This is a genomic window from Pseudomonas sp. 05N432 (assembly GCF_056396945.1).
The window spans coordinates 168,865-219,934 of sequence record NZ_JBFTMM010000006.1; the positions used below are offsets into that span (position 1 = coordinate 168,865).

At 58.6% G+C, this 51,070-nt stretch carries 56 protein-coding genes and 1 tRNA gene (1 of these 57 cut by a window edge); 41 read left to right on the forward strand and 16 right to left on the reverse strand.

Going from position 1 to position 51,070, the window contains the following annotated elements:
* Positions 1-519, reverse strand: the 5' end (the start) of a protein-coding gene (locus AC1DHT_RS08800; protein ID WP_103317628.1) for an electron transfer flavoprotein-ubiquinone oxidoreductase. The gene continues 1,146 nt to the left of window position 1, outside the view; only the first 519 of its 1,665 coding nucleotides appear in the window; it begins with the start codon at positions 517-519; the stop codon falls past the left edge of the window.
* A gap of 547 nt (positions 520-1,066) precedes the next feature.
* Between AC1DHT_RS08800 and AC1DHT_RS08805 the strand changes: the two genes are divergently transcribed.
* The 14 genes from AC1DHT_RS08805 to AC1DHT_RS08870 all read left to right on the forward strand — a co-directional run bounded on the left by AC1DHT_RS08805 (position 1,067) and on the right by AC1DHT_RS08870 (position 12,534).
* A complete protein-coding gene (locus tag AC1DHT_RS08805; RefSeq protein WP_427528408.1) occupies positions 1,067-1,816 on the forward strand; it encodes an electron transfer flavoprotein subunit beta/FixA family protein in 750 nt (249 codons plus the stop codon).
* Between the two features lie 2 nt (positions 1,817-1,818).
* Positions 1,819-2,748 (forward strand): electron transfer flavoprotein subunit alpha/FixB family protein, encoded by a 930-nt coding sequence (locus tag AC1DHT_RS08810; protein ID WP_442114708.1) that lies wholly within the window; start codon positions 1,819-1,821, stop codon positions 2,746-2,748.
* Between the two features lie 81 nt (positions 2,749-2,829).
* Positions 2,830-3,654, forward strand: a complete 825-nt coding sequence (locus AC1DHT_RS08815; RefSeq protein ID WP_427540424.1) for a substrate-binding periplasmic protein — start codon at positions 2,830-2,832, stop codon at positions 3,652-3,654.
* A 9-nt stretch (positions 3,655-3,663) separates the two neighbouring features.
* Positions 3,664-4,020 carry a DUF4398 domain-containing protein gene (locus AC1DHT_RS08820; protein WP_427540421.1) on the forward strand — a complete coding sequence of 119 codons (357 nt, stop codon included), beginning with the start codon at positions 3,664-3,666 and terminating at the stop codon, positions 4,018-4,020.
* On the forward strand, positions 4,017-4,829 hold the full coding sequence (locus tag AC1DHT_RS08825; protein WP_427540418.1) for an OmpA family protein: 813 nt from the start codon (positions 4,017-4,019) through the stop codon (positions 4,827-4,829). The genes AC1DHT_RS08820 and AC1DHT_RS08825 overlap by 4 nt, the downstream gene beginning before the upstream one ends.
* Positions 4,830-5,029: 200 nt before the next feature.
* On the forward strand, positions 5,030-6,469 hold the full coding sequence (locus tag AC1DHT_RS08830; protein WP_019689381.1) for an aminotransferase-like domain-containing protein: 1,440 nt from the start codon (positions 5,030-5,032) through the stop codon (positions 6,467-6,469).
* Between the two features lie 91 nt (positions 6,470-6,560).
* Complete coding sequence (locus AC1DHT_RS08835; RefSeq protein WP_427540415.1) at positions 6,561-7,064, forward strand: translation initiation factor 2; 504 nt, start codon at positions 6,561-6,563, stop codon at positions 7,062-7,064.
* Between the two features lie 166 nt (positions 7,065-7,230).
* The gene (locus AC1DHT_RS08840; RefSeq protein WP_427540412.1) at positions 7,231-7,485 is read left to right on the forward strand and encodes a YkgJ family cysteine cluster protein; all 255 of its coding nucleotides are present in this window, start codon (positions 7,231-7,233) and stop codon (positions 7,483-7,485) included.
* A 41-nt stretch (positions 7,486-7,526) separates the two neighbouring features.
* Entirely contained in the window at positions 7,527-8,132 is a 606-nt protein-coding gene (locus AC1DHT_RS08845) for an START domain-containing protein (RefSeq protein WP_427540409.1), read from the forward strand.
* Positions 8,133-8,269: 137 nt separating this feature from the next.
* Positions 8,270-8,506 (forward strand): hypothetical protein, encoded by a 237-nt coding sequence (locus tag AC1DHT_RS08850; RefSeq protein ID WP_054593316.1) that lies wholly within the window; start codon positions 8,270-8,272, stop codon positions 8,504-8,506.
* A gap of 211 nt (positions 8,507-8,717) precedes the next feature.
* Positions 8,718-9,059, forward strand: a complete 342-nt coding sequence (locus AC1DHT_RS08855) for a ribonuclease E inhibitor RraB (RefSeq protein ID WP_019689386.1) — start codon at positions 8,718-8,720, stop codon at positions 9,057-9,059.
* A 302-nt stretch (positions 9,060-9,361) separates the two neighbouring features.
* On the forward strand, positions 9,362-10,771 hold the full coding sequence (locus AC1DHT_RS08860) for a circularly permuted type 2 ATP-grasp protein (protein ID WP_427528394.1): 1,410 nt from the start codon (positions 9,362-9,364) through the stop codon (positions 10,769-10,771).
* A 12-nt stretch (positions 10,772-10,783) separates the two neighbouring features.
* Positions 10,784-11,734, forward strand: coding sequence for an alpha-E domain-containing protein (locus AC1DHT_RS08865; protein ID WP_427540406.1), 951 nt, complete (start codon positions 10,784-10,786; stop codon positions 11,732-11,734).
* Positions 11,731-12,534, forward strand: coding sequence for a transglutaminase family protein (locus tag AC1DHT_RS08870; protein WP_427540403.1), 804 nt, complete (start codon positions 11,731-11,733; stop codon positions 12,532-12,534). Before AC1DHT_RS08865 ends, AC1DHT_RS08870 begins: the two co-directional genes overlap by 4 nt.
* Before the next feature lie 121 nt (positions 12,535-12,655).
* Here the strand turns inward: AC1DHT_RS08870 and AC1DHT_RS08875 are convergent, their stop codons facing one another.
* Positions 12,656-13,510, reverse strand: coding sequence for a c-type cytochrome (locus tag AC1DHT_RS08875; RefSeq protein WP_427540396.1), 855 nt, complete (start codon positions 13,508-13,510; stop codon positions 12,656-12,658).
* A gap of 558 nt (positions 13,511-14,068) precedes the next feature.
* On the opposite strand from AC1DHT_RS08875, the gene AC1DHT_RS08880 reads away from it, so the two are divergent.
* From AC1DHT_RS08880 to AC1DHT_RS08890, 3 genes are all read left to right on the forward strand, one after another.
* Complete coding sequence (locus AC1DHT_RS08880; RefSeq protein WP_427540393.1) at positions 14,069-15,274, forward strand: acetyl-CoA C-acetyltransferase; 1,206 nt, start codon at positions 14,069-14,071, stop codon at positions 15,272-15,274.
* 25 nt (positions 15,275-15,299) lie between these two features.
* Positions 15,300-17,444 (forward strand): 3-hydroxyacyl-CoA dehydrogenase NAD-binding domain-containing protein, encoded by a 2,145-nt coding sequence (locus tag AC1DHT_RS08885; protein ID WP_427540390.1) that lies wholly within the window; start codon positions 15,300-15,302, stop codon positions 17,442-17,444.
* Positions 17,445-17,552: 108 nt separating this feature from the next.
* The gene (locus AC1DHT_RS08890; protein ID WP_427540387.1) at positions 17,553-18,281 is read left to right on the forward strand and encodes an amidotransferase; all 729 of its coding nucleotides are present in this window, start codon (positions 17,553-17,555) and stop codon (positions 18,279-18,281) included.
* Positions 18,282-18,455: 174 nt separating this feature from the next.
* Here AC1DHT_RS08890 and AC1DHT_RS08895 read toward each other — a convergent pair whose 3' ends face one another.
* From AC1DHT_RS08895 to AC1DHT_RS08905, 3 genes are all read right to left on the reverse strand, one after another.
* Positions 18,456-19,427, reverse strand: coding sequence for a magnesium and cobalt transport protein CorA (locus tag AC1DHT_RS08895; protein ID WP_427540384.1), 972 nt, complete (start codon positions 19,425-19,427; stop codon positions 18,456-18,458).
* A 132-nt stretch (positions 19,428-19,559) separates the two neighbouring features.
* Positions 19,560-20,282, reverse strand: coding sequence for a 1-acylglycerol-3-phosphate O-acyltransferase (locus tag AC1DHT_RS08900; protein WP_427540381.1), 723 nt, complete (start codon positions 20,280-20,282; stop codon positions 19,560-19,562).
* Positions 20,283-20,496: 214 nt separating this feature from the next.
* Positions 20,497-21,186 carry a crotonase/enoyl-CoA hydratase family protein gene (locus tag AC1DHT_RS08905; RefSeq protein WP_427540378.1) on the reverse strand — a complete coding sequence of 230 codons (690 nt, stop codon included), beginning with the start codon at positions 21,184-21,186 and terminating at the stop codon, positions 20,497-20,499.
* A 308-nt stretch (positions 21,187-21,494) separates the two neighbouring features.
* Between AC1DHT_RS08905 and AC1DHT_RS08910 the strand changes: the two genes are divergently transcribed.
* The 3 genes from AC1DHT_RS08910 to AC1DHT_RS08920 all read left to right on the forward strand — a co-directional run bounded on the left by AC1DHT_RS08910 (position 21,495) and on the right by AC1DHT_RS08920 (position 25,171).
* A tRNA-Ser gene (locus AC1DHT_RS08910) sits at positions 21,495-21,584 on the forward strand.
* A gap of 204 nt (positions 21,585-21,788) precedes the next feature.
* Positions 21,789-22,007, forward strand: coding sequence for a hypothetical protein (locus AC1DHT_RS08915; protein WP_442114706.1), 219 nt, complete (start codon positions 21,789-21,791; stop codon positions 22,005-22,007).
* A 332-nt stretch (positions 22,008-22,339) separates the two neighbouring features.
* On the forward strand, positions 22,340-25,171 hold the full coding sequence (locus AC1DHT_RS08920; RefSeq protein ID WP_477749012.1) for an amino acid adenylation domain-containing protein: 2,832 nt from the start codon (positions 22,340-22,342) through the stop codon (positions 25,169-25,171).
* Between the two features lie 466 nt (positions 25,172-25,637).
* Here the strand turns inward: AC1DHT_RS08920 and AC1DHT_RS08925 are convergent, their stop codons facing one another.
* The 8 genes from AC1DHT_RS08925 to AC1DHT_RS08960 all read right to left on the reverse strand — a co-directional run bounded on the left by AC1DHT_RS08925 (position 25,638) and on the right by AC1DHT_RS08960 (position 31,875).
* Entirely contained in the window at positions 25,638-26,801 is a 1,164-nt protein-coding gene (locus AC1DHT_RS08925) for an Arm DNA-binding domain-containing protein (protein WP_442114704.1), read from the reverse strand.
* A 269-nt stretch (positions 26,802-27,070) separates the two neighbouring features.
* Positions 27,071-27,319, reverse strand: coding sequence for a hypothetical protein (locus AC1DHT_RS08930; protein ID WP_442114703.1), 249 nt, complete (start codon positions 27,317-27,319; stop codon positions 27,071-27,073).
* A gap of 66 nt (positions 27,320-27,385) precedes the next feature.
* Entirely contained in the window at positions 27,386-27,679 is a 294-nt protein-coding gene (locus AC1DHT_RS08935; RefSeq protein WP_442114702.1) for a hypothetical protein, read from the reverse strand.
* A 15-nt stretch (positions 27,680-27,694) separates the two neighbouring features.
* Positions 27,695-30,493 carry a toprim domain-containing protein gene (locus AC1DHT_RS08940; RefSeq protein ID WP_477749013.1) on the reverse strand — a complete coding sequence of 933 codons (2,799 nt, stop codon included), beginning with the start codon at positions 30,491-30,493 and terminating at the stop codon, positions 27,695-27,697.
* 4 nt (positions 30,494-30,497) lie between these two features.
* Positions 30,498-30,731: a hypothetical protein gene (locus AC1DHT_RS08945; protein ID WP_442114700.1), complete on the reverse strand. Its 234-nt coding sequence runs from the start codon at positions 30,729-30,731 to the stop codon at positions 30,498-30,500.
* 72 nt (positions 30,732-30,803) lie between these two features.
* Positions 30,804-31,169 carry a hypothetical protein gene (locus AC1DHT_RS08950; RefSeq protein WP_442114699.1) on the reverse strand — a complete coding sequence of 122 codons (366 nt, stop codon included), beginning with the start codon at positions 31,167-31,169 and terminating at the stop codon, positions 30,804-30,806.
* Positions 31,166-31,645 carry a YmfL family putative regulatory protein gene (locus AC1DHT_RS08955; RefSeq protein WP_477761327.1) on the reverse strand — a complete coding sequence of 160 codons (480 nt, stop codon included), beginning with the start codon at positions 31,643-31,645 and terminating at the stop codon, positions 31,166-31,168. The genes AC1DHT_RS08950 and AC1DHT_RS08955 overlap by 4 nt, the downstream gene beginning before the upstream one ends.
* A gap of 29 nt (positions 31,646-31,674) precedes the next feature.
* Complete coding sequence (locus tag AC1DHT_RS08960; protein ID WP_477749015.1) at positions 31,675-31,875, reverse strand: DNA-binding protein; 201 nt, start codon at positions 31,873-31,875, stop codon at positions 31,675-31,677.
* Positions 31,876-31,967: 92 nt separating this feature from the next.
* On the opposite strand from AC1DHT_RS08960, the gene AC1DHT_RS08965 reads away from it, so the two are divergent.
* Together AC1DHT_RS08965 and AC1DHT_RS08970 are read left to right on the forward strand one after the other, a co-directional pair.
* Positions 31,968-32,315 carry a helix-turn-helix domain-containing protein gene (locus AC1DHT_RS08965; RefSeq protein ID WP_477749981.1) on the forward strand — a complete coding sequence of 116 codons (348 nt, stop codon included), beginning with the start codon at positions 31,968-31,970 and terminating at the stop codon, positions 32,313-32,315.
* Positions 32,316-32,416: 101 nt separating this feature from the next.
* Positions 32,417-32,602 (forward strand): hypothetical protein, encoded by a 186-nt coding sequence (locus AC1DHT_RS08970; protein ID WP_477749016.1) that lies wholly within the window; start codon positions 32,417-32,419, stop codon positions 32,600-32,602.
* Between the two features lie 67 nt (positions 32,603-32,669).
* On the opposite strand, the gene AC1DHT_RS08975 is transcribed toward AC1DHT_RS08970, so the two are convergent.
* From AC1DHT_RS08975 to AC1DHT_RS08985, 3 genes are all read right to left on the reverse strand, one after another.
* Positions 32,670-32,927 carry an ogr/Delta-like zinc finger family protein gene (locus AC1DHT_RS08975; protein ID WP_477749017.1) on the reverse strand — a complete coding sequence of 86 codons (258 nt, stop codon included), beginning with the start codon at positions 32,925-32,927 and terminating at the stop codon, positions 32,670-32,672.
* A gap of 73 nt (positions 32,928-33,000) precedes the next feature.
* Positions 33,001-33,870, reverse strand: coding sequence for a phage portal protein (locus AC1DHT_RS08980; protein WP_477749049.1), 870 nt, complete (start codon positions 33,868-33,870; stop codon positions 33,001-33,003).
* Complete coding sequence (locus AC1DHT_RS08985) at positions 33,782-35,824, reverse strand: terminase large subunit domain-containing protein (RefSeq protein WP_477749018.1); 2,043 nt, start codon at positions 35,822-35,824, stop codon at positions 33,782-33,784. Before AC1DHT_RS08985 ends, AC1DHT_RS08980 begins: the two co-directional genes overlap by 89 nt.
* A 162-nt stretch (positions 35,825-35,986) precedes the next feature.
* Between AC1DHT_RS08985 and AC1DHT_RS08990 the strand changes: the two genes are divergently transcribed.
* The 19 genes from AC1DHT_RS08990 to AC1DHT_RS09080 all read left to right on the forward strand — a co-directional run bounded on the left by AC1DHT_RS08990 (position 35,987) and on the right by AC1DHT_RS09080 (position 50,990).
* Positions 35,987-36,913: a GPO family capsid scaffolding protein gene (locus AC1DHT_RS08990; protein WP_477749019.1), complete on the forward strand. Its 927-nt coding sequence runs from the start codon at positions 35,987-35,989 to the stop codon at positions 36,911-36,913.
* Between the two features lies 1 nt (position 36,914).
* Complete coding sequence (locus AC1DHT_RS08995; RefSeq protein ID WP_477749020.1) at positions 36,915-37,934, forward strand: phage major capsid protein, P2 family; 1,020 nt, start codon at positions 36,915-36,917, stop codon at positions 37,932-37,934.
* On the forward strand, positions 37,931-38,650 hold the full coding sequence (gene gpM / locus AC1DHT_RS09000) for a phage terminase small subunit (RefSeq protein ID WP_477749021.1): 720 nt from the start codon (positions 37,931-37,933) through the stop codon (positions 38,648-38,650). The genes AC1DHT_RS08995 and gpM overlap by 4 nt, the downstream gene beginning before the upstream one ends.
* A 100-nt stretch (positions 38,651-38,750) precedes the next feature.
* The gene (locus AC1DHT_RS09005; protein WP_477749022.1) at positions 38,751-39,212 is read left to right on the forward strand and encodes a head completion/stabilization protein; all 462 of its coding nucleotides are present in this window, start codon (positions 38,751-38,753) and stop codon (positions 39,210-39,212) included.
* Positions 39,209-39,655 carry a phage tail protein gene (locus tag AC1DHT_RS09010; RefSeq protein WP_477749023.1) on the forward strand — a complete coding sequence of 149 codons (447 nt, stop codon included), beginning with the start codon at positions 39,209-39,211 and terminating at the stop codon, positions 39,653-39,655. Before AC1DHT_RS09005 ends, AC1DHT_RS09010 begins: the two co-directional genes overlap by 4 nt.
* Positions 39,642-40,325, forward strand: a complete 684-nt coding sequence (locus AC1DHT_RS09015; protein WP_477749024.1) for a phage virion morphogenesis family protein — start codon at positions 39,642-39,644, stop codon at positions 40,323-40,325. Before AC1DHT_RS09010 ends, AC1DHT_RS09015 begins: the two co-directional genes overlap by 14 nt.
* An 11-nt stretch (positions 40,326-40,336) precedes the next feature.
* Positions 40,337-41,458 carry a DUF2586 domain-containing protein gene (locus AC1DHT_RS09020; protein ID WP_477749025.1) on the forward strand — a complete coding sequence of 374 codons (1,122 nt, stop codon included), beginning with the start codon at positions 40,337-40,339 and terminating at the stop codon, positions 41,456-41,458.
* Positions 41,459-41,464: 6 nt separating this feature from the next.
* Complete coding sequence (locus AC1DHT_RS09025) at positions 41,465-41,914, forward strand: phage protein (protein ID WP_442114685.1); 450 nt, start codon at positions 41,465-41,467, stop codon at positions 41,912-41,914.
* The gene (locus AC1DHT_RS09030) at positions 41,914-42,123 is read left to right on the forward strand and encodes a TraR/DksA C4-type zinc finger protein (protein WP_477749026.1); all 210 of its coding nucleotides are present in this window, start codon (positions 41,914-41,916) and stop codon (positions 42,121-42,123) included. Before AC1DHT_RS09025 ends, AC1DHT_RS09030 begins: the two co-directional genes overlap by 1 nt.
* The gene (locus AC1DHT_RS09035) at positions 42,123-42,443 is read left to right on the forward strand and encodes a hypothetical protein (RefSeq protein ID WP_477749027.1); all 321 of its coding nucleotides are present in this window, start codon (positions 42,123-42,125) and stop codon (positions 42,441-42,443) included. Before AC1DHT_RS09030 ends, AC1DHT_RS09035 begins: the two co-directional genes overlap by 1 nt.
* Positions 42,440-42,967 carry a lysozyme gene (locus AC1DHT_RS09040; protein ID WP_477749028.1) on the forward strand — a complete coding sequence of 176 codons (528 nt, stop codon included), beginning with the start codon at positions 42,440-42,442 and terminating at the stop codon, positions 42,965-42,967. The genes AC1DHT_RS09035 and AC1DHT_RS09040 overlap by 4 nt, the downstream gene beginning before the upstream one ends.
* On the forward strand, positions 42,964-43,431 hold the full coding sequence (locus tag AC1DHT_RS09045) for a lysis protein (protein WP_477749029.1): 468 nt from the start codon (positions 42,964-42,966) through the stop codon (positions 43,429-43,431). The genes AC1DHT_RS09040 and AC1DHT_RS09045 overlap by 4 nt, the downstream gene beginning before the upstream one ends.
* Positions 43,432-43,485: 54 nt before the next feature.
* Positions 43,486-43,773, forward strand: coding sequence for a putative phage tail assembly chaperone (locus AC1DHT_RS09050; RefSeq protein ID WP_477749030.1), 288 nt, complete (start codon positions 43,486-43,488; stop codon positions 43,771-43,773).
* A gap of 23 nt (positions 43,774-43,796) precedes the next feature.
* On the forward strand, positions 43,797-43,937 hold the full coding sequence (locus AC1DHT_RS09055) for a DUF6890 family protein (protein WP_477749031.1): 141 nt from the start codon (positions 43,797-43,799) through the stop codon (positions 43,935-43,937).
* A gap of 6 nt (positions 43,938-43,943) precedes the next feature.
* Positions 43,944-46,388, forward strand: coding sequence for a phage tail tape measure protein (locus AC1DHT_RS09060; protein ID WP_477761328.1), 2,445 nt, complete (start codon positions 43,944-43,946; stop codon positions 46,386-46,388).
* The gene (locus AC1DHT_RS09065; protein ID WP_477761329.1) at positions 46,385-46,702 is read left to right on the forward strand and encodes a DUF2590 family protein; all 318 of its coding nucleotides are present in this window, start codon (positions 46,385-46,387) and stop codon (positions 46,700-46,702) included. Before AC1DHT_RS09060 ends, AC1DHT_RS09065 begins: the two co-directional genes overlap by 4 nt.
* Positions 46,699-47,871 carry a baseplate J/gp47 family protein gene (locus AC1DHT_RS09070; protein WP_477761330.1) on the forward strand — a complete coding sequence of 391 codons (1,173 nt, stop codon included), beginning with the start codon at positions 46,699-46,701 and terminating at the stop codon, positions 47,869-47,871. Before AC1DHT_RS09065 ends, AC1DHT_RS09070 begins: the two co-directional genes overlap by 4 nt.
* Complete coding sequence (locus tag AC1DHT_RS09075; protein ID WP_477761331.1) at positions 47,868-48,392, forward strand: phage tail protein; 525 nt, start codon at positions 47,868-47,870, stop codon at positions 48,390-48,392. Before AC1DHT_RS09070 ends, AC1DHT_RS09075 begins: the two co-directional genes overlap by 4 nt.
* A gap of 9 nt (positions 48,393-48,401) precedes the next feature.
* Positions 48,402-50,990 carry a phage tail-collar fiber domain-containing protein gene (locus AC1DHT_RS09080; protein WP_477761332.1) on the forward strand — a complete coding sequence of 863 codons (2,589 nt, stop codon included), beginning with the start codon at positions 48,402-48,404 and terminating at the stop codon, positions 50,988-50,990.
* The last annotated feature ends 80 nt before the right edge of the window (positions 50,991-51,070 follow it).

Here is a 51,070-nt window from a genome sequence, read left to right on the forward strand (position 1 = left end):
GTACAGGCCTTCTTTTGGATTACCTTCACGGTCAACGCCGAGGTCGCCGGTGATGATCCCGCGAACCACGCCGTTTTCGTCGAACAGCGCTTCCTGAGCGGCGAAGCCTGGGTAGATCTCTACGCCCAGGTTCTCGGCCTGCTGGGCCAGCCAGCGGCACAGGTTGCCCAGGGAGATGATGTAGTTGCCTTCGTTGTGCATGGTCTTGGGCACAAAGAGGTCTGGAATCTTGATCGCGCCATCGGCGTTCTTCAGAACGAAGATGTCATCGCGAGTGACCGGAGTGTTCAGCGGTGCGCCGAGTTCTTTCCAGTCCGGGAACAGTTCGTTCAGCGCCCGAGGTTCGAACACCGCGCCAGACAGAATGTGAGCGCCGACTTCGGAGCCTTTTTCGACCACGCAGACGCTAATTTCCTTACCGGCTTCGGCGGCCTTCTGCTTCAATCGGCAGGCGGCGGAAAGACCAGCGGGGCCGGCACCGACGATGACCACGTCGAATTCCATGTATTCGCGTTCCACAGGTTATCTCCTACTCAAGGCTCAACAGTTTTTTTTCTAATTGGAGGTTTGGTGTCGCATCCATGAATCCCTGCACAACGCTGGGAGAGGACAATCGATGAGCCACCTTTCTCTCTAGGCGGCGCATTATATCTACACCACTCTTAGCGTCCAATACAAACGTTTGTTTGAATTTGCTCCAGCCCAGAGAAATCAAAGAAGCGCGGCTTATGACTGGCCATTTTGGCGTATTGACCGGAATAGGTGTTCCGGTCAAGATACGGTCGGTTTTGCGCTCGCCGTAGGCTGACTGTTGGTTTCAAGAGCACCTCTAAAGACAGGGCGAAGGCGGTACAAGGTGACGCGCAGCGCAGGTTTGGCGCGAAGTTTACACGTCGCGACAAAGAATGACTCGTTAGTCACCACTGACGAACGGTCATTACGCTTCGTGAGCTGGGTCACCCAGTACAAATGCCGGCGTTTTTAGAGGTGCCCTTGTGCCCGATGAGCATCAACCGCCAGGTTCGCCTAGGCGACTTTCTTTTCACCGGAGAGTAACGAGGAATCCATGAAGGTTCTTGTAGCTGTCAAACGAGTGGTCGACTATAACGTCAAGGTTCGCGTCAAAGCGGACAACTCCGGCGTCGATCTCGCTAACGTCAAGATGTCGATGAACCCTTTCTGCGAAATCGCAGTGGAAGAAGCCGTACGCCTGAAAGAGAAAGGTGTTGCGACTGAAATCGTCGTCGTCTCCATCGGCCCGTCCACCGCTCAAGAGCAACTGCGCACCGCGCTGGCTCTGGGTGCAGACCGCGCCATCCTCGTCGAATCCGCTGAAGACCTGACTTCGCTGGCCGTTGCCAAGCTGCTCAAGGCTGTTGTCGACAAGGAACAGCCTTCGTTGGTGATCCTTGGCAAACAAGCCATCGACAGCGACAACAACCAGACTGGCCAGATGCTCGCTGCGCTGAGCGGTTACGGTCAGGGCACCTTCGCTTCGAAAGTCGAAGTTACTGGCGACAACGTTGCCGTGACCCGCGAAATCGACGGCGGTGCACAGACGGTTTCGCTGAAACTGCCGGCCATCGTCACCACCGACCTGCGTTTGAACGAGCCGCGCTACGCGTCCCTGCCAAACATCATGAAAGCCAAGAAGAAGCCGCTTGAAGTGCTGACTCCTGACGCTTTGGGCGTTTCCACCGCCTCTACCAACAAAACCCTGAAAGTCGAAGCGCCGGCTGCACGCAGCGCAGGCATCAAGGTCAAGTCGGTGGCTGAACTGGTCGAGAAACTGAAAAACGAAGCGAAGGTAATCTGATCATGACTATCTTGGTAATCGCCGAACACGACAACAAAGCAGTGGCCCCGGCCACGCTGAACACCGTGGCGGCTGCCGCCAAAATCGGTGGTGACATCCACGTGCTGGTTGCCGGTCAGGGCGTTGGCGCTGTAGCTGAAGCTGCCGCCAAAATCGCTGGCGTGGCCAAAGTGCTGGTCGCCGACAACGCTGCCTACGCACACCAACTGCCAGAAAACGTTGCTCCGCTGGTAGCGGAGTTGGGCAAGGGCTACAGCCATATCCTGGCTGCCGCCACCTCCAACGGTAAAAACATCCTGCCGCGCGTTGCCGCACAGCTGGACGTTGACCAGATCTCCGAGATCATCTCGGTTGAAAGCGCTGACACCTTCAAGCGCCCAATCTATGCCGGTAACGCCATTGCTACCGTTCAGTCCAACGCGTCGGTAAAAGTCATCACCGTGCGTGCTACCGGTTTCGACCCGGTTGCCGCTGAAGGTGGTTCGGCTGCCGTTGAAGCGGTTGCGGCTGCTCACGACGCTGGCACTTCCAGCTTCGTTGGCGAAGAACTGGCCAAGTCCGATCGTCCGGAACTGACCGCTGCCAAGATCGTCGTTTCCGGCGGTCGCGGCATGCAGAACGGCGACAACTTCAAGCACCTGTACGCCCTGGCCGACAAGCTGGGCGCTGCTGTTGGCGCTTCCCGCGCCGCGGTCGACGCAGGTTTCGTGCCGAACGACATGCAGGTCGGTCAGACCGGCAAGATCGTTGCACCACAGCTGTACATCGCCGTCGGTATCTCCGGCGCGATCCAGCACCTGGCTGGCATGAAAGACTCCAAAGTGATCGTTGCGATCAACAAGGACGAAGAAGCTCCGATCTTCCAGGTGGCCGATTACGGCCTGGTGGCGGACTTGTTCGAAGCCATCCCCGAGTTTGAGAAGCTGGTCTAATCCAGCGGCTTGACTTATAAAGAGCCCGGCCTTTTGGCCGGGTTTTTTATTGTCTGCGATTTGAGTGTGGGGAAATACGCCATGGATCTGCGTTGCTGGAGCGGCTTGTGGGTGCTGCTGAGCCTGTCGGCTTTGCCCTTGCAGTCAGTCGCTGCGGGCAAATGCGAGCGTCTGGTGGTGACCGGCAGCCCGGATGCACCACCGTATCTGTGGCAAGACCCGCAAGACCCGACACACTTGATCGGTACCAGCGCCGACTTGTTGCAGCGGATGGCGGGGGAGTTGGGGATCAAGGTCGAGTTGCTGTACGCCGGCAATCGATCCCAGGCACTGGATGAAGTGCGCAGCGGGCGTATCGACATGCTGGCCGACGCGCCTCTGATCGACAATCAACTCGAATCACTGGACTACATCCAGCCACCGTTGCTGGCAAACGACTATCTGGTCTGGACCCGCAAGGGCTCGGCGTGGGTCTACAACGAGGTGCAGGATTTGCGCGGGCATGTTGGCGCAGTCTCGGCAAAGGCTCGTTTGACACAACCGTTCGAGGCATACGCACAAGAGCAATTGACCTTGATGAGCCTGCCGAACCTGACACAGGCTTTTCAGAAATTGCTACTGGGTGAGGCGGACTATGTGCTCGCCGGACGTTATACCGGGATGGCCATGGCACAGACATTGGGCATGGCCAACGATGTGCAGGCGTATCCGCAGCCGATTGACCGGCCGGGGCTGTTCCTCGCCATTTCCCGCAACTCTGCCTGCAACGATCCATGGTTACGCGGACAGTTGTCGAAAAAGATGACAGAATTGCCCGCGTCCGGCCTGACGGAGGCCGTGCTGCAGCGCAATCTGGAGCGCTGGAAAGCACACTTGCAGCAACCCGTCAGCACTCCAAAACAGTAGGGATTTTTAGTGACTCTTCGACCTCTTTTCGCTGTCCTGGCCGTTATGGCTCTGGCGGGTTGTGCTGCCGATCCGGCGCCGAATGAACAATTGCGTTTGACCGAACGGGCCCTGGAGCAGGCTGCCGCTGTCGGGGCAACGACTGAAGACGTGCCAGAGCTGAAACTCGCTGAAGGCAAGTTCGCTCAGGCTAAGGCCGACATGACCACTCAAGCGTTCAAGGATGCGCGCATGCAGGCCGAACAGGCAGAGCTGGACGCGCGTCTGGCCGAGGCCAAGGTTCTGACAGTGAAAAGTCAGGAAAAGCTGAACGTGCTCAACACCCGCATCACTCGCCTGCGCAAGCAACTGGGAGATGCCCAATGAGCCTGAAAAACACCATTCTGGGCGGTTTGCTGCTGGTGGGTTGCGCGGGGCTTGTCGGCTGCGCAGGTCAACACAGCGCGGCGGCTTTGCAACAAGCCAGCGCTGACTTTCAGAAGGTCAAGGAAGATTCGAATGTGCTGCGCATCGCGCCCAAGGACGTGATTCGTGCGGGTGAGTCCCTTGCCCGGGCTGATCGCCTGTCGACCTACTGGGGCAGCGGCCCGGATGTTAAGCATTACGCTTACCTGAGTCAGCGTTACAGCGCAATTGCTCGCCAGCACACCGAGCAAGCGCTGAATGACGAACGTGGGGCCAAGCTTGAGCTGGAGCGTCAGCGCCTGCAGTTGGCGTTGCGCGAGAACAAACTGCTCAGCGTGCAACAACAGGGAAAATGGCTGGAAGAGCAAATCATCAACCTGGCGACGACCCAGACTGATCGCGGTCTGGTCATGACCCTGGGGGATGTACTGTTCGACACCGGTGAAGCCGAGCTGAAAAACTCGGCAAATCGCACCGTATTGAAAATTGTCCAGTTCCTGCAGCTCAACCCCAAACGTGTGGTGCGTATCGAAGGTTATGCCGACAGCACCGGCGGCAAGCAGGACAACCTCAAGCTGTCTCGTGATCGCGCCCAGTCGGTGGCGGACATGCTGATCGATCTGGGGATCGAAGATAAGCGCATTCAGGTCGAAGGCTACGGCGATGAATACCCGGTAGAGGCCAACGCTTCCGAGCGGGGGCGTGCGCAGAACCGTCGGGTCGAAATTGTGTTCTCCGACGAAAAAGGCCAGCTCGGCGCTGCCCGCTAAGGTCAGCGTTACTGGAAAACCCGGCCCCTCAGCGGTGCCGGGTTTTTTTATACCTGCGAAATGACCCGCAAAACAGTACAGTTTTTGCTGTCACTGCACTGTACGGTCGACTATTGTGGCAACTGTCCCAGTACACTTCTAAACTGTTCCGGTAATGTTTCACACAAGAATAAAATGCCCGTGAAATCGAGTGCTGCGTCATGACCAATCTCTTGCTCTATCAACGTATCGCTCAGCAATTGGCTGAGGATATCCGGCGTGGTGTCTATCAGCCCGGCGAGCGCGTGCCTTCAGTGCGCAAGATGAGCTCGCAGCTCAATGTCAGCCACGCGACAGTGCTACAGGCGTATGCCAACCTCGAAGACCAGGGGCTGATTCGCGCACGCCCGCAGTCGGGTTACTACGTCCACCAGACCCCGGCACTCACCGCGCCGACGCCGGATATTGCGCGTGTCGAACGCCCCGGCCTGGTCACGCGCAGCAGTATCATTCAGCAAGTGTTGGTCGAGTCGCGTCGCGAAGGGGTGTTCCCGCTGGGCGCGGCGGTGCCGAGTGTCGACTATCTGCCGGTGCGGGCACTGCACCAGCAATTGGCCAAGGTCACGCGGTTCCACAGCCCGCGGGCGTTCAGTTACATGTTCAGCCCGGGGTTTGAGCCGTTGCGTCGCCAGGTGGCGATCCGCATGCGAGATGCCGGTGTAGTGGTCGACCCATCGGAAGTGGTCATCACCCATGGTTGCGTCGATGCGCTGCAAATGTCGTTACGCGTCCTGACGCGTCCCGGCGATCTGATCGCGGCAGAGTCGCCGACCTACTACGGCTTGTTGCAGCTCGCCGATTTATTGGGTTTGAAAGTCATCGAGATCCCCAGTGACCCGGCGACGGGCATGAGCCTGGAAGCCTTGCAACTGGCTGCCAACCAATGGTCGATCAAGGCGTTGGTGTTGACCACGCGCCTGAGCAACCCGTTGGGCGGCACCATGCCGGAAGAACGGCAAAAACAGCTGCTGCGTCTGGCTTCGGACTTCGATATCCAGATTGTCGAAGACGATATTTACGGCGAATTGATGTTCGAGCAAGGCCGCACCAAATCGCTGAAAGCCTATGACCGACTGGATCGGGTCATCTATTGCTCAAGTTTCTCCAAGACCCTGTCACCCGGCGTGCGCATCGGCTGGATGATTGCCGGCAAGTACCAGCAGGAAATCCAGCGGCTGCAGACCTTCAGCACCCATTCGGCGTGCAGCGTGACGCAGATGGGGATTGCGGCCTATCTGGAGAACGGTGGCTACGATCGTCATTTGCGCTACATCCGCCAGGAGTATCGCAAGAACCTCAGCGCCTTCCAGTTGGCGGTGCAGCAGTACTTTCCTGAGGGTACGCAGATAACCCGGCCCACGGGCGGCTTCATTCTGTGGGTCAGCCTGCCGGGGCGGGTCAATACGCAGGAACTGCATGTACGTGCGTTGCAGCAGGGCATCAGCATCGCGCCGGGGCTGATTTTCAGTAACACCGAGCAATTCAATCACTGCATTCGCTTGAACTGCGGTACACCGTGGAATCGTGAAGCCGAGCGGGCGCTGATGACGCTCGGGATGCTGGCCACTCAACTTTGTCAGGAGACGGCAGGCGGTTTTTGACGCACACCGGGGGCTGGATTGTTATGCGAGCTTGTCAGGGACCTTACAACAAGCGAGCATATGGCCCTCTGCCGTTAGCGCTGTAGTGTTCATGAAAGCGATTTTCCCTGCTGGTTTGATGTTGGCGTGCCTCTTGAGTGTTTTCATTCCTGGCAGCGCGATGGCTGCGACCGCTCTGGATAAGGGGCGCGTCAGCACGTCTGAAGCAAAAGTGAAGCCCGTTGCACCGGCAAAGAACCCTGCTCCGGTCAAAAAAACCAAAGTGGTAAAGAAGCCGGCGCCAGCGAAAAAACGCCCACCGATTGCTTCAAAATCAAAATCCGCGAGTGAAGTGGTCAGAACCACGTACTTGCCACCGGCCACGCTGGATTTGAGCCTGCCATCGGACATGGTCAAGCAGTTGCAACCTGTTGGCACCGTTCCGCTAGTCAAACATGCTCCTTTACTGCCGCCCATGTTTGGTGAAAAAACCAGGGATGACAGCCCGTTCCAGCTTAACGGTCGCCTGCTCAGCAACGAAATGCAGTTGCAAATGCGCAAAGAAGAGCACCGGGAAGTCGAAGGTGCGGCGCTGGAATTTCAGTTCAAGCAGTAAAACCTGCATTGATCTGTGACCCGCGCACCTGACGCTTTGTCGGAGACTGGTCAGTCACGCGTGTTTGAGCGAAAAACCTCTATCCGGCCAATTTCAAACGGCTGTTTTAGCGGGTACCCTAGTCCACGTTATTCAACACATTACCCGTCGCGAGGAGCGTGTCGTCATGAACTGCCGTGAAGGCTGTGGCGCCTGTTGCATTGCCCCTTCCATCAGCACACCCATCCCCGGCATGCCAAATGGCAAAGCCGCGGGAGAACGTTGTGTGCAACTGTCTGTCGATAATCTGTGCAGTATTTTCGGCAAGCCTGAACGGCCAGCGGTCTGTGGTGCGTTTCAGGCGGATGTCGAGGTGTGCGGCGACAGCCGGGAAGAAGCCATCAAGTTGATCGGTTGGTGGGAGAAAATGACCGCGGCGTAGTGTGTTCAACGAACGGAACTTCAACAATAAGGAATAAGACTATGGGTTCGCTGCATCGTGTCGCTGTGTTGTGTGGTTTGACGGTTCTGCTGGCCACGACAGCCCAGGCTGAAGACTGGAAAACTGCCAAGGATGAGGACGGAATCAAGGTTTCCCTGAGTGAAGTCGCCGGGTCTCAGTACAAGGCCTATCGCGGTGTGACCGTAATGAAGACCTCCGTGGCCAAGTTGCGCGCGCTTCAGGAAGACGTGCCCGGCGCGTGTGCCTGGATTCATGAGTGCAAGGTGCAGAAGTTGCTCAAGCACGAAGGTGATCAAAGCTGGACCTACACTCAGTTCAGCACTCCATGGCCGGTGACCGCGCGTGATTCGGTATTGCACGTGACCACTGTCGAGGGCGCCGATGGCAGCCTGACGCGTAAGCTTGAAGGTGTGCCGACCTACCTGCCTGAAGAAAAAGGTTTTGTTCGTGTGACCCAGGTTCAAGGCTTCTGGAAGTTTGTTCCAAAAGGTACAGACCAGGTCGAAGTGACCTATCAGGTTCACACCGAGCCAGGTGGTAGCGTGCCGTCGTGGCTGGCCAACAAGTTTGTGGTCGATGCACCCTTCAATACCTTGAAAGCCCTGAAAGCACGCGCCGAGAAGTAATACCGTGCTTTTGGCAAAGAGGCTGCCAACCGGCGGCCTTTTTCATATCAAACCGATGGATTCAGGAGGAACGATTTTCCGGTATTCGGGGTCGAGATGTTGTAAGCCCATCTGTGGGTTTTACCAAGGAGGCACCGATGCAAAAGTGGGAAGTCACCTTCGTAGATGATCACGGCGTGCAGACCGTGGAGCAATTCGATTGCGAACAAAAACCCACGATGGAGCGGGCCGCGCAATTGATTCGCTCAAAACTCCTCCCTGTTCCGGCCGAGCTCGATCTCAATGATCTGGAGGGGCGAACCGAGGACCCGACGGTCAAAAGCCTGAAAGATCAGAACAGCATTGAAATTCTCAGTATCACGCCAATTGCATAACCACTTGATGCGACTCGCAAACAGGCCTTGGCAGCAACTCTGACTTGGGGCTACTCTGCAAACGAGATCAGCGAATGGATCGCTAAGGTCTGGTCTTGTCAGCTACATGCTTGTTTCCCGGCGGCAATTTGATTGCCGTATCGCCCTCACCATTCGGTTGCGGGCGCAGGGAGTACGGAAAGTCTATCCATCAGTTTGAGGAGGACGTTTCATGAGCACAGCCTATCAAGAAGACATCAGCAGCAGTGTGCTGCGCCGCATGAAAGAAGGCGGTTTTGACTTTTCACGGTTCCATCCCATCGAGTTCTACGCCATTTTCCCGGATGAGGAGCGGGCACGCAGGGCGGCAGGGCATTTTCGCGGTGAATCCTTGAATGCGCAGGTCAGCGTGCGTGATGACGGTGCCTGGCATCTGGAGTTGAGCAAGGTGATGTACGCCACTTATGGCGGCATCGGCGACTTCGAGCAGGACTTTGAGGCGGTGGTCGAGCCTTTGGGTGGGATTATCGAAGGATGGGGCGTCAAGCAGGAGGTACGAGGGCTACTCGCATAACACTATGAACAGCGACAACACTCAGCAACGGCTGACCTCAGGGTTGGCCGTTTTCGTTTTCGGACATTGAGAAGTCAAAGGATCGCAACCGCGCACAGGCCGTGAAACCAACTCTGGCTATGCCGGTAATGACCATGAGCATTGCTTCGCAATGAAGCGAGGGACGAACAGGTTGAGGCATTGGCTGCACAGGATTGGTGCGGCGTGTCTTCGACGATTAGCCAACCGATTGATAGTTAAGCGTTTATGCCGCTGGCACGGGCCTTGCGAAGTCTGGGTGTCCGGGTGACAAGGAGTACGGCATGATCCGCACCTATTTTGATGAAATGTACGACGCTGGCGGCTTGGTCCGTCCGCACTATCGGGAGTTCGCCCGTTGGTTAGCTGAAACGCCTGACGAGCTTTTGGCACAACGGCGACGCGAGGCCGATCTGTTATTTCATCGTGCCGGGATAACCTTCACGCTCTATGGTGATGAGCAGGGGACAGAGCGTCTGATTCCCTTCGACACCATTCCCCGCAGCATCCCCGCCAGTGAATGGCGGATCGTCGAGCGCGGCTGTATTCAGCGGGTCAAGGCATTGAACATGTTCCTTGCCGACCTGTACCACGAGCAGCGCATCATCAAGGCCGGCATCATCCCCGCCGAACAAGTACTGGCCAACGAGCAATACCAGCTCGCCATGCAAGGGCTGGATCTACATCGCGATATCTATTCGCACATCTCTGGCGTCGATCTGGTGCGCGATGGCGACGGCACGTACTACGTGCTCGAAGACAATTTGCGCACGCCCAGTGGCGTCAGCTACATGCTCGAAGACCGCAAGATGATGATGCGGCTCTTCCCCGAGTTGTTCGCCGCCCAGCGCATCGCGCCCATCGATCATTACCCGAACCTGTTGCTCGACACGCTGAAAAGTTCCAGCCCGCTGGACAATCCGAGTGTCGTGGTACTGACTCCCGGGCGCTTCAACAGTGCGTTTTTCGAGCACGCGTTTCTGGCGCGGGAGATGGGCGTGGAGCTGGTGGAAGGCGCGGACCTGTTCGTGCGCGACGACAAGGTGTTCATGCGCACCACCGACGGTCCGAAAGCCGTCGACGTGATCTACCGTCGCCTCGACGATGCTTTCCTCGATCCGTTGGCGTTCAATCCGGATTCGATGCTCGGCGTTCCAGGACTGCTGTCGTCCTATCGCTCCGGCAATGTGGTGCTGGCAAATGCCATCGGCACCGGTGTCGCGGACGACAAGTCGGTTTATCCGTTCGTGACCGACATGATTCGTTTCTACCTGGACGAAGAGCCGATCCTGAAGAACGTGCCGACCTGGCAGTGTCGCAACCCGTCAGAACTTTCTCACGTGCTGGCGAACCTGCCTGAACTGGTGGTCAAGGAAACCCAGGGTTCCGGTGGTTACGGAATGCTGGTCGGGCCTGCAGCCACCGCTGCCGAGATCGAAGCGTTCCGCGCACGCATCAAGGCCAAGCCCCACGCGTATATCGCCCAACCGACGTTGTCCCTGTCGACCTGCCCGACGTTTGTCGAAAACGGCATTGCCCCGCGGCACATCGACTTGCGTCCGTTTGTCCTGTCAGGCCGCGAAACCCGGGTCGTCCCCGGTGGCCTTACCCGTGTAGCCCTGCGCGAAGGATCCCTGGTGGTCAATTCGTCACAGGGTGGCGGAACCAAGGACACCTGGGTGGTCGAGGATTGAAGGAAGCCTGCCATGTTAAGTAGAACTGCCTCGGATTTGTACTGGATGTCGCGTTACCTGGAGCGGGCGGAAAACCTCGCACGGATGCTCGACATCAGTTATTCGCTGTCATTGATGCCGCAGGATGGCCGCGGCGATGGTCTGCACGAATTGGCGATGCCCTTGCTGATCACCGGCACGCTGGACGATTACCTGGAGCGCCACGGTCAATTGCACGCCGAGCGCTTGCTGCACTTTTTTGCCCTGGATGTGGCCAACCCGGCCAGTATCTACAGTTGCCTCGGCGCCGCGCGGGTCAGCGCTCATGCAGTACGTGGGCGGATCACCGCCGACATGTGGGAAAACATCAACGCGACCTGGCTGGAAATTCGCGGTATCGCCGAACAGGGCCTCAGTCGCTATGGCATGAGCCGTTTCTGCGAGTGGATCAAAGAACGTTCGCACCTGTTCCGGGGCGCATGCTACGGCACCATTATGCGCAACGATGCCTTCCGTTTCATTCGCCTGGGGACCTTCATTGAAAGGGCCGACAACACGCTGCGCCTGCTCGATGCCCGCTACGAAATGGCCGGCGATCAGGCCGAGGCGGTCAGCGATGGTACGGCCTATGCGTATTACCAGTGGAGTGCGTTGCTGCGGGCCTTGTCGTCGTTCGAGGCGTACACCGAGATCTACCGCGACGCCCCTGGCGCGCGGCACGTCGCCGAGCTGTTGCTGCTACGTGCCGACGTACCGCGTTCGCTGCGTGCCTGCACTGAGGAAATCGACCAGATCCTCGCCAGCCTGCCGGGGACCAATGGCCGTCCTGCGCAACGTCTGGCAGCAGAAGTGGATGCGCGGCTGCGATACACCGGCATCAACGAAATCCTCGCCGAAGGCCTGCACGCCTGGCTGACCGAGTTCATCCCGCTGGTGCGCCAGTTGGGCAACGCCATACACAGTTCCTATCTGGAGGCTGCATGAGACTTTCCATTAGCCACGAGACCACCTATCACTACGAAGATCAGGTGCGGGCAAGCATCCAGTATTTGCGATTGACGCCTCACGACAGCGAGCGTCAGCACGTACTGAGCTGGCGGCTCGACCTGCCGCGGCCAGTGCGTGCGCAACTCGATCCGTTTGGCAACATCCTGCATGTGCTGACGATGGACGAGCCGCATGAGGCAATCATCATCGGCGCACGAGGGCTGGTGGACATCGATGAGTTGCGTGAGGCCGAGCATGAGAGCCAGTCAGCGCTGCCGTTCTTGCGTTTCACTCGACTGACCGAGGCGGATGAAGCGTTACGCGCATTCGCCGAGAAGCAATGTCGCCAACGGCGTGATCGCACAGCGTTGATCGACTTGATGCATGGCCTCAACCAGCACATGACCTACACGCCGGGCTCCACCGAAGTCGACACCAGCGCCGCTCAAGCGTTCGCCGGGCGTGCCGGGGTCTGCCAGGATCACGCCCATGCGTTTCTTGCCTGTACGCGTAGCCTGGGGATTCCAGCGCGGTATGTGTCGGGTTATCTGTACAGCGAAAACAGCGAACACCTGGCCAGTCACGCCTGGGCAGAAGCCTGGCTCGACGACGCGTGGTACAGCTTCGATGTCACCAATGAACTGGCCAAACCCGAGCGTCATCTGAAACTGGCGGTGGGCCTCGACTATCTCGATGCCTGCCCGGTACGCGGCATGCGCCGTGGCGGTGGCGGGGAGCAGATGCACGCCAAGGTGTTCGTCGCGCCGACGCCGGTGATCTCGGTTCACCAGCAGTAATATCGGGAATACCGCATCGCGAGTAGGCTCGCTCCCACAGGTCTTGTGAACACCGCAGATCCAATGTGGGAGCGAGCCTGCTCGCGATGGGGCCCGCTCAGGCGCCACACCTCTCAAGCTATCAGGGCTGCTGCTTACGCCCCGCCATATGCTTCAAATACCCCACCAGCAACGTCAGTTCCTCATCCGACAATACCTGTGTCGAGAACCCCGGCATTTTTGCCTGTGGCCATTGGCGCAAGCTTTGCGGATCGCGGATATAGCGCTTGAGGAATTCAGCGCCAAAGTACTCGGTAGGGCTGAAAGGAATGTTCAGGTCCGGACCAAACTGCGCGTCCCCTGCGCCATTCAGACGGTGACACGCCAGGCAGTTTTTCTGGAACAACGCATAGCCCAGATTCACCGGGTCATTGGCGCCGAGTGCCGGGTCTGGAAGCAGGGCAGGGAAGCGTACGCCGACCGCCGCCAGGCGTTTGATGCTGGCGACCTGGAATGGCCATTGCTCAGGGCTGATATGGCCGGCCTGAGGGTTGGTCCACACCAGATAAAACGGTCCGGCGCTGGGTTTGCCTTCCGCCAGTGCTGGCCAAGGGTTGGCCGGGTCTTCAATCGCCAGCCACGCCTGTGCGCCTGCCGTGTTGAGCAACGGCGCAGCAGCCAGTTCGGCAGCGAAACCGTCCAGGGCCACGGCTTGCAAGTGGTCGTCAGCTTTGATACCCGTCAACAACGCCGCCAGCGGCACCGCGCGATAACTCATGTTCCTTTTGTAGGAAACATCGTCGGTGATCTGAATCGTCTGGGCCTGAGGATGCTTGAGCAACTCCTCGGTTTTCCAGGTTCGGCTGCCGGTGCCCAGGTCGAGCACCAGCTGTGCGGCATACGAGGGCGTGCTGAGCAGCAAGGCCCCAAGCAAAAGTAAAGCTTTCAAGTGATCGCCATCCTGTCGAAGGTGTGCCGTAAAGGTTGGCACACACATGCAGGCCCGGAAAGCGAGCGAGTCAGTTTTTTAGTGAGGCGTCGTCAACAACCACGCTTGATTATCCGATCACCTTGGTAAGGTTCGGCAAAATCAGTAGCAGCGTAGTGGCGAACAAAATGAGCCCGGCTTGACGCACTTTCGAATGTTTGAACATGGCTGTTTGCCTTTTTTTGTTATTTCCTGAGCGTCGAATGCTTGCCTGCATTTCTCCATGACGGCAAAGCGCTGTAGTGCTTTTCTCACGGGCGCCTCGGCAAAACCCGACGACGACCTCGTAAGGTTTACCTTAGGGGCCCCGCAGGCTGTGCTTTAGATCCATTTCGTATCAACCTAGATCAACCTGCTTCTAAAAAGGCATGAGGCATACTGCCAGCAGCTTTGCCGGCCTTTTGCTAGACAGTTCGGTGACCCGAATCGATTTATCCGATAGCTCACTACCGTTCGTCTGAGCGTGACCGTCAAGGCCGTTGAGCGCTTCGGTCATTGAATCCGCCGCTGCTGAGCCTAAGGTGAGAACTCGCCAACTATTCACCTGCCCAGCGGTACGAGGACGTCATGACCCAAGCTTTGATTTTCGACGCGTTACGTACACCCCGTGGCCGTGGCAAGGCTGATGGCGCCTTGTACAGCGTCATACCGGTGAACCTGCTGGCAGGCTTGCTCGCTGCCCTGCAACAGCGGACGCAACTCGACACCCGCGAGGTTGATGACATCGTGATCGGCTGTGTCACGCCGATTGGCGATCAGGGCGCCGACATCGCCAAAACCGCGGCGCTGGTGGCCGACTGGGACGTTAGCGTTGCGGGTGTGCAGATCAACCGCTTTTGCGCATCCGGGCTGGAAGCGGTGAATCTTGGGGCGATGAAAGTGCGTTCCGGCTTTGAGGACCTGGTGGTGGTTGGTGGCGTCGAGTCCATGTCCCGGGTGCCGATGGGCAGCGACGGTGGTGCCTGGGCGCTGGATCCGCAAACCAACCTGCACTGCCATTTCACCCCGCAAGGCGTGGGCGCCGACCTGATCGCCACGATTGAGGGCTTCAGCCGTCAAGACGTCGATACGTACGCACTGCACTCTCAACAGAAGGCGGCGCGGGCACGGGCGGATGGCTCGTTCAAAAAGTCCCTGGTGCCGGTGCAGGATCAGAACGGCATCGTCCTGCTGGATCATGATGAGTTCATTCGCGCCGAGTCGACGCTGGAAGGCTTGGGCAAGCTCAAGCCGAGCTTCGAGATGATCGGGCAAATGGGTTTCGACGCTACCGCGTTGCGGGTCTACAGCCACGTGGAGCGAATCAGTCACGTTCACACGCCCGGAAACAGCTCGGGGATCGTCGACGGCGCGGCGCTGATGTTGATTGGCTCCGAAGCCAAAGGTCGGGCACTGGGTTTGCAGCCACGGGCGCGGATCGTCGCCACGGCGGTCACCAGCACCGATCCGACCATCATGCTCACCGGTCCGACGCCGGCCACTCGCAAGGCCTTGGCCAGGGCCGGGCTGCGGGTCGAGGACATCGATCTGTTCGAGGTCAACGAAGCGTTCGCCTCGGTGGTGCTCAAGTTCATCAAGGACATGGCCATCGATCCGGCCAAGGTCAACGTCAACGGCGGCTCCATCGCCATGGGCCACCCGCTGGGCGCCACCGGTTGCGCGATTCTCGGCACCTTGCTCGATGAACTGGAAGTGCGGCAGTTGCGCTACGGCCTGGCGACCCTCTGTGTCGGCGGCGGCATGGGCATCGCCACCATCATCGAACGCCTCTGAGCCTCCGACTTCAAGGAAAATTGCCATGACCGATGCCATCCGTTACGAAAAAGGACAGGACCAGATTGTCGTCCTGACCATCGACATGCCGGGCCAGAGCGCCAACACCATGAACGCGGTGTACCGCGAGGCCATGGCTGGTTGCGTTGCGCGTCTGGTGGCCGACAAGGATTCGATTGCCGGAGTGATCATCACCTCCGCAAAAAAAACCTTCTTTGCCGGCGGCGATCTCAATGAGTTGATCAAGGTCGGCAAGCCTCGAGCCAAAGCCTTCTACGACATGGTGCTGACACTCAAAGCCCAGCTTCGGACACTGGAAACGCTCGGCAAGCCGGTAGTCGCCGCAATCAATGGTGCGGCGCTGGGTGGCGGTTGGGAAATCTGTCTGGCCTGCCATCACCGCATTGCGCTGGACAATTCGTCGGTGCAGATCGGTTTGCCGGAAGTCACGCTGGGGCTGCTGCCGGGCGGCGGCGGAGTGGTGCGCATGGTGCGCCTACTGGGGCTGGAGAAGGCGCTGCCGTATCTGCTCGAAGGCAAGAAAGTCCGGCCGCAGCAAGCCCTGCAAGCCGGTTTGATCGATGAGCTGGCGGCGGATCGTGATGAACTGCTGGCCAAGGCGCGAGCCTGGATTATTGCCAACCCGACGGTCAAGCAGCCTTGGGATATGAGCGGTTACCAGATTCCCGGCGGCACACCGTCGAACCCGAAAGTCGCGCAGATGCTGGCCATCGCGCCGTCGATTTTGCGCAGCAAAACCCAGGGTTGCCTGCCAGCGCCGGAGAAGATCCTCTGCGCTGCGGTTGAGGGCGCTCAGGTTGATTTCGACACGGCACAGTTGATCGAAACCCGCTACTTCACCGAGCTGACTACCGGCCAGGTGGCGAAGAACATGATTGGAACCTTCTGGTTCCAGCTCAACGAGATCAACGCTGGCGGCTCGCGTCCTGCGGGTTTTGCGCCGCACGTGACGAAAAAACTCGGTGTACTCGGCGCGGGCATGATGGGCGCCGGGATTGCCTATGTCAGCGCCGTGGCCGGAATCGACGTGGTGCTCAAGGACATCAACCTGGCGGCAGCCGAGAAGGGCAAGGCCCATTCGGCAGCACTGCTGGACAAGAAAGTCGCCCGTGGCCAGCTCAGCCCGGAGCAGCGTGACGCCACCCTGGCGCGGATCAAGACCACCGAGCAGGATGCCGATCTGGCGGGCTGTGACCTGATCATCGAAGCGGTGTTTGAAGACCGCGAGCTGAAAGCCAAGGTCTCGTCCGCCGCACAAAAAATCGTCGGTGCAAACGCGGTCATCGCTTCCAACACCTCGACCTTGCCCATCAGTGGCCTGGCGACCGCCGTGCCGGATCAGTCGAAATTCATCGGCCTGCACTTTTTCAGCCCGGTCGACAAAATGCCGCTGGTGGAAATCATCAAAGGTGTCAATACCAGCGATGAAACCCTGGCCCGTGGTTTCGATTTCGTCCTGCAAATCAAGAAAACCCCAATCGTGGTCAACGACAGCCGTGGCTTCTTCACCTCGCGAGTCTTCGGCACGTTTACCAATGAAGGTATCGCCATGCTCGGCGAGGGCATCTCGGCACCGATGATCGAGACCGAGGCGCGCAAGGCTGGAATGCCGATAGGTCCGCTGGCGATCTCTGACGAAGTTTCCCTGAGCCTGATGAGCCATATCCGTCAGCAAACTGCCAAGGACCTGCAAGCCGAAGGCAAACCGCTGCCCGCGCACCCGGCGTTTGCCGTGATCGACCTGCTGCTCAACGAATGCCAGCGTCCCGGCAAAGCCGCGGGTGGCGGTTTCTACGAATACCCGGCCGGTGGACAGAAACATTTGTGGCCAGAGCTGAAAACCCGTTTCGAGAAAGCTGACGGGCAGATATCGCCACAGGATGTACGCGATCGCTTGCTGTTTGTGCAGGCCATCGAAACCGTGCGCTGTGTGGAGGAGGGCGTGCTGCTGTCGACGGCCGATGCCAACATCGGTTCGATCTTCGGCATTGGTTTCGCCGCCTGGACCGGCGGGGCGTTGCAGTTCATCAACCAATACGGCGTGAAGGATTTTGTTGCCCGCGCCCAATACCTGGCCGAGCAGTACGGCGAGCGCTTTACACCGCCGGCTTTGTTGCTGGAAAAAGCCGCGAAGGGCGCGTTGTTCTGAGGGAGTCGCTCTGACGGATTGGCGGTGCGCACCGGGCTTGCCTTGACCCCGCGTTTCGAGGCAGGCTCTGGGTGTGCACTATCGCCTCTATCGTGTCAGGTATTTTTTATGTCGTTACGCATCTGCATTCTGGAAACCGACATCCTGCGTCCAGAGCTGGTCGATCAATATCAGGGTTACGGGCAGATGTTCCAGCGTCTGTTTTCGCAGCAACCCATCGCTGCCGAATTCACTGTCTACAACGTCATGCAGGGCGAATACCCAAGCGATGACCTGAGTTTCGATGCCTATCTGGTGACCGGCAGCAAGGCTGATTCGTTCGGCACCGACCCGTGGATTCAAACCCTCAAGACTTACCTGATGTCGCGCTATGAGCGCGGCGACAAGCTGCTGGGCGTGTGCTTTGGCCATCAATTGCTGGCGCTGCTGCTGGGTGGCAAAAGCGAGCGTGCGACCCAGGGTTGGGGTGTCGGCACCCACAAGTACAAACTGGCCGCCAAAGCGCCGTGGATGAGCCCGGTGCGGGAAGAACTGACACTGCTGATCAGCCACCAGGATCAGGTCACCGCGCTACCGGAAAATGCCACGGTGATCGCTTCCAGCGATTTTTGCCCGTACGCTGCGTATCACATCAACGACCAGGTGCTGTGCTTCCAGGGCCACCCGGAGTTTATTCACGATTACTCGCGGGCGTTGCTGGAAATTCGTCAGCAACACCTTGGTGAGCAGGTCTATCAGAAAGGTATGGAAAGCCTGGCGCAAGAGCACCACGGCACCACCGTTGCCGAGTGGATGATGCGGTTTGTGGCCCACAAGCCCGAGACCAAATCCGTATAAGGTGTAATGCCGACGAGGAACCTGTGGCGAGGGAGCTTGCTCCCGCTCGGCCGCGAAGCGGTCGTAATCCGGCAATCGCGATCCATCTGAATACTCGCGGCGGCTGATATCAGGGTCGCTTTGCCCGAGTGCGGACCGACCCGCGGAAGCAAGCTCCCTCGCCACAACAATTCTTCAAAGCCACCCCGACCGCTTGAAGCTCGCCCATAACGCGAAACATCCCACGGTCATAAACCCCATCACCACAAAATAGCCGTAGTGCCAGCTCAGCTCCGGCATGTTCTGAAAGTTCATCCCGTAGATCCCGGCCACCGCCGTCGGGAACGCCAGAATCGCCGCCCAGGCGGCAAACTTGCGCTGCACCACGCTTTGACGGGCCGCTTCCAGCAATACGCCAATCTCGATGGTCTGGCTGGCAATATCACGTAACGTCGTCAGGTCCTCCATCTGTCGCGTGACGTGGATCTGCACATCACGAAAGTACGGGCGCATGTTCTTGTCGATGAACGGGAAGCTCAGCTTCTGCAGCTCTTCGCTGATCTCCACCATCGGCGCCGCATAACGGCGCAGGCGCAACACGTCGCGCCGCAAACCATGAAGGTTCTGAATGTCCTTTTCGTTGAGCGTGCTGCACAGCACGTTGCGCTCCAGCTCATCGATCTCGCTATGGATCGCTTCGCCCACTGGCTGATAGTTTGCGATGACGAAATCGAGCAGGGCGTAGAGCACGAAATCTTCGCCGTGCTCAAGCAACAGCGGACGCGCCTCACAGCGTTGGCGCACATGGGCGTAGGACGCCGAGTGACCGTTACGGCAGGTGATGATGTAACCCTTGCCGGCAAAGATGTGGGTTTCGATGAACTCCAGTTTGCCCTCATGGCGCACCGGCGAGTACGTGACGATAAACAGCGCATCGCCAAAGGTTTCCAGCTTCGATCGGCTGTGTTTATCCAGGGCGTCTTCAATCGCCAGTTCGTGCAGGCCGAACTGGCGTTGCAGGTTGGCCAGCTCCTGGGCGTTCGGCTCTTCGAGGCCGATCCATACAAAGTGACCGGGTTTTGCAGCCCAGGCGGCGCCCTCATCAAGGGTGATATCGGTGACTCTCTTACCGGCACTGTAGACCGCAGCCGCAACGACTCTACCCATAATTCTTATTCACTTCTTCTTGGCAAATGGCAATGACAGGCAATGACCAGATTATCCTGCTCTTAAGCTTGAGAGTCAGCAAAATCAGCGAAGTTCGCCGGCAAAAAGAAGCCCGCACGAGGCGGGCTTCATTCAGGCTGCTTGCAGCTGTCGATCCATCGATTCAATGCACTCGCGCATCTGTTCGCGGCACTGGGCGATCAGCATCGGCATGTCGTCCATGCTCAATCCGGCGGTAGGAATCGCCGGCAGCGAGCGGATCAGAATCTTGCCGCTGCGCCAGCGGTTCAGACGCATATGGTTGATGTAGCTGCTGACGCACACGGGCACGATTGGCACCCCGGCAGCGATGGCCATCTGGAACGCGCCTTTCTTGAATGGCAGCAACTCTTCACCCTGGTTGCGCGTGCCTTCCGGGAACACCCAGATCGAGGTGTCCTTGTGCCGCAAGGTGTTGGTGGTCGTGAGCATCGACTGCCGAGCCTTGTGCCCATTGCCACGGTCGATCAGCACATTGCCGGCCAGCCAGAACAACTGTCCGAACAGCGGCACCCACTTCAGGCTTTTCTTGCCGATGCACACGGTGCGGTGCGGCACCACATTACCCAGCACGAACAGATCGTAGTTGGACTGATGGTTGGCGATCACCACGCAGCTTTGGGTCTTGTTCGTCAGCCCAGCGACGTCGGCCTTCACTCGCAATCGCAAAATGCACATCGCCGGCCAGGCATAAAGGCGCGCGCACAAACGACTGTTATCCGGATTGAACGGTCGGCACAAGCCAAGCACCACACCGAGCACACCCGCTACAGCAAAATGCAGACCCATCAATAACATGCGAAACAGATACAGCATCTACAGGCCCGCCGGGACAAAAGGTGGCGCAGTGTACGGATGTGCACTGTTTTCGGCAATTGCCGCTATAGAGGTAGGAGATAGGCGATGTTTAAGCGCATGTTTCAGACTGATAGCGTCAGATGCGGAGTAGAGCGGCCGAAGGACTGTAAACAGATCAGGCAAGAAAAAGCCCGACTCGGCGGTCGGGCTTTTCGTTGGTGCGCTTTCGGGATTAAACCAGGTGTTCCTGATCCAGGATGATCGCGTTGTCCAGCGTCTCCAGCAGGGCCTTGCGTACTTTGAGCTTGGTGTTCTTGTGCGCGGTCATGTTGATCTTCTTCAACTGACGCGCCATGGCCAGTGCTGCACTTTGCAGTTCTTCGGCAGAAACGACCTTGTCGAGGAAGCCAGCATCCAAAGCGCCCTGCGGATCGAACATCTCGGCGTTGATCACCGAGCGGTGGAACGCCGACTTGCGCAGACGATCACGGGCCAGCTCGATGCCGGCGTGGTGCATGGTCATGCCGATCTGCACTTCGTTCAGGCCAATGCTGAACGGGCCGTCGACACCAATCCGGTAATCGGCCGACAGCAGAATGAACGCGCCCTTGGCCACTGCATGTCCAGGGCACGCGACGATCACCGGGAAAGGGTGCGACAACAGACGGCGGGCGAGGGTCGAACCGGCGGTCACCAGGCTCACGGCTTCTTTAGGGCCGGCCGTCATCACCTTCAAGTCATATCCGCCCGACAGAATGCCTGGCTGACCGGTGATGATCACCACCGCACGATCCGTCACCGCCTGATCCAGCGCAGCATTAAACGCGGCAATCACGTCCGGCGAGATGGCATTGACCTTGCCATTGCTCAAGGTCAGGGTCGCGATACCGTCTTCGAGATGGTAGGAAATCAACTCACTCATGACGCTATTCCTTGTATTGAAGTGGGGCAGACGTTACCCATCGTCGTAGGTCAGGTAAAGCGCCATGACTGACCGGCCAGTCAGCCAATTCGCGCCCGCCCAGCGTAGCCGGCCATACGTACCGCGCATTGCCCTCTATATAGAAGCATTCACCCGGCCGAAGATTGGCAGGTTTGCCATGCATCGAAACCCGCCCGAACTCGCAAATCGCTTAACCGCATGAAAATTCTGAAAAAAATATTTGCCATCGGAAAAGCTTTCGACTACATTAGCGCGCCTCGACAGACAGAACATGTTTGAAGAGATACGGTGAAGTGTCCGAGTGGCTTAAGGAGCACGCCTGGAAAGTGTGTATACAAGAAATTGTATCGAGAGTTCGAATCTCTCCTTCACCGCCACATTAAGTAAACACAAACCCCTGATTTTCCTAGAGAAAGTCGGGGGTTTGTGGTTTTTGGCGTCTGGAAAAGGGCCATATGGGACAGATCTGGGACAGATGCTCTATTCCGGTGCAGAAACAGGCCCCAGTGAATGATTGCGTGGCGCGTCGCCCGCGACGAGATGAACTAGACTTTCTCGCCAGCCCCCCAAGGACGACTTCCATGCCAGATAACTCAAACTCCAACATTGCCACGGCAGATGCTCTGACATTGCTTCTACACAACCAGCATGCCCTGGGAGCAGCAATAGAAGAGATTACGAAATGGCTTTCGGAGAATGGCGCAGAGACTGTTGCAGGTAATGCAGCCGTGGCCATGGAAACCCTGGACACAAATGCAAAAGCCATTACAGATGCGATTATGCGACTGCGGCAGTCCTAGGGAATCGCCTCTGAACCTGCAACGTCAATGACTGGCCAACAGCAATCTTTTTCCGATCTTCACGGTAGTCAGCAATCGGCCAAAAGCGGTCGTTCGTGAGTGAGACCCAAAGCGGCCACTGCAGAAAAATAAATTTGTCCCCATTTCCGGACCCGCGCTGGCGCCGGCGGCCACTCTGCACTAACGTTCAATCGTTCGGCCTGAACCACTCAACGGGCTGCTCGACGCTCCATATTTTTGCCACCGCTACCGATAAATTCAGCGTCATCTCACTCCGGATTTTCGGGGCACGACGTTAATCTCGTATAGATTAGGTGGAGTATAAAAATAACATGCAGGATGTCCGCCCAAACCCAACGCTTCGTCTGGATTCTTGTGTCGAACGTCCGATATTCATGGCCTTCTTACAGCATGCGAGACGCTCGCCTGATGCAATTGCTGTAATCTCTCAAGACGCGACTTGCAGCTATCGTCAGCTTGAAGAGATAAGCCAGGGCATTGCGTCCTTCTTGATTGGAAATGGCGCTACCGAATCCGACCGGATTGTTATTGTTTCGAGTCGCTGTGCGGGGTTGGTCTATGCAATGCTCGGCGCCTCCCGTGCCGGATTGACGTTCACAGTTGCCGACAATGCATATCCACCAGCGCGCGTAGGTCAAATCATTCGAGCGCTTCAGCCTACCTTTGTTCTGCTATGCGGTGAGGCTACAGTCAACCTCAATCTCGAGCACTTTGAGCCAAGGGCAGAGAGTTCCTATCCGCGGGTCGTCAGAATTCCGGAAATTCCCACCGAATCACTGCATAAGTTCGCCTTTGATCAAAGGGTTTTGCCAGAAGTCGACCCTTGTCATCCGGCGTATATCACATTTACATCGGGCAGCACTGGGGAACCGAAGGGGGTTGCGACACATCATGCGCCTTTGGTTCATTTTATTGAGTGGCATACCAAACGTCATTCGCTATCAAAAGACGATTGCTTTTCCTTGCTTTCCGGGCTTGGTCATGACCCTGTATACAGGGACGTATTTACGCCTCTCTCCATTGGCGCGAAAACTATCTGTCCGGCACAGTCAACCGTCATAGATCCTTCGGCTTTGGCGGCGTGGATACATAAGAATGGAATATCCGTTATTCACCTTACGCCCCCCCTGGGAAAGCTTATTGAAACTGGAGCAAAAATCAACGAACTAAAATTCAACGCTCTGCGATACTTGTTTTGGGGTGGAGATGCATTAAGCAGTACGTTATACGAACAAATGCGCGTCGTCGCACCAAATGCAGTTAGTGTGAATTTTTACGGCACGACGGAAACTCCGCAGGCAATGGCGTACCATCAGGTCGACCCTGAAGCCAATAATGCCAGGATTCCGCTTGGTAAAGGAATTGAAGGCGCACAACTGCTGGTCGTAGATGACTCAAATAAGTTGGTCTGCGAAGGAGAGGTCGGAGAAATTCTTATACGCAGCCCCTATTTGTCGCTCGGTTATTGGGGTGACATTGCGCAAACCAGGGAAAGATTTGTTGTGAATCCATTTGCGAATGTCGAGGACGACATTTGCTATAGAACCGGCGACCTTGGCACTTATCTTTCAGATGGCAGTGTCATCTTTCTGGGGCGAGGCGACAATCAGATCAAGATTCGTGGTCATCGAATTGAGCTTACTGAAATTGAAGGCGCAATATCACGGCACCCCCGGATAAAACAGTGCGTTGTTCTGTCCGTCAATGACAGTTCGATCGTAAGGCTGGTTGCATATTGCATTTCAATAGAGCCTGTTTCATCTGTTGAATTGCGTGAACATGTCAGTAATCGACTCCCGGAATATATGGTGCCGGCGTTGTTCGTTTTTCTGGACGCTATTCCACTTACGCCGAATGGCAAAATTGATAAACGGGCGTTGCCTCCGATTGTCAGTAACACGGATGTGGCTGCCGTACACTCGCACCAGGATCTATCGCCGCTCGCGCTAAAACTGGCGGATGCATGGTCTGAAATACTCGAAGTCCCGCGCGTCGATGCAAACTTATCGTTCGTGGAGCTGGGCGGGGATTCACTCTCGTTTGTTCAGGCCTCAATGGTTCTTGAAGAACTTATTGGCCATCTGCCAGATCAATGGGAAATGACGTCAATATGTGATCTTTGTGAGCTAGCCAACAAAACCAGGGTATCGAAGCTGTCAGTTCGGGCAATGGAGGTTCCCGTTTTTTTACGCGCAATATCTATAATATCTATTATTGTCGCGCATTTTCATCTTTTTTCAAAATGGCCAGTTTCAGGCGAAACAACGGTATTGTTTATAATATCCGGACTCGGCCTGGCAAGATTTAAATTTAAAACCATAAGTGACCGTGGCAATGTGCGCACGCTTGTCAAGTCCGTTGTCAGTATCGCGACACCGACAATACTTTACACTATTTTGAATCAGATGCTGTTCGATAGGATTCACTGGCAAACATTGTTGCTGATTTCGAATTGGTTCTCACCGAAACTCACAGGTGGCTTTGCGTATTGGTATATTGAAGTTCTCGTACAAATGATAATAATCATTGGGTTCGCTCTGTCGTTCGAGCGCGTTAGAAAAGTAGTAACTTCTGACCCATTTCGTCATCTTGCCATTGCGTCATGCGTATTGGCAGTGGCTGGCGTTATGATTAACGCGTATTTGTTTGATGCTGCAGCGCTTTATAACAGAGTGCCACAGCACTACCTTGCGATCATGGTGCTTGGAATGACAATTAACTATGCTAATTCAAGAGCTCAGAAGTTGGTCGTCAGTGCGGTTGCTGTCATTGTGCTGGGCGGGCAAGATATTCTGACAATCTTCAGCTATGGATTGCACGAGTTCACAATGAAGGAATATATTGATATAGTCGTGCCTGCCGTTCTCGCGTTGATTTGGATCCGGTCTATACCCGTACCAGGCATCATCGCGCGAGGACTCGCATTAATAGCGTCGTCAACGTTGTTTATTTATTTGACGCATTTTCAGTTTCGGTCCCTGGCCCGTCACATCGTTGACCAGCCGGCGCTCGCGGTAATCTTTGCCATAGCCGGTGGAATTGGGGTTGGTTATGCCTGGAACAAGGGAGTTCGAATTGTTTTAATGCGTTTGAATGGAGGAGGAAAGAAGAGCAGTTCGGATACGATTGAGCGAGTTTCGTGACTGTGATTATTCCTGCATTTCATGCCGACTGGCACTGCTTCGGACGTACTGGCTACTATTACTTGCGGTACGACCTGCATCGTCTTTGCAGCCATCGCATACATACTTGTCGAACGCCCCGCAATCGCATGGACCAGGTGCATCAAGTTTAAACGCACCGACGCCGCAGTGTTCAATCAGACGTAAATCCAAGCTAATTCTCGTTATGGCGCATTCATGCTCTTGATTGCGTGGTGAGTGTCCACTCTCGGCAAATACGAAAGTCTGCAACCCGTCTGAATCTGCCGCTGGTGGAAAATTGCTGACCGACCGCAATGGGTCGATTGCTGCCTCTGGCGATAGGTAGACAGAACGCCGTTTATGTAAAAGAGGCCCCCACACTTGCCGAGAGTGTGGGGGCCTTTTATTTGGCCCCCGGATACCAGAATCACCTGGAGTGGTACACCGGGCTAGGGGGTCTGGTTTGCTAAAGCTTTAATGCTAACTGCAGCATCCCGACGACATCCGGCCCGTCCTCATTGATCCAAGTCCCATAGTGCTGGCGGATCATGTTCCCGTTGGTATGTCCCATCTGCTCGGCGATCCAATCGATTGAGGCAATTCCCGTCGTCAGCAACTGGCTGGCGTACGTGTGCCGGCACTGGCCAGGCCCCCGATAACGAACCCCGGCCGCGAGCAGGTGAGCCTTGAAGAACCTGTCGCGCACCACGAAGTCGTTGACGTGCGGCAGGCCGCTTTTCGTGTTCAGGAAGACAAAGTGCAGTTTGTGTTTACGCACCGTCTTGTTGTCCCGTTCTACGATATCTACGGTTTCAGCCTTTCGGTTCCTGTTCAACGCATCGATCTTCTGCAGGGCATCCCAGGCGGGGGCAAGTAGGCGGACCTTGCGCGTCGATCGCCGGGTTTTCGTCACCCGGTAAGCCCCGCGCACCTTGGACCGGCGGAACGTCACGGTGCCCTGTTCCAGGTCAACATCCTCCCAGGCCAGGGCGATGGTCTCGGATACCCGGGGGCCGGCCCATATCATGAACTGAACCATTAGCAGCTCTTGCGTGCGGCTGGTGTGGGTTTCCAGGATCTGTTTGATTTCCGCCCGGGTGAAAGGGTCCGGCGCCTCTGGATCTGGCAGGCGCACCATCAAACCTTCGGTTGGATCGTGCGCGACTTTCATCCTGGTGCGGTACAGCCTGAACACCTGGCGCACGTTGCTGATGATGTCGCGGATGGTCTTGTTTTTGAGCGTTTTAGACAGGGTCCCCTGAATCCACTCCTGTAGGTCCAGGTGATCGATGTTGTGGATCTGTACCTTTCCCCAGCGCGGCCGCACATGAACTTCTGCCTTGTTGGCATAGCCCCGATAGCTCGACGCTGCCACGCTATTGGCCTTGATCTTTAACCACAGGTCCAGGTAGTGGCCGAAGGTGTTTTCGACCAGCTTGGCCGAGTTGGGGAAGTGCCGCGCATAATCGAATGTGCCGGCTTGGATTTCGTATTCGATGATGTCGACCAGGCGCTTTCCCTGGGCCACGATGGCAGGCGTGTTACCACCCGGGATTGCTTCCCGGCATTTTTCTCCGTTGTATTGAAAATAGATTCTCACGGATTTCCCGCGAGCTTCGACCCCACTCATGTAAACCCCTAATGCTGTACTCGTATATCGACAGTCTGACGATCGGAAACAAAAAGGCCCGTTTCCGGGCCTAGTATCTGGAAGCGTATCTTCTGGTGGACGCGGCTTACCGCTTAGGCTTGTGGTTACGCAGATGGGCGTTCTGCAGCTGGCGCCGCCGGCTGCATTTCAGATGGTTGCCCTGGGCGCGCCACCTGCCGCATTGGTCGCAAACACTGGTGTAATCAATGTTCCAGGGAAAGCGCCGTACTGGTGTTGCTGAAGGACTGTTAGACATTGCGTGATACGCCCCGGGTTGCGGGTGCGGCGAGCAGTTGGGCGACCACAGCCGCGTCCGTTTCGCTCAGTTCACCCAAGGTGCTGGCCCTCTGGCTGAGGCTTTCGAGGCGGGATCGTGATTCAGGGGTTTTGTGCACCAGGTAGCCAATGACGGCCGCGCCGATGATTGCGGTGGCCACCAGGTGTCGCGCCGGTGTGGTAGCCTTCGCGCCGCTGCTGCTTAGGTTCTGTGCTTGCATGGTATAGCCCTCTGTTGTGGTCGGGTGTCGAGGAGCTGCAACTCCTCGGCACTGTTTCTTACAAGGTCAGTCTTTACGGGCTAGGTGGATCACCAGGCCGTCAAAATTCGGCTCATGTTCAACACATGATTGCCATTCCAGAACCCTCAAAATCTGTTGCCTGCTGCAGTCGTCCACCAGGATTTCGCGCTGGCCACCTGCTGCCCGGACTTCCAGGATCTCCAGCAAGCCATCCTCCCCGTAAGCACCGGCCTGGATGATCGGCGCGCTTTCTCCCGTGAAATCCAGACGGTCCTGAACTGACTGGAGCTTGCTTGTTTTGCCGTCGCCGGCACTGCCCATAAACACTTGGATTTGCATCGGTCTTGCTCTCCTTTACGACTTGAATGTCCAGCACTTCACTGTGGTCGGCCGGGGTTGTGAACAGGGGTTACGGTTGTTGAACGCGGCGCGTACGGCGCTGTGCACGGCCTTGTTGCTATCCAGGAATTTGCGGGAACGGGACTCTTTGAGCAGATCGCGCAACGTGGCCACATCGGCCAGCTTCTGTTTGTGTTCGGCGGCGCGCTCACAGAATTCGTTGAGGTTGATAGCAATCACGGTCGGGTCGCTGCTGTGGTCCACCACCGGATCCTCGCTCAAGGATTCGAGGTAGTCGTAGACCTCCCAAAACTCGGCCACGGCCGCATGGTCGGAGCTGATCGACGCCTGGCGCTCGATGGCCATCCGCACGATCTGGCGCTGGGTAGCGGCGACCTGGGGATCACTTAGTTTGAGAACCAGGCGGAGGCCGTCCAGCAGCGAAAGCAATTGAGCGTGGTTCTTGCTGATGCGCTCGACACGGATGTACCCGCGCAAGTCATAGCCGCAACTACTGCAGTTGCCCTGGTCGCTGGTATAGGCCGTGCTGCAGGCGAAACAGTGGGTATGTAACCGGCGCAGCTTCGCTTCGTGTTCGGGCATACGCTGGGCGAACAGCTCAAGCACCGCGGACTCTTTGCCCACGGCCCGCAACAGGAAGTGGCTGAGGGTGCCGCCGTCCAGCGCGTTGAGCTGATCAGCTGCAGCACGGCTTTCTGGTGTGACGGTCGGGCGCACAAAGTGCAGTTTTACGATGCGCGTCATGATCGCTTCGTGGGCGACCACGGCCGCGTTTTGGCTGATAGCGATCGTTCCCCTGAATGGAGGCTCGTACGTCTCGTTACCGGCCGTCTTGACGCCTTTCGTAGCCAGGGTGCCGCCGCCGTAGAAGTCTTTCAGCTCGTCCCATTCAAAGGTTTTAGCGTGTGCCCGATCATCGCTGTGGCGATCGGCTTCCAGGAACACTACCGGCATGCCGGAGACCTGGCCCATCAGGCGAGAGCGCCCGGCCTTGGTGGATTTCATAGGGTCGAATCCTTCATAACCTTCGCGGCCGAGTAGTTTCCAGAGCAGGTTCAGCAGGGTGGTTTTACCGGCGCCGGCTTCACCGGTGGCTTCCAGAAACGGGAATGACTGGTAGCGGGCGCGGATCTGTTCGCAGAACAGCGAGCCGAAGAAGAACACCAGGGCGACTAAGCCCTGGGCACCGAAACAGGTCCACAACAGCTGCACCCACTTCTCGTCAAAACCCTTTGCTTCGCGCTGCAGCTTGATGGGGACGCCTTTCTGCAGGGTTTTCAGGCGCAGCTTGCCAAACTCGAAATAGTCTTCGCTGTTGACCTTGTAGATGGTGCCGTCCTTGATCGCGATATCACCGTAGACGTAGCAGGTGTACTCCTTGCTGTAGCCCACGTAGTCGATCGTCGAAACGGTTTTGATGCCGAACAGCTGGTCTTTCATGAGCTTGTCGAGCTGCTGGCCACTGCCGGTAAACATCGCACCTGCCGCCATGCCGAGCAGTCGCTTTTTGAATTCGCTCGCGGCCGACAGCTGTCCGCTGGTGAAGGTGTTTTTCACGCTTTCTGAATCGTGAGGGAAGTCCACGCGCAGGTAATACCAGGACTCGTCCGTCACCTCGTTGCGCTGGAAATACAAGGCTTGGGGGTAGCAGTTGGCAATCTCTACGACACTGCCAGACTGCTGCAGCGCCTTCTCGCGCTGTTGGGCCTGGTTCAGCAGCTGGTCGTCGTGGTTCTCGCTGTCCTCGATGTCGGACATAGCCCGGTTGAATTTCTCCATGTCCAACTTGAACCAATACAGGCGGCTCCCAAAGCCCAGGTGAAATTCCCCGCGCTTGTTCCAGTCGTACATGAGCAAGGCTTTTTCCGCCGCGCTCTCTGCCAGCAGCAACGCTCCCTGGTGGCGGGCTTGCTTGAGGTCGGTAGCGATCTGTTCGGCACGTTTAGTTTCGTCTTGGATGAAGCTCCAGCGCTGATGGAGATCGTTCCAATCAGCCTTACGGCCGTCACGTTGCGGGATCTGTGCTGACTCGCAGACGAAGCCCAGGGCCCGGGCTTCGCGCACCCAACGCCGGGTGTATGCGTTAGCGCTGGGCTCGTTATCAAGAGCCCAAACCAGCTTGGGCAATTTCCCTCCCTCGCGGGTCTTAACCAACGCCTTGAGCGAGTCCCCAGGGAACGCTGTCGAGGACATGGCCGATACAGCCGCGATGTCGTTGTGTACCAGGGCGATGGCGTCGAAGATCCCTTCGACGATCCAGATTTCCTTGGCTTCAAGAAGGTCGACGCAGGGAGGGCACCACCAGACGCCGCGATAGCTGTCCTTGGATTTGAAGCGGGCCTTCATCTTGCCGAAGCGGTGCGGCTGATCGATCAAGCGTTCCCACCAGCCGCCTTTTTCCAGGGCGAAGCGCACAGTGGCGCTGCCGGCGTTGTGTTCAGGGGAGTAGAAACTTTCCTGAGTGAACCAACCCTGGATCAGCTCAAACCGAAAGCCCCGGGCGAACTCCAGGTAGGCACGCGCAGTGGCGTTCGGGTACTGGTCTGTAGCCGGCGCACGTTTGCTCCAGTCTTCGAACAGATCGTCGTACAGCTCTTTAACGTGCAGGGTGTGGCCACATTTTTCAGGTCGGCCACAGATCACCATCCATGGCGTGTCAAACCTGGAATACAGCTCTTTCTTTTTGCACTTGGGGCAGGTGCCGCCGCGCATGTAGTCGGTGCCTGTGCGATGCTTGAGCCCGAAGTCGGACTGGAGGCGTTGCAACACGTCGTCGCGAAGATCTTCTTTCATGGGGTTACTTCACTGCTTTGAGGCTGTGGGACAGGGCTGCCATAAGGCGTTTTTGCGCAGCCATTGCCGGGACGTGGGCGAGAATCGCGCCGTGGCGCAGACCGTCCGCAACAAAGCGGAATTGGTCGGCGTACCAGTGCTCATTGAGGCTCAAGCGATACTGTTCACGTAGGGCGGCCAGCAACGCTTTGGCCTCTGCCGGTGGCAGTTGAGTGGTGACAATTACGGCGTTTGCCATCGTGAAACCTCGATTTCAGGCGCAGCTCACCCAAACCCACGGTGGTGGGACAGGCGATTTATTGGGTGTGTATTACGAAGCGGTGACGCGAAATCGCCCGTTGTCCGGTGCGATGAGAATGCGTTCGTAGATCAGGCTGACCGGGATTGCCCAGGCGTTGCCGGTGGCTGTGTCGATGATGACGGTGTGCGTGGACGTGCTGCTGAAAGTGTCCAACCGCTGCCGATCGCATACCGCTGACATTTCGCTGTTGGCCAGGTGTACCAATCTTTCGGCGGTCTGAGTCAGTACATCGAAATCAGCTACCAGGTGCTGCAGGGTGCGGTCGAACAGTTGCTGATCGTCGCCCAGGTGTTCGCACCGGTGCCGCTCAAGAAACGCGAGAGCCGCGGTTTTGAGCATGTCCTGATATTCCTGTACTGCGGGCAGATTGTTCATTGGCCTTTCCCCGGTTTGATGCGGTACAGGTCGATAGCTGCCAGCACTTCGGCGTGTCGTGCGGCCATGTGGAGGTTGTGAGCGTTGAGGATGATTTCGGCTTCTTCTTCGTTGATCGACCCGTCTTCCAATGCCTTGGCAATCGCTTGGTCAACGCAGCCGCGCTTCGCTGATACTTGAACCGATCGGGCATACAGCTCGACGTTATCCAGCGTTTCGGGGGCGGCGACCGGGACAAACAATCCGCCGTACATTTGCGCAACATAGTTCGGAAAGTGGCTGGTGCCGCTGGTTTGTTCCAGCATGTAAACCTGAGCGTCACTTAGCGGACTGCAACCCGCGTTTTCATAAGCGTGGTTGTCGAACTTTTTGACTTTCATTTCTAAGCGAGCTGCTGCACCTTCGCGTCCATCGGGATAGCTGCGAATGATCTCGCGCATTGCTTCCTTACGCGTCTCTAGAACCGGGCTTTTCATCTTCTACTGTTCCCTGTTGGTCAGTGCCGTTACTGTTCGATAACGCCGTCTTTGATACCCAGTAGTACGGCGGCGCGATGTGCCTCCCCACGGCGACCTTTGATCCGACCGTTCAATAGGTCGCTGACTAAATTTTTGTTCAATCCGTGTTTTCGGCTGAACTCCGCGATACTCATCCCTCTGTGATTCAGAGCCTCTCGGGCTTGCTCGGGCGTAACGGTGGCGGGCATAGTGCGCACTCTGTTCGGTTGTGTTTGTTTGCGTTTGTCTGTGGTGATTCTTGGTCAAAAAAATGATCAAGTCAATGGTGGTGACTAAAAAAATGCTCATTGCGGATCGAGTAGGTGAACGCCTAAGGGAAGAGCGCGAGCGCTTAGGCCTGACTCAAACAGAGTTTGGAGTGCTTCTTGGAGTCAGTCGTGGGACACAAAAAAACTATGAGCTGGGGGCGAACTCGCTCGACCTCCGCTATGTTGCTGCGCTTGAGGAACGCGGTGTTGATGCTGCTTACGTGCTGACAGGCCGTCGTTCCACGCCAAATGGTCAGCTGTTTACGGCGGCCGAGGAAGAATTGATAAATCAGTTCAGGAGTATTCCGGAAGACGACCAAAAAGCGATACGTCGATTTTTGAAAGCGATGGCCGATGACGCTACTCGTCAGCAGAATTAACTTGTAACAAAGCATGCGCGGTATTCGTCGCTCCCTCGTTCCAAAGCCAGATCCCGCCCTGATAACGCCGATTCAGCAATGCACTTTATGGAGTCGTAAGCATGTTGGATCGCATCAAAAAAGAGCCCGTTTGCGTGGGATTTGCCGAGTTCGAATGGCATAGCCTGAGCAAAGCGGAACGCCGTCTCATTGGCCTTTACCGGTCAATGAGTGAACAGGAGCAAGGTCAGCTCCGCCGGCTTTCCGAGGTTCTTGCCGCCAATCCACAAGAATCAGCCAACAGCTGATTCCCGATCGCTTAACCCCGGTTTGGTGTAACCGATCGCCGACGTTTCCCAGTCGGCGGTTTGTGCTTCACGCAACTGCCTGCGCCCCGAGCTGTTCGAACAACTCCCGTTGTTTCGCTCTGGGCATCTCCCTCAGTCGGTCAAACAACATCCGTTCGAATGTCTGCGCCGACGGGCTCAGCGTGTGAGAAAACGTCAGGTGGGCCACCCATGTGTGCCCACATTGAACGTCAAGGCACTGGCAGTAGAGCGTCACAAAATCCGGTGACTGCGGTTTGCTATCCCGGATTAATCCCTTGTGCCCGCACTTACAAGTAACTCGCATATGTCCCTCCCCAGGGCCGCTAATCACCACCATGTTGCCACAATATGCAGTGGTTATCTCTCTAATAGTGTCATCATGTAGTGGTATCAACTGCTGTTGGTGGTTCTTTCCAGTTGAATCGTCTGTCTTCGCGAAGATTGTCATTCAGTTGGTTGAACAGCTGACAGATAGGCCGGATTTCATTGCTGGTGTACACGCGATCGATCTTCTCGATGTCGCCAAACCCCCCAGTGTTTTCCGGGATGATGCCAGCCAGCGCCGGGTTCATTCGCCAGGCGGCAATGACGTCGTTGCGCGTGATGTTTTTCACCTTCTCCAGTTCGTCTTTCGCCTGGAAGTCGCCCACGGGGATGATCTGGATCGCGTTTTCCTTGCCGTTGGGGATATTGACGAACATTGAGCGGAAGTTGCCCACGCCTTTGCTTGCACTGATCTGTGCGCGTAGATCCTCCTCGTCTTCCTCGGTCAGGTCGGGATCGTTGGTGTAGAAGATGTATCCCGCGTGTGCGCCATTGCTGTAGTACCGGCGGCGAAACAGGGTCGCGGCTTCGTTGAGCAGCAGCGCCTGCAGGCCGCCCAGATAGTCGGGTACGCCGTAGATGTTCTGTTCCACGTCGTAGTCCAGTACGTGTTCGATCTCGTCCTGGGCGAACTCCATTTCCTTGCTGTCGGGCAGCAGCATCACGAAACCTCCGTCCACTTTGACCCGCATGTTGATCGCTGGCAGGTGCTGCAACTCCAGTACCTGGCCAAAGGCGTTGGTGTCCCGGTACAGATACGCCTCACCAAACACCATGTAGTCGAGGCCCGCCCGACCCATGGTCTGCGTACTGCAGCCGGCCGAAGGGATGAACTCACGCAACAGCAGGTTGCGTTTGAACTTCGGGATGGCGCCGTGGTGCGCGTTGGCGCGCAGCAGTTTGGCCAAGCCGACACGCGACACCGGCGGCTTGTAGATCTTGCCGTCGTCGCTGGGGAACACCCCCACATATTCGCCGATGTTGCCGGACAGCACTTGCTCGGGCTCCCCGAACGTGAAGGACCTCATGGGCTGCTGTGGTCGCGGAGCTTGCTGTGGTTTTCTGCGTTTGTTGTTGGCCATGGCTGCTATGGGTGCTCGTCACGTAGCGGCTGCGGCGCCGCTTGTTGGTATTAAGGGGTTCGTTTGCCAGCGCGTGCATGATTGCCCAGGCAATGTCGGCGTGGCCGGTCGCATCGGTGCGCGAAGCGCTGTAGGTGATCTGGCCGCTGTTGGTGGCGCCGCGCTTGATGGTCAGGAACGCCTGGGCGACGTCCGTCCAGCCGGCATCCCACTCGATGCGACTGCCTTGGATCGTGTCCTGGGCTTTCAGTACCAAGGCATTTTTGGCCTCAAGGCTGTAGTGAATCGGCGTTGCCTTCGCGTAGAAATCGCGCACCAGGTCGAACACGCCATAGCCCACGCCGGTGACATCGATGCCGATGTGCTGCACGTTGAAGCGCTCGGTCAGCTTCTTGACCTGGGCGGCCTGATAGGTGAACGAATGCCCGCGCCAGCTGTGCTTTTCCAGGATGCGGAACTTCGCCCCTGGTTCGAGTGGCGGCGCGATCACCACGCAGGTGGCGTCGTCGCGGGTGCGGCTTGGGTCATAGCCGAGCCAGACCGGACTGTTGCCGAATGGGCGATCCAGATCCGGGTTGTAGTCTTCCCACAACGACAGGTCGGAGTAGCAGCGCTCCAGATCCTTGAGGCTGAAAGCGCTCTGTGTGCTGTCGATGAACTTGCAATAGAACAACTGCTGGAACTTGTCCTCGTCGTACTCCAGCTGCAGCTGCTCCAGGTCGAACAGATCGCAGCCGCCGGCAATGGCATCGTCCAGGGTGATGGTCTTGCGCCACTGGCCATCCGGACACAGCGCGCCCTGCGTATAGGCCGATTCACTGGGCCAGACGCCGCCGGCCTTTTTGCCGCGCTTGCTGTTGCGGAACTCCTCGCCCGACCAGAACGGGTAGGCTTGGTGCGACACCGCGCTGGGCGTCGAGAAATAGGTTTTGCGCCATTTCTTGTGGGTGCCCATGGCGCTGGCCACGGTACTCAGTTTCTCGAAATCACGAATCCAGAAGTATTCGTCCACGTAGACATGCCCGTGGTAGCCCTGGGCGGTGCTGCTGTTGGTGCTGAGAAAGCGCAGTTCGGCGCCGTTGCTGAGCGTGATCGGGTTGCCGGTTAGCTCGATGCCGAACCACTGCTGGGCGAACTGGATGATGTAGCTGCGGAAGATCTCCGACTGCGAGCGGCTGGCGGACAGGAACACCTGGTTATCACCGCTCAGCACGGCGTCCATGAACGCTTCGCCGGCGAAGTAGTAGGTCAGGCCGACCTGACGGCTTTTCAGGATGTTGCGGACCCGTCGCGTCAGCGGGTTCTGTTTCGCCTCGAACAGCTCTTTCTGATAGCCGTACATCTTGGAGATGAACTTATCGAGGAAGTCGACTTCGGTCAGGCCGCTGATGTCGTTCTTGGCCTTCTTTTCGCGCTTCTTACCGCCGCCTTCGCTCCGATCGCGGCGCTGTCCTAATGGCCGTTCCCGGGGCTCGGTCGGGCTCTCGGTTGGCTCTGCCGGCTTGGGTTTCGCTGACTGTTTTATCAGGCGTTCGCGCAAGCCTGTCAGGCGATCCAGCTCGTCCAATTCACCTTTGGTCAACGTGTCGATTTTTTCCAGGATCAAGGTGATGCGTCGACTGATGGCGGTCAGCGGTTCTTCATCCGTCAGCATCTCGTCCCAGCACCCTTGTCGAATCCAGTAGTAGATGATGCGGATGTTGGGCAGCTTCAAATGCGCCTGGATTTCCTTCACCGAACAACGGCGTAGGTACAGGCGTTTTGCGGCTTCTTTAACTTCGGTCGGGTAGTTCATGGGCCGCAGTCTATGCGGCGAAAACGCTGGAAACGCGGGGTTAAAAGCGGCGTCCTTCGTGGAAACAAGTTCTACGAATAGCACCGAAGTAAAGCGTTTGTTCGGAGGCTAACGGCTCCCTATCGTGGCGGCTCATTCAACGATTGAGCGCAGTTATTACTCATGCCCCGTTCCCTTGTCTCCTACTGGAAACGTGTTGCCACCAGCGGCCCGACCGTTGATGGCCGCGAGATCCTGCCCCAGGAACTGCGCGATATTGCGGAAACCTACAACCCGACGTTGTACACCGCCGTTATCTGGTGTGAGCACGACCGCTGGTTCGGCTCCTTCGGGACGGTGTTTGCTGTTCGCCTGATCGAGGACGCCGAGGATCTGGAGCCTGGCCAAGTCGCCCTTGAAGCGCAGTTGAAACCAAACGACAAGTTGCTGCGCCTGAACGATGCCGGGGAAAAAGTCTTCACCAGCATTGAGATTCGCCCGAATTTCCGTGGCCGTGGCAAAGCCTACATGACCGGTATCGCGGTCACCGATGAGCCCGCCAGCGTGGGCACTCAGGAACTCTACTTTTCCAGCCGTACCAGCCGGGACGCCTACTTTGCGTCTTCTGTCGAGCTGGGCACCTTCCGCGAAAACGAGCCCAAGGGCGAGCTGGGCAAGTTGACCGCATTGCTCACTGGCTTTTTCAAGCGCTTCAGCGTGGACGACAGCCCCACCGAAACCACCCCGCAAACCCCAACCGAGAGCAAACCCCCAATGGATGAAGCTACCGCAACGGCTTTAAAAGCCCTGCTGGCGCAGCTGCTGGTTGTCGCTGCCGGCATTCAGGCCGTGATTGAGCCTGCCGCCGAAGATGCACCAGAACCCGATCAAGCCCCGATCGATGATGTGAGTGCAGCGGTGGACGAGATCGTCACCACTGCCGAAGAAGAGCGCGAGTTCCGCCGCAACGGTGGCAACACCAACAAAGCCGTACTGGCTGCGCTGACGAGTCTGCAAAAGCAGTTCAGCACAATTCAGAACACCAGCACTGGTCGTCAGTTGCCGCGCAATCCCGGCCCTGTTACGCCTGCTAAGGCGCGGGTGCTCTGACATGGCCCAGTCTCTGAGCGTCTACGGCGCAAAAATGTACGCACAACTGCAGCTCGCCATCGCTGAAACCTACGGCGTGGAACTATCCAGCAAGCAGTTCAGCGTAGAACCCTCTGTTGCCCAGGAACTCAACGACGCGATTACCGCCAAGTCGGATTTCCTGCTGCGTATCAACGTCATTCCGGTGACTGAGATCAAAGGTCAGAAGGTCTTTATTGGCGTTTCTGGTCCGGTCACCGGCCGCACCAACACCAAGACCACCGACCGCGAAGCCAAAGACGCTTCGGCGCTCGATGACACCACCTACGAGCTGTCTTCGACCGAATCCGATGTCGGTCTGCCTTACGCGAAAATCGATGCGTGGGCCAAGTTCCCTGACTTCCACCAGCGCTATTCCGCTGCTGTGCAGAAGCAGATCGCCCTGGATCGCATCTTGGTCGGCTTCCACGGCACACACGCCGCCCCGCAGACCGATATCGTCGCTTACCCGATGCTGCAGGACGTCAACAAAGGCTGGCTGCAACAGGCGCGTGAACAGATCCCGGCTCAGGTTCTGAAGGAAGGCAAGACCGCTGGCAAGGTGCTGTTGGGGGAGGGGGGCGACTACGCCAACCTTGATGCCCTGGTCCACGACACCAAGCAGATGGTGGACGAGCGTCTACGCGATGGCGGCGACCTGATCGCCATCATCGGCACCGATCTGTTGGCAGCCGACAAGGCGAAGCTATACGCCAAACAAGGCGACGTGCCGACCGAGAAAGAGCGCATCGAAGATGCCCAGGTAATCGCCACCTACGGCGGTCTACCGAGCTTCAGCGTGCCGTTCTTCCCGGTCAACGGCGTGGTGGTCACCAGTTGGGACAACTTGTCGATCTACTTCCAGGATTCCAGCTGGCGTAAGCAGACCGTGGACAACTCGAAACGCTCCCGCGTCGAGGATTACAACAGCCGCAACGAGGGCTATGTGATCGAGCAGCTGGAGAAGTTCGCGATGACCGAAAACGTGGAGCTGGTGAAGTGAGCCTGGCGCTTGCGCACAAGCGCCGCATGCAGGCCCTGGGGGGCGCCGCCTTAGCCGCTGCTGCAGCGGCACCGGTGACGTACTCCCCGGCGGAAGCGCTGAGCAGTCCGGCCAATGCCCGCAAACATCTGCTGCTGCAGGAAGCGGCCCTGGATCAAGACTTGGAACGCCTGAGCGCGATCAAGGGGCTGGCCGGTCGCCAGGCACTGAAGCGTGAGGAACTACTGCCCAAGTACCAGGACTTCATCCAGCGCTATATGGAATCGGGCCTGGTCATGCCGAACCGCGTCCTGGTGCAGGTGATGGTCTGGCTGTTCGACACCGAGCAGTTCGAAGACGGGCTGGAGCTGGCCGAGTTCGCCATAGGGCAGGGGCAGGAAATGCCGGAGCGCTTCAAGCGCCGTGACGTCCAGACCTTCGTCGCGGATGCGGTGATTGACTGGGCTTACGCCGAGTACAGCGCCAAGCGCAGTCCCGAACCGTACCTGTCCGATCTGTTGCCCCGCGTCGATGGCAAATGGGATCTGACCGAACAGATCCCGGCCAAGTATCACAAGTTGATTGGCATCCGCGCACTGGAAGCGAACGACTGGGAAACCGCGCTCAAGCACTTCGAACGAGCCACCGAGCTTTACCCGAAGGTCGGAGTGGACACCCGCATTGAAAACTGCCGCCGGGCGCTGAAAAAGCAACTGCCCGCACCGGCTTCCGAATAACCGACTACCCCCCCCCCAGCGGGGAACTGTGGACGTATGCCGACCATTTATGGCCCGCCCTACGAAAAACAGTCTCCCCGCCCTATTTGAGTGGCCAGCAATGAGCTTTTCCGGGAAACCCACCACCTTTGTGGAACAAGCAATCGAGAACGACGGCTTTTGGCCGAACCTCTCCGTGGCCGAGTTTCAGAAGGGTTACCGCCTGCCGGCGGAGTACCTGGTCGACATGCTGGTCACTGATCTGAGCACCGCAATGGTCGAGGTCAATCGCGACCTGGCCAAGTGCAAAGGCAAATGGCAGGCCGTAGGCATCACCAGCGTGGAATCTGCTGACCCTATGGTTCTGCCCGAGCGCACATTTCACGTAGCGACGTACAAGCGCGCCGTGTATTGCCGCGCCAAGGCCAGTTTGCTGCCGCAGTTCGCTTCGGTAGTCCGCCGCGAAAGTGCCGAGAACCTGGGCAAAGAAGAACCAGAGCGTAAGGAAACGTTCCTGGAGTTCAGCCAGCAGGCCGTGCGGTCGCTGCAAGGGCGCGGCCGGATTACGGCGGTGCTGCTGTGATCAAGCTGCAAGCCCTGACCGCGTACCTGATCGAACGCCGCCTGGTGCTGCCAGAACAGCTCGACAGCTGGACCAACCAGGTCAACCTGGTGCTGATCTGGAAACCCGATATTGGCGGCATGCGTATGGGTGACATGCGGTACAGCGTCACGATCGCCCTGGAGCGTTTCGCCGATCACCCCGGGCGCTTGATGGCGTTGGTGGGTAGTTGGTTGGAGACCCACGACCAGGACCGCGACGACCTGCCGGCCGCGCAGTTCGACATCACCATGCTCGACGGCGATCTGGCCGACGTGGATATCACTTTGGAGTTCGTCGAGCCGCAGTACTTGGCCGAAGACCCCACCGGCGAGATCGAGGCCTTCGGCAAGACCTGGGCATTTGTGCCGTTCGATCTGTGGGTTGCCGAACACGGCGAGGTGTCCAGCCATGGCCGGCCGTAGCCCCCTGGAACTCGACGCACGCGGTTACCTGGGCGTGCGCGAACAACTGGCGCTGCTGAGTTTGCCGCCGCAGTTACGCCGGCGTCTGCTGAACAACGTGACCAAGCGCGTACGGACCATGAGCCGCAAGCGTGTGCGCGATCAGCAGAACCTGGACGGCTCGCCCTTTGAAGCCCGCAAGGGTTCGGCCAAGGGCAAAAAGAAGATGGAAGCCGGCTTGGCCAAGCTGATGCAGGTCACCCGCGTCAGCGCTGACGAAGCCGAACTCGGCTGGCGTAACGCGCTGACCCGCTGGGTCGCGGCCCAGCAGCACAACGGCGTCAGTGAACGCCGCACGGCCGCGCAGATGCGCCGCTGGAACAAAACACCTCCCGGCCTGGCTGCCACCGAGAAGCAGGCAAAACGTCTGCGCCGGTTGGGCTTTCGTGTGCGCCAGGCGGGCAAAAAATCCCTGACCCGGCCGTCAGTGGCGTGGATTCAAGAACATGTGAACTACGCCAAAGCCGGGTTGCTGATCCGCATTTTGAACGATGAAAAAGCCGAGGCCACTGGTGCGCAAAGCTGGGAAATCACCCTGCCAAAACGCCAGTTCATCGGCGTGAGCACCGAGCGCGAAACCAGCTTGCTGGTGAACCAGGTGCTGCAACAAATCCTTAATTCTCCCCGCTAACGAGGCACAGCATGGCACTCGGCAAAGTCAGCGTTAACAATCTCAATCTGGGCCAAGGTGCCGTGACTGAGATCGAGCGCTATTTCCTTTTCATCGGTCCCGGGGCGAAGAACCTCGGCAAACTGATCCCCCTCAATACCGACAGTGACCTGGACGCGTCCCTGGGCTTGCCTGCCAACGATCTGAAAACCCAGATCACCGCCGCACGGCTGAATGGCGGCGATCGCTGGGCCTGCTTGGCTGCGCCACTCGCCGTTGATGGCGACTGGAGCAAAGCCCTGGAAATGGCCCAACAACAGGGCTACTCCGTGGAAGGCGTGGTGATTACCAAGCCGGTGACCACGGGTGCCGAATTGTCGGCCATGCATGACGCGGCCGTGTCGCTGAGCAACGTCTATGGCCGGCGTGTCTTTGTCATGGCCGCTGCACCTGGTCTGGGTCTGAGTCCACTCCAGGCTTGGGCGGACTACATGACCGAGCAAAAGGCGATCACTGCCGATCTGGCCGCGCCCCGTGTGCTGGTCGTTCCCCAGCTGCACGGCAATGACCTGGGCGTGTTGGCCGGTCGCCTGGCCAATGCCGCCGTGAGTGTTGCCGACAGCCCGATGCGCGTGGCCACCGGCCCAGTGCTTGGCCTCGGTCCGGTGCCGATCGACGCGGAAGGCGTGCCGCTGCCGTTCTCGATCCGCGCCGAGCTGGACAAGGCGCGGTTCTCTGTTTCGCAGACGTACCCCGACTACCCGGGCGTGTACTGGGGCGACGGCAACCTACTCGACACCCCCGCGAGCGACTTCCAGGTGATCGAGCACCTGCGCGTGACCGACAAGGCCGCACGCTTGGTACGTCCGCTACTGATCCGCCGCGTAGCCGATCGCCGCTTGAACAGCACTCCCAACAGCATGGCCGTGGCCATCAATGCGCTGATGGCCCCGCTGCGCGCCATGGCCAAGTCCGTGAAGTTCGCCGGCCAGGTGTTCCCGGGCGAAATCGAGCCGCCGAAAGACGGGGACATTGTCCTGGTCTGGAAGAGCAAAACCGCCGTGGAGGCTTTCATAAAGCTCCGCCCCCTCAACTGCCCGAAAGACCTCACGGCGAACATCGCCCTGGACCTTTCCACCGACGATTTGGAGTAAGTCCCTATGTCACGCATTGGCGGTAAGAACTTCGACGTGAACCTGGGCGATATCCAGATCCACGTTGAAAGCTGCACCTTGGACATCACCGACAACAGCGCCGTGGCGCAAACCCGGGGCGTGCCCAACGGGCATGTGGACGGCGACGTAACGGCCAGCGGTGAAATCGAGCTGGACTCGACCAACTTCAATTTGCTGATCGATGCCGCGCGCGCCGCTGGCAGCTTTCGCAAGCTGGCGCCGTTTGACTCGGTGTTCTTTGCCAAGGCCGGCGACGAGGAACTGCGCATCGAAGCCTTCGGCTGCAAGTTCAAGGTGTCCAGCCTGCTCAGCATCGATCCCAAGGGTGGCGAAAAGACCAAGCACAAACTGCCGTTCGACGTCACCAGTCCGGACTTTATCCGCGTCAACGGCGTGCCGTACCTGGATGCCAGCGAGATCGAGGGCTTGAGCTGATGGGGGATTGGTTCGAACAGGCCTCGGCGCTGGAACAGCTGGAGCGTGAACACGCGATCAAGGCTCAGCGTGCGCGGCCGCGTCCTTCAGGGCCGAGTCGCATCCACTGCCTGGACTGTGAAAAACCGATCCCCGAAAACCGCCGAGCCCTGGGCGGGATTGTCCGCTGCACACCGTGCGAATCCATTTCAGAGCGGAGTTACCGCTGATGACAACTCAACACCCCATCGAACCGTTGTCCGAAGCGGCGCGCCTTGGATGGCTTGAGCGAAAAATGGCAGTGATTGAACACCGATTAGGTGACATCGAGGAGCGCCACGAAACCGTACCGACGCGTGTCACCAAGCTGGAACAGCAATTCGAACACATGGCGGGCCAGCTCTCGGAACTCAACGCCGGCCAGCAGACGCTGACCGTGGCGGTGAACGACATCGGCTCGAAGGTGGGCCGGCTGCTGACCATCCTGACGTTGGTCGGTGCGGCGCTGCAAATGATCGTGCCGGCACTGCTGCGAGCGTGGTTCCCATGAGTCTGCGCAGCAAGATCGCCGCCGGTGCCATTGCGCTGACCAGCGCTTCGCTGGTGGCGTTCCTGGGCACCTGGGAAGGCCAGGGCCATAACGTCGTTTACGCGGACAAGCTGGCCCGTGGTCTGCCGACCGTGTGCATGGGCATCACCCGTTACACCAGTCCGTTTCCGGTCGTGGTCGGCGACTACTGGTCCGACGCCCGCTGCGACCAGGTCGAGCAGTTGGTGATCCAGAAAGGTCAGCTACAGCTCGCCGACTGCATCACCAACCAACAGGTGGGCCAGAACACTTTCGACGCCCTGAGCAGCCATGGCCACAACGTTGGCGTGCCCAATACCTGCGTCAGTCGGGCGGTGGGGCTGATCAACGCCGGCCGCATTACCGAGGGCTGCAAGGCTTTGGCCTGGGGATCGGACGGCAAGACGCCGGTATGGGCTTTTGTCACCGATGCCCAGGGCCGCAAGCAGTTTGTTCAAGGCCTGCATAACCGCCGATTGGCTGAGCTGGAGCTGTGCCTGAAATGACTCTTTCACCGCTGCGCGTAGCGCTCTTCCTGCTGCTATCCGGTCTGTTGCTGTGGGTTGCCTTTGACCTGGTGACGGACCAGCGGGACGCCGCACGACGTGAGCGCGACAGCGCCCAGTTCGAACTGACCGGGCTACGTGAAGCCGCCCGTATCAGCGGTGAGCGGTTGGCCGCCCGCGATGAGATCGACCGTCAACGAACCCAGGAATTGACCCATGCGCTCAATGAAAACGACCGCCTGCGCCGCGCTGTTGACGCTGGTAGTCAGCGGCTGTTCGTCAAAGCCACCTGCCCAGGCCCAGTGCCCGACGCCCCCGGCACCAGCCGCGTGGCTGATGCAGGAACCGCCGAACTCGCAGCAGACGCTCGACCGGATTATTTCACCCTCCGAAACCAACTTGCCCTCAGTCGGCAAATGATTTTGGGCCTGCAAGACCACGTGCGCAGGGTATGCCTGCGCTGACCGAAACACCCTGATCTCCACCCACTTTTAACGATGAACAACGGAGTAACACCCATGACTGATACACGCGAAATCACCCTGGAATTCGGCGACAAAGAATTCACCTTCGACCTGACCCCGCAGGACGTGACCAAGTACTTCAACGCCGTGACCCAGACCAGCAAGGTCGCCCCGGCCAACAACCTGTTGACCACCACCGTCAAACAGGACCAGCGCGCCTCCCTGAAACCGCTGCTGGGCAACCCGGTCATGGTCATGCAACTGGCCGGCGCGCTGCTGGAGGAGTACTCGCCGGACGTTGAAATCATCGTAAAAAAGCCCTCGGCCACGCCGAACGACTGACCGAAGACGGCCTGGGTCAATTGATGGCCCTGGCCAGCCGCTGGCTGCCTGGTGCCGCCCCCACGCCCGAGGTGATGGGGTCGGCCAAGTGGCTTGAAGACGAATACTGGAGACGCATGGAGATCGCCGTGGCCAACGGCATCGCCCATGCCTTGAACGGATAACCCCGCATGGCTGACCGCAGCGCCCGCCTGGCTTTCATCCTGAGCCTGACCGACAAGGTCACCGCCCCCTTGGGTAAGGTGAAAATGGGCTTTTCCGACCTGGCTGAACAGAGCGAAAAGAACATCAAATCCGCAGGCATTGGCCTGGCGGGCATGGTGGGCGCCGGTGTGGCTATTACTGAATCTTTGGCACCGGCTCTGGAGATGAACCGCGCCCTGGGCGAAGTCCGATCGCTGGGCGTGGCCGAGGATGCGTTGACCGCGCTCAATCAAAAGTCGTTGGAATTCTCGGTTGCCTATGGCGAAAACGCCCGCGACTTCGTCGCCTCGGCGACCACCATCGAGGGCGCGATTAAAGGGCTGACGGGCAACCAGTTGGCCATGTTCACCAATGCCTCGGACGTGCTGGCCAAGGCCACCCGGACCGACGCCGAAACCATGGGGCAGTACGTCGGCACGATGTACAACCTGTTCAAGGGCCAGGCTGACGCCATGGGCAAAACCGAGTGGGTGGAGAAGATGAGCGGCCAGACTGCGTTGGCGGTCCAGCTGTTTCGCACTGATGGCGCCCAGCTCAAGGATGCGTTCAAGGAAGTCGGCGCGATTGCCACCGCCGGCGGCGTGGACATTGCCGAGCAGTTCGCGGTGATCGGCTCGCTCAGCAGCACCATGGAAGGCGGCGACGCCGGCGGCCGCTACAAGGCGTTCTTTGAAAACCTCGGCGCCGCCTCGGAAAAAATGGGCCTCAAGTTCACCGACCAGCAGGGCAAGGTTCTGCCGATGCTGGACATCATGGACAAGCTGCAAGGCAAGCTGGGCGACCTTACCAGTGCGTCAGCGGGCACCAAGTTGTTGGAGGCCTTCGGCGGTGAAGGCGCCCAGGTGATCGGGGCGCTGGCCAAGGACACCGATCGCTTGCGTAACGGTATCGACAAGCTGGGCAAGGTGCGCGGCCTGGAGAACGCCGAGAAGATGGCCAAGGCCATGGTGGACCCTTGGCAGCAGTTCGGCGCCGCTGTGCAGGCCCTGCGCATTGCCTTCGGCCAGGCGCTGATTCCCATGTTGGCACCGCTCATGGAAAAGCTGGTGGACATCGGCAAAACCCTGGTGCGTTGGAGCCAGCTGTTCCCCAACATCACCCGGGTGATCGGCATCGCCACCTTGAGCGTCTTCGGCGTCGTCGCGGCCATGTCCTTGCTGACATTGGTCGTAGGCGTATCGAAGCTGGTCTGGCTGGGGATGGTCGCGGTCTGGAACGTCCTGACCTGGAGCGGTTACCGCAGTATCGCCATGTTCCTCTATCACACCGTCATGACGGTCGCTTTCGTCGCCGGCCTGGTGCTGATGTACACCTGGATGGGGCTGGTCAAGGGCGCGATGCTGCTCTGGCAAGGGGCGATCTGGCTGGTCAACACCGCACTGTTGGCCAACCCGTTGCTGTGGATCGTTGTCGGTATCGTCGCCCTGGTCGCGGTGGTGGTTGCGGCCATTTACTACTGGGACGAATGGACCAGCGCGCTGCTGAACAGCGAGGCGTTCAAGTGGGTCAGCGGCCAGCTCCAGGCCTTGTCCGACTGGTTCAGTTCCATGGGCGGCTGGTCAGGTATGGCCAAGGCGGCCTGGGACGGGATCGTCAACATCTTTAAATCAGCCATCAATGGCTTGATCGAGATGTTGAATAAGATCCCCGGCGTCAACATCGAGGCGGCTTTTGCGGACATGCCGGCAGCGCCGGACCTGCCCAACATCGCCGCACCGCAAATCGACGCGCCGCAGGTGCCGCCCCTGGTAGCAGATCCGCTGACGGCCACACGACAGGCGCCGCCGCTGGTCATGGCTCCGGTGCGGACTGCTCCCGATGCCGCAACGGCCCCTGCACCGTCATTGCTGAAGGCCATGGCACCAATGCCACTGCCCACGGCTCAACCGCAGCCGCCGGCACTGGTGATGGTCCCAACGCCCGCCGCCCCGGGGCCAGCCATCACGCAACCCAAAACCGTCGAGCCGAAGCAACCGCTTCAGCCGCCGGCGTTGGTCATGCCACCGATCCCGGCCGCGCCGGCACCGGTGATGCTGCTGCCCGAGTTCGAGGGTGTGAAACCGCCGCCCCAGCCGCCGGCGCTGGTCACGACGCCGGTACCGAAACTGCCGCAGCCGATCGGGCCGCAGCTCAAGACCCCGGCGCCGGTGAAACAACCGCCCGCCCTGGTCATGGTCGCGCCACCGACTGAGAAGGCCGAGCAGAGCCAGCGCCGCATTGGCGACAGCGTGGGCGAACTGGCACCGAAACGCCCAGCAGCCGTGCCCGTGGGCGGCTTGTTGAGCCGCATTCAGAACAACAACCAGACCCAAGACAAACGCATGCACGTCGAGAAAGTAGAAATCCACACCGGTAAGGCCATGAACCCGCTGGAGCTTGAAAACATGATGAGCATGGCGGTGGGCGGATGAGCGAATACATCGACCTGCTGATCATCGACAACGACCTGGTGCTGGACCCGTCGCGTCAGCCGCTGCTGATCGAGGACCGCGCCAGCATCGCCCAGGACATCGCCCACATGATTCGCGAAAGCGGCCTGTTGGTGACGTTGGTTGCCGAGCGCAGCCGCCTGCGACAGCGCGACTGTATTCAGCAACTGGAGCTGCTGGTGGAGGCGGACGAGCGCCTGGTACCGGGGACGGCGCGGATTAACCAGGTGCAGTCCGGTACGTACCTGGTCACCGCCAAAACGCTGAAATTTGGCAACATCGAGGTGGTTTTGTGAGTGACGTAGATTTCAGGCAGGCGCTGGCGGATGCCGGCATCCCGACCACCGAGGCCGCCTTGCGCAAGGCCTGGGAAAGTGAGGTCGCGGCCCAAGGCAGCAAGCTCAGCAACACCAGCGCCTATTCCCCGTTCTGGCGCGTGATCACCGCCCTGGTGACCAAGCCGGTCATGTGGCTGATCAACCTGGTCAGCGACACCGTGTTGCCCAACTTCTTTGTGAAGACGGCCGGCGGCAAGTGGCTGGAGATGCTCGCCTGGGCAGTCGACGTGGAAAAGAAGGGCGCGACCAAGGCTGAAGGCGTCCTGCTGTTCACCCGCGACACCGCCGGCGGCGTGCTGGAGCTGCGCGCCGGCATCGTCGTGCAGTCGGCAGCGATCAATGGCCATATTTACTCGCTGGTCACCACCAGCCCCGCGACCTTTGCCGATGGCCTGATGCAGCTGGAAATCCCGGTGGAGGCGCAAGAGGTCGGCAGCGGCTACAACCTGGCGCCGGGTTACTACGCGATCCTGCCCGAACCCATCCCGGGCATCGCCCAGGTGGTGAACGATGACGGCTGGCTGACTGCACCTGGTGCGGACTCCGAGCCTGACGACCAGTTGCGTTTGCGGGTGCGCAATCAGTTCTCGGCGGTCAACCAGTGGCACACCGACGCGGTGTACCGAGCGATGATTTCCGCCTTCCCGGGCGTGCGTCCGGATGGCGTCTACTTCCAGCACGGCGCACCTCGGGGCCCGGGCAGTGCCAATGCCTTTGTGCTGTTCGATGCCGACGTGCCGGCGGCGACCTACCTGGAGCAAATCAACGTCCACATCCGCGACCAGGGCAACCATGGCCACGGCGATGACCTGCTGGTGATGGTCATGCCGGAAACCCAGCATGCGCTGCGTGTGGTGGTGTGGCCGCGCTCGGTGTTGACCACCGATCAGCGCGAAGCCTTGAAGACCGAGATCCTGCTGTTCATCCGCGCCGCGTTTCGTGAAAGCACGGCCAGCGACTACCAGCCGACGCTGACGTATCCCCAGTCGCGCTTTTCCTTCAGCCGTCTCGGCGAAGAACTCCATAAACAGTTCGCCGGCATCGAGTCGCTGCACTTCGACAACGCCGACATCGTCTCGGAACTGACCATTCCCAGGATCAGCAGCCTGGAGGTGATCCTCTCGTGATCAAGCTCAAGTTGCCGTTCTGGTTGGACGGCGTGCAGCTGACCAAGCTCAAAGCGGCCAGCCAGTCCTGGTGGGAGAAAGTCGAAGGCTGGATGCACTGGCCATTGCTCCAGATGGACGCGGAAACCTGTCACCTGACCGTGCTCGATCTGCTGGCCTGGCAGCGCGACATCAGTCGCTTCAAGGACGAGCCTGAAAGCCTGTACCGCTTGCGGGTCAAGTACGCCTTTATCAACGCGGTGGACGCCGGCAGCACAGCGGGGCTCAAACGCATCCTGCGCCGCCTCGGCGTGGGCTATGCCGAGATCGAAGAGCGCCTGCCCGATCGGGACTGGGACGTGGTCATGCTGCGCCTCTCCGACTCCCAGCTGTCCGAAAACCCCGAACTGTTACGGGTGCTGATTCAGCAGTACGGCCGCACCTGCCGCCGTTACGACTTCGTGACCATCACCCCCATAGCGCTGCGCATCGTCGCGGTGGACTTTAACGACGATCAGTCAACGCTGATCGCCAGCCTGTAGGAGCCCCCCGTGGCTGCGAGAATCACCCTTGCGGGCGAAAGCCTGATTGCCCAAAAGCTGGGCACCCGCCAGAGCCTGGACGTCGTCCGGTTCATCTTTGCCAACGTGCCAGGCCTCGACCACACCGCTCCGGTCGATCGGGCAGAGACGAAGCCGCCGGCGGCGCAGATCGTCCACGTCTACACGATCCCCGAAAACAACATCGGCTATGTAAACCCCAACCAGGTGGTGTACAGCTCGATGCTGGCCAGCGATATCGGTGACTTTGACTGGAACTGGATGGGCCTCGAAACCGCTGAAAACCAGTTGCTGGCGATTGCCTATGTCCCGCTCCAGCAGAAGCGCCGCAACATCCCACCGATTCAGGTCGGCAACAACGTCACCCGCAACATCCTGGTGGAGTTCGACGGCGCGCAGGCGCTGACCGGCGTAACGATCGATGCCAGCACCTGGCAGCACGACTTCACCGTACGCCTCAAAGGTATCGACGAGCGCGAGCGCATGAGCAACCGCGATGTCTACGGCCGCACCTGCTTTTTTGACAGCGCGTTCCAGGTTGAAAAAGTCGAAGGCACGTACCAAGTGAAGCCGGGTGTTGCCTACATTGAGGGTGTCCGAGTCATTGCCGGCGCGGCCACCGTCATTGCACCGAGCAACCTGCCGACCACCGCCTGGATCGACGTCGCCCTGGAACGGCAGTTGAACGACGTTGCGGCACGCTGGACGGTGGTGTTCGGCACCGAAAAGGCCGACTACGTCGACACCGCCGGCTGCCAGCACTACTGCGTGCCCCTGGCGGACTTGAGCGCCGCCGGCATCATCGATCGCCGATCGGTCGAGCCCATCAAAGGATCATTGATCCAGCACCTGGCGGCGCGTGACGGCGACTACTCCAAGTTGCGCGCCAGGGCGACCACCAAGGACGACGTGGACCTGGGCAATCTGCCCAACGCCATCAGCGACGACGACACCAGCGACAGCAGCGAGATTCTGGCCAGCACCAAAGCGGTGAATGTTGTTCGCAGACTCCTGCAAGGCGCAATCGACAAACTGCTGGAGGGCACGACCCCAGCGGGCAAGGCCAAGCAGTGGGCCACCGCTCGCACGCTGTCGATCAGCGGCGCCGGGACCGGAAAGATGTCGGTGGATGGCAGCGCGGACGCCACTCTCGCGCTGACACTTGCTGACAGCGGCGTGACCGCTGGGGCTTACACGAAGCTCACGGTCAACGGAAAAGGCATCGTCACCGGTGGCGACAGCTTGTCGGCGGCTGATATTCCCGCCCTGGACTTTTCCAAGATCACCACCGGCAAACCCACGACCCTGGAAGGCTATGGCATCACCGATGCCATTCCGACCGGGCTCACCGATAAGCGCCCGCAGCTGTATGCAAAGGAAGCTGCCCAGGGACTCAAATTTGGCGCGATTGAACTCCGCGAGGCGGGACTGGTTGCTGCCGCTCAAAAGGACTTTTCCTACGCACCTGCCGTCCAGTTTCACTGGGCGGGCCTTCACGCTGGCAATCTGGGGATGTCCGCAGATGGGTTCTTGTGTTGGAACGGCCACCCTGTGTGGCACGGCGGCAACTTCGATCCAGACAAAAAGGCGGGAGTGGCCACAACCTTGGCCGGTTATGGCATCACCGACGGCCTTGCCAAAGGTCAATATGGTTTGGGCGGACCGGTTGCGCCATTGTCACCCATTGATCACGTTGGCCTCCCGGGAGGGTTTCACTTTTTCGGTGAAGGCTCTACGTCCTTTGCGAACTATGTCGGGCTCGTCAACATCCCTTATGGGAACACTGAGCACGCCGGCCAGCTCGGGTTTCAACAAGGACAAGTGGAACCGCATGTATTGGTTCGTTCGACCAAAAACCCCGGCGACGGCGGCGGATGGACGCCAACCCGTGAGCTGTACCACACCGGCAACCTCGATCCGGATTCAATTGTCCCTCCTGGCAGCATCGTGGCCATGACGATTGGGAGCGCCCCCAAGGGCTACTTGAAAGCCAATGGCGCGGCCGTTTCCCGCACCAGCTACGCCAGGCTGTTCAAATCCATCGGCACGTACTACGGCGCCGGCGACGGTTCCACCACCTTCAACCTGCCGGACCTACGCGGTGTGTTCATCCGGGGTTGGGACGATGCGCGGGGCCTTGACCCTGACCGTGCGCTCGGCACTTTCCAGGCAGGGCAGAACGCCTGGCACGCACACACCGCAGCCTCCGGTGCCAGTGGTGCGCACTACCACCCAGGCACCGTGACTTCCACCGAAGGCGTTCACGCCCATACGGGCAGCACCACACAGAACGGCAATCACACTCACTCGTTCAACTACATCAACACACCGACGTCGGCGGATCAGCCCGGTATCGGTGCGGCCATGCACCACACGGCAATGGGGTATGTCTCCGGCGACCGAATTCATGCGGCGGGGAATCACACCCACGGGCTCAACATTGATGCCGCCGGGGCACACGCTCACGGCGTCACTGTGGCCTGGGACGGCACCCATACACACACCATCAGCGTCGACGGGGCCGGCGGCAGCGAAGCGCGCCCGATGAACATGGCACTGCTGTATTGCATCAAGTACTGAGGTTCGGCATGAAGACGAAAACCGTATATCAAACCAATCAGGCCGGGCTTTACATTGGCACTGCGCAGGCTGAGGAATCG

Bases quoted from the DNA above. Each gene is read 5' to 3' on its own strand.
- AC1DHT_RS08805 (WP_427528408.1), top strand. From the start codon at position 1,067: ATGAAGGTTCTTGTAGCTGTCAAACGAGTGGTCGACTATAACGTCAAG.
- AC1DHT_RS08810 (WP_442114708.1), top strand. From the start codon at position 1,819: ATGACTATCTTGGTAATCGCCGAACACGACAACAAAGCAGTGGCCCCG.
- AC1DHT_RS08815 (WP_427540424.1), top strand. From the start codon at position 2,830: ATGGATCTGCGTTGCTGGAGCGGCTTGTGGGTGCTGCTGAGCCTGTCG.
- AC1DHT_RS08825 (WP_427540418.1), top strand. From the start codon at position 4,017: ATGAGCCTGAAAAACACCATTCTGGGCGGTTTGCTGCTGGTGGGTTGC.
- AC1DHT_RS08830 (WP_019689381.1), top strand. From the start codon at position 5,030: ATGACCAATCTCTTGCTCTATCAACGTATCGCTCAGCAATTGGCTGAG.
- AC1DHT_RS08835 (WP_427540415.1), top strand. From the start codon at position 6,561: ATGAAAGCGATTTTCCCTGCTGGTTTGATGTTGGCGTGCCTCTTGAGT.
- AC1DHT_RS08840 (WP_427540412.1), top strand. From the start codon at position 7,231: ATGAACTGCCGTGAAGGCTGTGGCGCCTGTTGCATTGCCCCTTCCATC.
- AC1DHT_RS08845 (WP_427540409.1), top strand. From the start codon at position 7,527: ATGGGTTCGCTGCATCGTGTCGCTGTGTTGTGTGGTTTGACGGTTCTG.
- AC1DHT_RS08850 (WP_054593316.1), top strand. From the start codon at position 8,270: ATGCAAAAGTGGGAAGTCACCTTCGTAGATGATCACGGCGTGCAGACC.
- AC1DHT_RS08855 (WP_019689386.1), top strand. From the start codon at position 8,718: ATGAGCACAGCCTATCAAGAAGACATCAGCAGCAGTGTGCTGCGCCGC.
- AC1DHT_RS08860 (WP_427528394.1), top strand. From the start codon at position 9,362: ATGATCCGCACCTATTTTGATGAAATGTACGACGCTGGCGGCTTGGTC.
- AC1DHT_RS08865 (WP_427540406.1), top strand. From the start codon at position 10,784: ATGTTAAGTAGAACTGCCTCGGATTTGTACTGGATGTCGCGTTACCTG.
- AC1DHT_RS08870 (WP_427540403.1), top strand. From the start codon at position 11,731: ATGAGACTTTCCATTAGCCACGAGACCACCTATCACTACGAAGATCAG.
- AC1DHT_RS08875 (WP_427540396.1), bottom strand. From the start codon at position 13,510: ATGTGTGTGCCAACCTTTACGGCACACCTTCGACAGGATGGCGATCAC.
- AC1DHT_RS08880 (WP_427540393.1), top strand. From the start codon at position 14,069: ATGACCCAAGCTTTGATTTTCGACGCGTTACGTACACCCCGTGGCCGT.
- AC1DHT_RS08885 (WP_427540390.1), top strand. From the start codon at position 15,300: ATGACCGATGCCATCCGTTACGAAAAAGGACAGGACCAGATTGTCGTC.
- AC1DHT_RS08890 (WP_427540387.1), top strand. From the start codon at position 17,553: ATGTCGTTACGCATCTGCATTCTGGAAACCGACATCCTGCGTCCAGAG.
- AC1DHT_RS08895 (WP_427540384.1), bottom strand. From the start codon at position 19,427: ATGGGTAGAGTCGTTGCGGCTGCGGTCTACAGTGCCGGTAAGAGAGTC.
- AC1DHT_RS08900 (WP_427540381.1), bottom strand. From the start codon at position 20,282: ATGCTGTATCTGTTTCGCATGTTATTGATGGGTCTGCATTTTGCTGTA.
- AC1DHT_RS08905 (WP_427540378.1), bottom strand. From the start codon at position 21,186: ATGAGTGAGTTGATTTCCTACCATCTCGAAGACGGTATCGCGACCCTG.
- AC1DHT_RS08915 (WP_442114706.1), top strand. From the start codon at position 21,789: ATGCCAGATAACTCAAACTCCAACATTGCCACGGCAGATGCTCTGACA.
- AC1DHT_RS08920 (WP_477749012.1), top strand. From the start codon at position 22,340: ATGCAGGATGTCCGCCCAAACCCAACGCTTCGTCTGGATTCTTGTGTC.
- AC1DHT_RS08925 (WP_442114704.1), bottom strand. From the start codon at position 26,801: ATGAGTGGGGTCGAAGCTCGCGGGAAATCCGTGAGAATCTATTTTCAA.
- AC1DHT_RS08930 (WP_442114703.1), bottom strand. From the start codon at position 27,319: ATGCAAGCACAGAACCTAAGCAGCAGCGGCGCGAAGGCTACCACACCG.
- AC1DHT_RS08935 (WP_442114702.1), bottom strand. From the start codon at position 27,679: ATGCAAATCCAAGTGTTTATGGGCAGTGCCGGCGACGGCAAAACAAGC.
- AC1DHT_RS08940 (WP_477749013.1), bottom strand. From the start codon at position 30,493: ATGAAAGAAGATCTTCGCGACGACGTGTTGCAACGCCTCCAGTCCGAC.
- AC1DHT_RS08945 (WP_442114700.1), bottom strand. From the start codon at position 30,731: ATGGCAAACGCCGTAATTGTCACCACTCAACTGCCACCGGCAGAGGCC.
- AC1DHT_RS08950 (WP_442114699.1), bottom strand. From the start codon at position 31,169: ATGAACAATCTGCCCGCAGTACAGGAATATCAGGACATGCTCAAAACC.
- AC1DHT_RS08955 (WP_477761327.1), bottom strand. From the start codon at position 31,645: ATGAAAAGCCCGGTTCTAGAGACGCGTAAGGAAGCAATGCGCGAGATC.
- AC1DHT_RS08960 (WP_477749015.1), bottom strand. From the start codon at position 31,875: ATGCCCGCCACCGTTACGCCCGAGCAAGCCCGAGAGGCTCTGAATCAC.
- AC1DHT_RS08965 (WP_477749981.1), top strand. From the start codon at position 31,968: ATGCTCATTGCGGATCGAGTAGGTGAACGCCTAAGGGAAGAGCGCGAG.
- AC1DHT_RS08970 (WP_477749016.1), top strand. From the start codon at position 32,417: ATGTTGGATCGCATCAAAAAAGAGCCCGTTTGCGTGGGATTTGCCGAG.
- AC1DHT_RS08975 (WP_477749017.1), bottom strand. From the start codon at position 32,927: ATGCGAGTTACTTGTAAGTGCGGGCACAAGGGATTAATCCGGGATAGC.
- AC1DHT_RS08985 (WP_477749018.1), bottom strand. From the start codon at position 35,824: ATGAACTACCCGACCGAAGTTAAAGAAGCCGCAAAACGCCTGTACCTA.
- AC1DHT_RS08990 (WP_477749019.1), top strand. From the start codon at position 35,987: ATGCCCCGTTCCCTTGTCTCCTACTGGAAACGTGTTGCCACCAGCGGC.
- AC1DHT_RS08995 (WP_477749020.1), top strand. From the start codon at position 36,915: ATGGCCCAGTCTCTGAGCGTCTACGGCGCAAAAATGTACGCACAACTG.
- AC1DHT_RS09005 (WP_477749022.1), top strand. From the start codon at position 38,751: ATGAGCTTTTCCGGGAAACCCACCACCTTTGTGGAACAAGCAATCGAG.
- AC1DHT_RS09015 (WP_477749024.1), top strand. From the start codon at position 39,642: ATGGCCGGCCGTAGCCCCCTGGAACTCGACGCACGCGGTTACCTGGGC.
- AC1DHT_RS09020 (WP_477749025.1), top strand. From the start codon at position 40,337: ATGGCACTCGGCAAAGTCAGCGTTAACAATCTCAATCTGGGCCAAGGT.
- AC1DHT_RS09025 (WP_442114685.1), top strand. From the start codon at position 41,465: ATGTCACGCATTGGCGGTAAGAACTTCGACGTGAACCTGGGCGATATC.
- AC1DHT_RS09030 (WP_477749026.1), top strand. From the start codon at position 41,914: ATGGGGGATTGGTTCGAACAGGCCTCGGCGCTGGAACAGCTGGAGCGT.
- AC1DHT_RS09035 (WP_477749027.1), top strand. From the start codon at position 42,123: ATGACAACTCAACACCCCATCGAACCGTTGTCCGAAGCGGCGCGCCTT.
- AC1DHT_RS09040 (WP_477749028.1), top strand. From the start codon at position 42,440: ATGAGTCTGCGCAGCAAGATCGCCGCCGGTGCCATTGCGCTGACCAGC.
- AC1DHT_RS09045 (WP_477749029.1), top strand. From the start codon at position 42,964: ATGACTCTTTCACCGCTGCGCGTAGCGCTCTTCCTGCTGCTATCCGGT.
- AC1DHT_RS09050 (WP_477749030.1), top strand. From the start codon at position 43,486: ATGACTGATACACGCGAAATCACCCTGGAATTCGGCGACAAAGAATTC.
- AC1DHT_RS09055 (WP_477749031.1), top strand. From the start codon at position 43,797: ATGGCCCTGGCCAGCCGCTGGCTGCCTGGTGCCGCCCCCACGCCCGAG.
- AC1DHT_RS09060 (WP_477761328.1), top strand. From the start codon at position 43,944: ATGGCTGACCGCAGCGCCCGCCTGGCTTTCATCCTGAGCCTGACCGAC.
- AC1DHT_RS09065 (WP_477761329.1), top strand. From the start codon at position 46,385: ATGAGCGAATACATCGACCTGCTGATCATCGACAACGACCTGGTGCTG.